Below are 55,120 nucleotides of genomic sequence, written 5' to 3'. Positions count from 1 at the left end.
CCGCTGGTGCACGAAGAAAACCTGTTCCCGGCCAAGGTTCGCGAAATCACGTTCCTCGGCAACCGTTGCCGCATGAGTTTCGAACTCGATCAACTGCCGGGTCATGCATTGCTGGCGGAACTGGCGCCGGAAGCGATGCCGCGTCTCGGTGCGCAACAGATCATGGTCGCCTTGCCTCCGCGCAGCCTGCAGGTGTTTGCCTGATGAACGCGAACGTCGCGCCGCCGATACCGCACAAGCAGGTTCGGCAGACCTCCCGTGCCGAGATCGGCGAGCGGCTGTTCGTGGTCGGCGGCAAGCTGCTGTTGTTGGTGATGCTCGGCGTGGCGGTGTTGATGCCATTGCTGGCGATCTTCTGGCGCGGGTTCAGTTCGCAGGCCGGGCAGGGCGGTGGTCTGGTGGCTGCCGGTGAATTGCTGACCAGTGCGAATTTCCATTGGTTGCTGGGTAACAGCCTGAAGGTTTCCCTCAGTGTGGCGGCGATTGTCGTACCGTTGGCCTACCTGTTTGCCTACGCCCTGCAACGCACGTTGATTCCTGGCAAAGGCATCTGGCGCGGCATGTCGCTGCTGCCATTGATGGCGCCGTCGATGTTGCCGGGGATTGCGCTGGTTTATCTGTTCGGCAATCAGGGCCTGTTGCGCGGTCTGTTCTCGGACAACATCTACGGGTTCTGGGGCATTGTGCTCGGCGAGGTCATCTACACCTTCCCACACGCCTTGATGATTTTGCTGTCAGCGCTGTCCCTGGCGGATGCGCGACTGTTCGATGCCGCCTCCAGTATGGGCGCGAGCCCGGCGAAAGCCTTTCGCAGCATCACTTGGCCGGCGTCCCGTCAGGCGGTGTTCGCGGCGTTCTGTCTGGTGTTCACCCTGACCATCACCGACTTCGGTGTGCCCGTGGTGGTCGGTGGCGACTATCAGGTGTTGGCGCTGGAAGCCTACAAAGCGGTGGTCGGCCAGCAACAATTCGGTCGCGGCGCACTGATCGGCATGGTTCTGCTGCTGCCGGCGCTATTCAGCTTTGGTGTCGACGCCTGGCTGCGTCGGCGTCATGGCGATTCCATGAGTGGTCGGGCGCAAGTCTTTCAGCCAATGCCGTCGAGGCTGCGCGACGGTTGTTATCTGGCCATCGTGCTGCTGATCTGCGCGGTGTTGCTGCTGGTGTTCGGCATGGCGGTGTACTCGTCGCTGGTGAAGTTCTGGCCGTACAACCTGTCGCTGTCGCTCAACCATTACCAGTTCAACGACACCGCGGGCGGCGGCTGGCTGGCCTATGGCAACAGCGTGAAGATGGCGTTGTGCACGGCGTTGATCGGCAGCGTGCTGATCTTCACCGGCGCCTACCTGATGGAGAAAACCCGTGGCCAGCGCGGGCTGAATCTGACACTGCGCATGCTCAGTTTCGTACCGATGGCGGTGCCGGGTCTGGTGCTGGGCCTGGGTTACGTCTTCTTCTTCAACCTCAGCGGCAATCCGCTGCATGTGCTCTACGGCAGCATGACGCTGCTGGTGGTTTGCACCATTGCTCACTATTTGACCACCGCGCAAATGACCGCCACCACCGCGCTGCGCCAGCTCGACGCCGAGTTCGAAGCCACCGCGCTGTCGCTCAAGGCGCCGCTGTACCGGCATTACCTGCGGGTCACCGTGCCGATTTGCCTGCCGGCGCTGCTGGACATCGTGCGCTATCTGTTCGTTTCGGCCATGACCACCGTCTCGGCGGCGATCTTCCTCTACAGCCCCGACACCATCCTTGCGGCGGTGGCGGTGCTGAACATGGATGACGCCGGCAACGTCGGCGGTGCGGCGGCGATGTCGACCCTGATTCTATTCACCTCGGCGGGCGTGTCCCTGCTACTGGCCTGGGCCTCGCGCGGTTTGTTACGCCGCTCCCAGGCCTGGCGGCAGACCGCGCCCGGTCTTTGATTCACACCTTCAACTCACACAGGAATTGCACCATGTTCAAGCCCTTGGCCCTGGCCGCTGCTGTCCTCACCGCTTTCAGCCTGAACGCCTTCGCTGCGAAAACCGAGTTGACGGTGTACACCGCCCTCGAAGCCGAACAACTGAAAACCTACAAAGAGGCCTTCGAAAAGGCCAACCCGGACGTCGAGATCAAGTGGGTGCGCGACTCCACCGGCATCATCACCGCCAAGCTGCTGGCCGAAAAAGCCCGCCCGCAAGCCGACGCGGTGTGGGGGCTGGCGGCGTCGAGCCTGGCGATCCTCGATCAACAGGGGATGCTGCAAAGCTACGCGCCGAAGGACCTGGGCAAGATCGGCGGCAACTACCGCGACGCCGCCAACCCACCGGCCTGGGTCGGCATGGACGTGTGGGCGGCAACCATTTGCTTCAACACTGTTGAAGCCGAAAAGCAGGGGCTGAGCAAACCCGTGAGCTGGCAGGACCTGACCAAGCCTGAGTACAAAGGCAAGATCGTCATGCCCAACCCGGCCTCGTCCGGCACCGGTTTCCTCGACGTCAGCGCCTGGCTGCAAACCTTCGGCGAGAAGCAGGGCTGGCAATACATGGACGACCTGCACCAGAACATCGGTCAGTACGTTCACTCCGGTTCCAAACCGTGCAAGCTCGCCGCTGCCGGTGAATTCCCGATCGGTATTTCCTTCGAATACCCGGCCGTTCAACTGAAGCGCCAAGGCGCGCCGCTGGACATCATCCTGCCGAAAGAAGGCCTGGGCTGGGAGATCGAGGCGACCGCCGTGATCAAAGGCACCGCGCATGAAGAAGCAGCGAAGAAACTGGCCGACTTCTCCGCAAGCCCGGCGGCGATGGAGCTTTATAAAGAGAACTTCGCGGTGCTCGCGCAACCGGGGATCGCCAAGCCGCAGACCGAATTGCCGGCGGACTATGAGCAGCGCCTGATCAAGAACGACTTTGCCTGGGCCTCGAAGAATCGCGACGAGATCCTCAGCGAATGGCGCAAACGCTATGACGGCAAGTCCGAGAAAGTGGCTGCCAAGTAAGCACCACCGATCGTTCCCACGCTCTGCGTGGGAATGCAGCAAAGGACGCTCCGCGTCCCCTGTGACGCGGAGTGTCACGGGATTCATTCCCACGCGGAGCGTGGGAACGATCATTGGGGAACTCCATGATTCAACACAACGACATGCTGATCGTAGGCGCCGGCATCCTCGGCCTGTCCCACGCCTATGCCGCCGCCAGACGCGGCCTCAAGGTCAAAGTCTTCGAACGCAGCGCCACACCGTTGGGCGCTTCGGTGCGCAACTTCGGCCAGGCACTGGTCACCGGCCAGCCACCGGGACCGATGCTCGAACTGGCCAGGGCCAGCCGCGACATCTGGGGCCAATGGGCACAACTGGCCGGTCTGCAACTCAAGCGCAACGGCTCATACCTGTTCGCCCGCACTGAAGCCGAAGAGTATTTGCTGGAAGCCTTCTGCGCCGGTCGCGCCGTGGAGCACGGTTACCGCGTCGACCTGTTGCGCGGTGCCGAATTGCGCGATGTATACGGCGGTCAGTTCAGCCATCACAGCGCCGCGTTGCACGGCATGGACGACCAACAGCTGTATTCCCGCGAAGCGATTCCGGCGTTGATCGACTACCTGCACCGTGAGTTGGGCGTCGAGTTTCACTTTTCCACCCTGGTGCGCGACATCGAGCCGGGTCGTTTGCACAGCACCGCCGGCACCTTCAACGCGGGGCAGATCATCGTCTGCTCCGGCCACGATTATCAAACGCTGCTGGCCGAGCCGATTGCCAAACTCAAGCCGCAAGTCTGCCGCCTGCAAATGCTCCGCGCCCGGCCGCAGATCAACCTCAACCTGCAACACGCACTACTCACCGGTTTGAGTTGCGTGCACTACGGCGCCTTCGCCGATCTGCCGGAAGCCGCGGCGGTACAGGCGCAGATTATGCGTGAGGCGCCCCATCTGCATGAAAACGGCATCCACCTGCTGATCAGCCCGACGCCTTACGGTGAGTTGATCATCGGCGACTCCCACCATTACGGCAGCGATCCATCACCGTTCAATGCCGAACAGGTGGACGACTGGATGCTCGAACTGGCCGAGCAGACGTTGGGCTGCAAAGTGCAGGTGGTCGAGCGCTGGCAGGGTGTTTACGGTTCACGCGGCCCCGGTCCGTTTTCCTTTCTGCGGCCGATGCCGGGTGTGAGCGTGGCGCTGATGCACTCCGGTGTCGGTATGAGCGTCGGGCCGGCGATGGCCGAACGTAACGTGGCCACTTTATTGGGAGGCAGTTGAAGGACCTCAAGGCCTTGAAGCGCAAGGCCGTGGGTCTGTTGTCCCGCGCTCTGGGTTGAGTTGTCCGACACACGATAGGGAATCGGTTTATGGATCAATGCGCGTCAAAGAATCAATCTGGCCTTTTTGCAAAGGAATGCACGGATGCATTTTTTGAAAGTGATCGCACAGGACCGGAGCGGGAAGGGCTCGGCGGATACCGTCGGTTTCCAGTTTTTTGAAGATGATCAGTTGCAGCGCGAGGCGACGGATGCGGATCGTCAACGGCTCAAGTCTTTCGGCAAGACGTACTTGAAATGCGCCTGGTACAACTCGGGTGAAAGCGAGGAGCGGCACTTGCGGATCTTCTCGGAAAACCCCAGTGCCGACGGCTCGCCAGAAACGGTACGGCTGCATTTTCATGAGGGACCGATAATTACCTACAAGGCAGCGGCCCGCGATCTGGATAATGACGGGGTTTTCGAGTTGATATTGAGCTCGGATGTGGACAACGACGGGCGAGCGAACAGGACGGATCGTAGCCGCGTGAAGGCATTGGCCAAAGAGTTTCTGAAACTGGATTGGCGCTGACGATCATGGGCTAAAGCTGCTGCGCCAACACCTCAACCTGCTCCTGCCGCTCCGCTTGATTCAGCTTCGAATGAGGATTGAGCGATGACCACTGCGGATGGGCCCGCGCCTTGTTCAGCGCTTCCGGCAGTTTGCCTTCGCGCCAGGTTTTGTCCTGCGGTGTGGCGACCTGAATGCTGTCCAGCGCCGCATGCCCACGCTGGTTCAGGGCTTGCAGCAATTGCCGCTGGCGCAAGGCCAACAGCCGCAGCACGCTGTCGTCGACGGTCAGTTCTCGCTGGCCTTTGATCTTGCCCAGCAGGCGGCTGCCGTAACTGCGCGCGGTTTGCAGGGCGCCGCCGGCAATCGCTCCGGCCAGTGCCGCCGCGCCGAGGGTCAGGCCACCCACCAGCAGATCGACACCGGCCCCGGCCGCCGCGCCAGCCGCTATGCCACCGCCGACTCGCACACCGAGCTGCTTCAGGGTTTCCGGGTTGAACAGGTCATCGCCCCAGCGGCCATCGAGCAGCGGCAGGTCACTGGCCGCCGCGTCCTGTGGGCGGAAAGCGTAGAGCTTGAGCAAGGCTTCAACGCAGCGTTGTTCGCGCTGACGCACCGCTTTGCGCAGTTCGCTGATCGCTTGCTGCTCCTGCTCCGCCTCGCTGACAACACTGCGGCGGCAGGCGGCGCAATCGATCAATAAATCGGCGATCAGCTGCGTAGCACTCTGCCGACGGGCCAGGCGTTGGGCCTGCTGATCGGCGATCAGGCGTTCCAATTGTTCGCGGGAGTTTTCCAGCAGCAGCGCAAGGCTTTCATAGAGTCGACGTTCGCCATCTTCCGGCGGCGCGACGCTGTCGAACCGCACCAAGGCATGCAAGCCCAACCGCGCCAGGGCCTCACGCCAATCCGGTTCGCGCTGCTGGGCGCTGCTGACAAAATTCAGCACCGGCAGCAGCGGTTTGCCGCAACTGGCCAGCACTTGCAGTTCGTCGCGGTACTTGGCCAGCACCGGCTCCCGGGCGTCGATCACATAGAGGCCGGCGTCGGAGGCAAGCAATTGCCGCAACACCTTGGCTTCCTGTTCGAAGCGCTGCCGGGCTTCGCTGCCCTCAAGGAAGCGCGCCAGCCGCGCCGGGCCGTCGAGGCGTTCACCGGGTCGCTCCAGGCGCTCGAGGTAGTCGAGCAGGGCGATGGCATCTTCCAGGCCCGGCGTGTCGAACAGATCGAGCAGAGGCTCGCCGTCCACCGACAATCGCGCGCCCTCGACGTGGCGCGTGGTGCTGGGGCGATGGGACACTTCGCCGAAGCCGACATCCCGCGTCAGCGTGCGCAGCAACGAGGTTTTGCCGACGTTGGTGTGGCCGACCACGGCGAGCTTCAAGGGCTGTTTCCGGGTATCAGTCATGACCCGTCTCCAGCCAGTTCAATGGCGCGCAATCGGCGAATGGCAGGTCCAGTTGTTGCAGCGCAACATGCCAGTCGCCCAGGCGTTCGGCATCCAGTGCTTCGCCGGGCGGCGCTTGCAGCAGCCACACGCGGGTAGCCGTAGCACTGCGAGCCAGTTCGGCAATCAGCGCGAGGCTGCCACGGTCCGGCGAACGCCGTGGATCGCAGGCGATGGCCAGGCGGGCCGGGGGAAAGCGACTCAGTTGTTCAAGCAGTTTGTGCCGGGATTCGCGGCTGTCGAGGATGCCGGCGTCGTTGACGCTTTTCGGCAGCTGCGGTGGCCAGGGGCGTTGATCGTCCAGCTCGATGGCCACCAACAGTGCGCCATCGCTTTGCAGATCGCTGGCCGCGTTTTCAACCCGGTGAAGTTGCTCAGGCGCGGCATCGCTAATACCCAAGCGTTCGCTGGTGGGCATCAGCCGTTCGCGCAGTTGGGCGTAACCTGGCAGGTTCAAGTCCAGATGCAAGGCTGCCTGGCCGGTTTTCCAGCGCCACCGGCAGAACAATGCGAGCAGCAAACGCGGTAACACGCCGTACACCAGCAGCACGCCCACCAGCCACGCCGCCCAGGCCTGGCGGGCGCTTTCGATGTTCAGCGCGGCATCGCCGCTGGCGCGGATCATCTCCACGCTGGGCACACTGAAACCGAGCAAGGCCGGCAGGGCGCCGAGGGCCTGGGTCATGGCGACGAAGGTGTCGGCGCCGAGGATGGTGGTCTCCCAGACGAAGCCATAGCGCCGGGTCGCCATCAGCGTCAGCAGCATCACCAAGGCACTGAGCATCGCCAACAACCATAAGCCGTTGACCAGCACACCCAGCGCCCACCGATTGAGTTTCTGCCGTTGCAGCAACAGCAGCAGGGCTGGCGCCAGTTGCGCGGCGTTGGCATCGCGGGCGAGTTTTTCACTGAGCCACAACCACAAGCGTCCGAGGGCGGCGCTCTGTTCGCCGGCGAACACCAGGCCCAGGGCCCAGCTCAATAGCAGAATCAGGTTCAGCCCCAGCAGGCTGCCCAAGGCCCAGAACACATTGACCGGGGACCGGCCGTCGCCCAGCGCGGCAAACGCCAGGCCGGCGCCACTGATCACGGCCAGCACGGCGAGCACGATCAACGCCAGTCGCGCGCCTTGCAGCCAGTGTTTGAGGGCGCGGGTCTGCCCGTCGCGCTCGGCCAGCCACCGGGCGCGGCATTGAATACGCGTCGGCAGGTCGCCGCCGGCGCTACGGGCGACTCGGTTGGCTTCCAGATCATCCAGAGGCCCGGCGTGTTCTTCACGCAGGCGTATGGTTTCGCTCAGCCAGAGGTTTTGCAGGGGCGTCAGTTCAGTCACGCGGCATCCCGTCGCTTCATTGAGCGATGAGCATAACCGCTGTGACGCTTATCGGGGTAAGGGAGGCTCTGGTATCCTCGCCGGCATGACTAAATCACTCCCCCTCAGCCTGATCGCAGCCCTCGGTGAAAACCGTGTGATCGGCGTCGACAACAGCATGCCCTGGCACTTGCCGGGGGACTTCAAATACTTCAAGGCCACCACCCTCGGCAAGCCGATCATCATGGGGCGCAAGACCTGGGATTCCCTCGGTCGTCCGCTGCCGGGCCGGTTGAACATCGTGGTCAGTCGCCAGGCGGATCTGCAGCTGGAAGGCGCGGAGGTTTATCCGTCACTGGAGGCGGCCGTGGTTCGCGCCGAGGAATGGGCGCTGGAGCAGGGTGCCAATGAGTTGATGTTGATTGGTGGTGCGCAGTTGTATGCGCAAGGTCTGGAGCAGGCCGATCGGCTATACCTGACGCGCGTGGCGCTGAGCCCGGAAGGGGATGCGTGGTTTCCGGAGTTTGATGTGAACCAGTGGAAGCTGGTGTCGAATGTTCCGAATCCGGCAGAAGGCGATAAGCCGGCGTACAGCTTTGAGGTGTGGGAGCGCACATAGATCGTTCCCACGCTCTGCGTGGGAATGCAGCCGTGACGCTCCGCGTCACTGGACGCGGAGCGTCCCTTGAGGCATTCCCACGCGGGAGCGTGGGAACGATCAGTACGGGTTAAGCGTGAGCCAACTCCGAATGCTCATCCGCATCCAACAGCGCTTTATCCGTCTGCTGCATGATCTGGCTGGTGATCGCCCCAGCGGTGATCGAGCCACTGACGTTCAACGCCGTGCGACCCATGTCGATCAGCGGTTCAACGGAAATCAGCAACGCCACCAGTGACACCGGCAAACCCATGGCCGGCAACACGATCAGCGCGGCGAAGGTTGCACCGCCACCAACCCCGGCCACCCCGGCCGAACTCAGCGTCACAATCGCCACCAACGTCGCGATCCACAACGGGTCCAGCGGGTTGATGCCCACGGTTGGCGCAACCATCACCGCCAGCATTGCCGGGTACAGACCGGCACAGCCGTTCTGGCCAATGGTCGCGCCAAACGAGGCAGCGAAACTGGCGATGGACTGCGGAATGCCCAAACGACTGGTCTGGGCTTCGATGCTCAGCGGAATGGTGGCGGCGCTGGAGCGGCTGGTGAAGGCGAACGTCAGCACTGGCCAGATTTTGCGGAAGAAGCGCAACGGGTTGATCCCGGCGGCCGACACCAGCACGCCATGGATCACAAACATCAGGCCCAGGCCGATGTAGGACACCACCACGAAACTGCCGAGCTTGATGATGTCTTGCAGGTTGGAGCCGGCGACCACTTTGGTCATCAGCGCCAACACACCGTATGGGGTCAGCTTCATCACCAGGCGCACCAGACGCATTACCCAGGCTTGCAGGGTGTCGATGGCGTTGATCACTTTCTGACCTTTCTCGACATCATCCTTGAGCAGTTGCAGCGCCGCGACCCCAAGGAATGCGGCGAAGATCACCACACTGATGATCGACGTCGGCTTGGCGCGAGCGAGGTCGGCGAACGGGTTCTGCGGGATGAACGACAACAACAGTTGCGGCACATTCAGGTCGGCGACCTTGCCCGCATAGTCGGTCTGGATGGTTTGCAGGCGAGCCATTTCCTGGGTACCGGCGACCAGACCTTCGGCGGTGAGGCCGAACAGGTTGGTCAGGCCAATGCCGATCAGCGCCGCGATGGCGGTGGTGAACAGCAGCGTGCCGATGGTCAGGAAGCTGATCTTGCCCAGCGACGAAGCGTTGTGCAGACGGGCCACGGCACTGAGGATCGAGGCGAACACCAGCGGGATCACGATCATCTGCAGCAACTGCACGTAACCGTTGCCCACCAGATCGAACCAACCGATCGAAGCTTTCAACACTGGGTTGCCTGTACCATAAATCGTGTGCAGGGCGATACCGAATACCACGCCCAGCACCAGCGCCAGCAATACCTTTTTGGCCAGGCTCCAGGTGGTGTGACGGGTTTGCGCCAGGCCAAAGAGCAAGGCGAGGAACACCAGCAGATTGAGGATCAGCGGCAGATTCATAGAGGCTCCATAGACTTGTGCCAGCCACCTTCGTGTGTGACTGCGAACCGGTAAGCCTAACAGCTTGATATGTAATGATTTAATATCAAAAGCAACGGTCGACTGTCGTTTTTGGAATAAGCCAATGACGCTATAAGGAATGCGGCTGGCGGAATCAGGATGCAAGCGGTCGCGGGCAGACGAGGACTGTCACACTTATTTGTTAGCGTCGATTTCTTTGAACCGGGGAGAAACGACGATGAAACATGCACCGAAATTTCTTGCTGCTGCACTGGGATTGGGGTTGGGCCTGGGCCTTGTCGGGCAGGTTTTCGCCACCGATTTACAACACTGGCCAGCGGATCAGGCCAAGGCGCTGGACGCGATGATCACGGCCAATGCCAACAAGGGTAATTTCGCGGTGTTCGACATGGACAACACCAGTTACCGCTACGACCTTGAAGAGTCGTTGCTGCCGTTCATGGAAAACAAGGGGCTGATCACCCGCGAGAGCCTCGACCCCTCTCTGAAACTGATGCCGTTCAAGGACACCGCCGACCATAAGGAAAGCCTGTTCAGCTACTACTATCGCCTCTGCGAAATCGACGACATGGTTTGCTACCCATGGGTCGCCCAAGTGTTTTCCGGCTTCACGCTCCAGGAGCTCAAGGCCAACGTCGATGAGTTGATGGCGTCTGGTAAACCGGTGCCGAGCACTTATTACGATGGCGACGTGGTCAAGACCATCGACGTCAATCCGCCGAAAATCTTCACCGGTCAGAAAGAGCTCTACAACAAGCTGATGGAGAACGGCATCGAGGTCTACGTGATGACCGCCGCCTCCGAAGAGCTGGTGCGCATGGTCGCTGCCGATCCGAAGTACGGCTACAACGTCAAACCGCAGAACGTGATCGGCGTGACCACGCTGCTCAAGGACCGCAAGACTGGCGAGCTGACCACGGCGCGTAAGCAGATTACTGCCGGCAAGTATGACGAAAAGGCTAACCTGGGCCTGGAACTGACGCCGTACCTGTGGACCCCGGCCACTTGGATGTCCGGTAAGCAGGCGGCCATCCTGACCTACATCGATGAATGGAAGAAACCGGTCCTGGTGGGCGGCGATACCCCGACCAGCGATGGTTACATGCTGTTCCACAGTGTCGACGTGTCCAAGGGCGGCATCCATTTGTGGGTTAACCGCAAAGACAAGTACATGACCCAGATTAACGGCATGATGGCCAAAAACGCTGCAGCCCAGGCCAAAGAAGGGTTGGCGGTGACGGCGGACAAGAACTGGGTGATCGTCAAGCCTGAAGAGATTCAATAAGCGCTGTGATGATCGTTCCCACGCTCTGCGTGGGAATGCAGCCCGTGACGCTCCGCGTCACTGGACGCAGAGCGTCCCTTGAGGCATTCCCACGCGGGAGCGTGGGAACGATCAGCCCCGCACTTGGCGGGGCATTTTTTGTTCGACGGTTAAGTATTACAGCCCGTCGAGCATCGCTTTGTTACGCACGGCACCCTTGTCGGCGCTGGTCGCCAACAGGGCATAGGCTTTCAGAGCGGTGGTCACTTTACGTGGACGCTTTTCCACCGGCTTCCAGCCTTTCTTGTCCTGCTCGACCCGGCGCGCGGCCAGTTCTTCGTCGCTGACCAACAGGTTGATCGAGCGGTTCGGAATGTCGATCAGGACCTTGTCGCCGTCCTGCACCAGACCGATCGCGCCGCCGGCAGCGGCTTCTGGCGAAGCGTGGCCGATGGACAGGCCCGACGTGCCGCCGGAGAAACGGCCGTCGGTCAGCAGGGCGCAGGCTTTGCCCAGGCCTTTGGATTTCAGGTACGACGTCGGGTAGAGCATTTCCTGCATGCCCGGGCCGCCTTTCGGGCCTTCGTAACGAATGATCACGATGTCGCCAGCCTTCACTTCGTCGGCGAGGATGCCGCGTACGGCGCTGTCCTGGCTTTCGAAGATCTTCGCGTTGCCTTCGAAGACATGGATCGACTCGTCGACACCGGCGGTTTTCACCACGCAACCGTCCAGCGCGATGTTGCCGTACAGAACGGCCAGGCCGCCTTCTTTCGAGTAAGCGTGTTCGACACTGCGGATGCAGCCGTTTTCACGGTCGTCGTCCAGGGTTTCCCAGCGGGTCGACTGACTGAACGCGGTTTGCGTCGGGATGCCCGCAGGGCCAGCCTTGAAGAAGTGATGCACCGCTTCGTCGTTGGTCTGGGTGATGTCCCACTTGGCGATACCTTCGGCCATGGTCTTGCTGTGTACGGTCGGCAGGTCGGTGTGCAACAGGCCGCCACGGGCCAGGGAACCAAGGATGCTGAAGATCCCGCCGGCACGGTGCACGTCTTCCATGTGGTACTTCTGGATGTTCGGCGCGACCTTGCACAGTTGCGGTACATGGCGGGAGAGGCGGTCGATGTCGCGCAGGTCGAAATCGATCTCGGCTTCCTGGGCCGCGGCCAGCAGGTGCAGGATGGTGTTGGTGGAACCGCCCATGGCGATGTCCAGGGTCATGGCGTTTTCGAACGCCTTGAAGTTGGCAATGTTGCGCGGCAACACCGACTCGTCGTTCTCGCCGTAGTAACGCTTGCACAGCTCGACGATGGTGCGGCCGGCCTGCAGGAACAGCTGTTCGCGATCGCTGTGGGTGGCCAGGGTCGAACCGTTGCCCGGCAACGCGAGACCGAGGGCTTCGGTCAGGCAGTTCATCGAGTTGGCGGTGAACATGCCGGAGCAGGAGCCACAAGTAGGGCAGGCGCTACGCTCGTACTCGGCGACCTTCTCGTCAGAGGCGCTGGAGTCGGCGGCGATCACCATGGCGTCGACCAGGTCGAGACCGTGGCTGGCCAGTTTAGTCTTGCCGGCTTCCATCGGGCCGCCGGACACGAAGATTACCGGGATGTTCAGGCGCAAGGCGGCCATCAGCATGCCAGGGGTGATCTTGTCGCAGTTGGAAATGCAGACAATGGCGTCGGCGCAGTGGGCGTTGACCATGTATTCGACGGAGTCGGCGATGATCTCGCGGCTCGGCAGCGAATAGAGCATGCCGTCGTGGCCCATGGCAATGCCGTCATCCACGGCGATGGTGTTGAATTCTTTGGCTACGCCGCCGGCCCGTTCGATTTCACGAGCGACCAGTTGACCCAGATCCTTCAGGTGCACATGGCCCGGTACGAACTGGGTAAAGGAGTTGGCAATGGCGATGATCGGCTTCTTGAAGTCGTCATCCTTCATCCCCGTGGCGCGCCACAGTGCGCGAGCACCGGCCATGTTGCGGCCGTGGGTGGATGTTTTCGAGCGGTAATCAGGCATGGAGCACTCCGGGCGGCAAATCAGGTATCAAAAGGGAAGTGAGCTTCTATTGACGTCTGGAACACTCAGAAATGGCCGTGTGTCCGGAAGTTGCCGATAACTTTGCGGGATCGCCGCGCGCTTCAGCTTGAGCTCATAAACCCGCCGGGGGATGACTGGCGATGAATCTCGCGATTCTACACCGCTGGCGTCAGGAGGGAATGCCGGAAAGTGCTGATCCACTGCTGACGGCGCGCGTGGGATGACGACCGGCAGGATTATTCGACACTTGGGCTGCCTCCCGGGCTTTTGGCTCGGCTATGGATACGACTGTTGAGCGCCAGCGCCATGCTACTCAAAATGATAAAGCTGTATCCAAGGGTGGATTGCAGGTTGGTCGGGCTCAAGCTGATGAGCGCGCTGATCAACCCACCGCAGATGAAAATCACCGTGCTGCCGGCCGACGCCGAGGTTCCCGCATTTTCGGGGAACAGGCCCATGGCTTTGGACGTGGCGGCCGGTCGGGCAATGGTGGTGCCGGCGGTACAGATGAGCATCGGTACCAGGACGGTGATCGGGGACAACGCAAAGTGGCTTGAGAGGTAAAGCATGATCAGGCCGGACAGCAGGATCAGGCTCAGCCCGCTGATGACTTGATGGCCGGGACTGATGCGTTTACCCAGCAGCGTCGCAACCATGCCGCCGATGATGTAGGCGCCGCCGTATGCCAGCAGGACCAGGGAGAAGTCATAGGCCGATAGCTGCAGTTGATCCATGAAAATCAGCGGCGAAATCACGATGAAGGAAAAATGGCAGGCGAAAGCAAAGGCTGAAATCAGCCAGTAGGACAGAAAGTCGACATCGCACAAGATCTGGCGGTAGGGCTGGAAGATATTCAGTCGTGCTCCGGTTGCCGCTGGCCGAGTGTTTTCGAGAAAAAACCAGGCCTTGAGCAGCACTATTCCAGCCAGTGCGGTAAACACCCAGAAGCTGCCCCGCCAGCCCAGTGTGGCTTGCAGAAGCGTACCGGCCAACGGAGAAACGGAGATGAAAACGCCAGTGGCAGTCACCATCAGTATCCGCAACCGGTCACGCTTCTCACCCTCGAACAGGTCCTGAATCAGCGCTTGAGACAGCACGAAACAGCCACAGCCGAGCGCCTGAATCACACGGAACAGCAGGAAGTGGACATAGTCCGTGGTCAGTGTGCAGCCCACTGCGCCCAGCATCGAAACGGTTATTCCGGCAAGCAACAGCCCTTTGCGCCCGATCGCATCCGACAGCGGCCCGATCAGCAGTTGGGAGACCGCTATGCTGACGGCAAACAGACTGATCGACAGCGCAATGTCGGCGGGTGTGCTGCGAAAGTGTTCGGCGAGCGCCGGGAAAGAGGGCAGCAGGACATCCAGCGGGAACACGCCAAGCAGCACCATGGCCAACAACAGGCTGACCGCCCCCCGACGTTGTTTGACGGTCGCCGCGAATTGTCCTTCAGCCATCGATAAGCCCTGCCTTCATGAACAGTTGCTGGTTGGAGGGCAGGTCGAAGAAACCAGCCTTTTTTAACGCCTGAAGCGTTGCGCCAGCACCGGATCGCGCCCGTTGATGGGTGGCTTGGGGGCTGGTCAGTCCGCCAAGAATTTCCGTGATGGTGGTCTGGCCAAGACCCGCGCTGAGCAGGCTTTCGCGCATCCATCGCTCATCGGCTTCGAAGAACATCCGGATGATGTCCAGCAGCGCTTTGGCGACAAACGTGCGTTGAGGGCTGTTCAGCGTCAGCCACAGGTAATGGAACACTTCAGAGAAATAGCGACTATGGCGCGCCTCGTCCGCCAGATGATCCCTGAGCATTGCCTGGACGCTGGAAACCAGGTCGTTACGGCAGACATCGAGCAGTTCCTTGGCAATGATCGTCTCCGACACGAACCCGACGAGAAACCAGGCCAGCGCCCTGTATCTTTCAGGGGCGCCGTCAAGCAGGGCGTTCAATCGCATGATGCGATGGGGCATGACCGGACGCCGGCTGATCCCGTAGAAACTGGCAACTTGCTCGGCAAGGCTGTTGGAAAACAGGGCGTGATAACCCTCGTCGGTATAAAGCTGAAGCGCGGCGGTTTTCATTCGTGCGGGAATGTGGACGTTCAGTTCATCATGGATGATGGTTTCTACGGAGCGGTTGACGATGCGGTGCTCAAGCAAGGTGGTGTAGTCGAGGAAGTACACCAGATGATTGGCCGATAACCGATGGATGACGGTTTGACCTGCCGCCTGGATAGCCGGGTGAGTCAGGTAAGCCAGGCAGCCTGGAGGAAACCAGTGGCGCGTTTCCAGTTGCTGTTCCAGGTCTGGCGGTAATAGATAGTCGTGTTCGCTGGTGCGCACTGACGCACGGGTATTCCAGTCGCCCAGGGTGTAACGATGAGCCCAGGACACGGAGTGGTCCAACGGGGCAATGATGGGAGTGGTCATTGTTGCGGCTCCCGACTGCTCAGAAGATCTTTCAATTCCTGGCACATCATTTGTCCGTCGCTGTAGCCACAGCCGACAAAAAACAACGGTTGTTCTGCGGTGTCCTCGATCCCCAGCAAGACCTCGACCTGATCATCGGCCAGCGCCCCCGTCAGCCAGGTGTTCAACCCCAGTGCAGTGGCCGCCAGTTGGAATGTTTGCGAGATATGCCCCGCTTCCACGAAGGCCATTCGATAGGCTCGCGAGTGTTCATATTTCCACCACAGCTTGTCGAACCGACTGGTGATGAACAGGCCCACGGGCAGGTTGTTGATGAAGTGCTGCCCACACAGCAACTGCCCCAGTGGCGAGTCAGGTGTCGGGTTGACGAAACTCAAGGCGTGGTCGGTGGGGTGATACGCGTAGAGCCCGGGTTTCAGGCCGCTGACGTTGTGTACATGAAGAAAGCCTTCGCAGGCATTCAGCCCGCCACCGGATGGGCTGCTGCGCCGGGCACCGAGACCTTCGACAAGGCTTTCGTCGACATCGTTTTCGCGCTCATGCAAGTAGCCAAGGGACAGGTAAAGCAGCGTGCCGATAGCTTCCAGTGAAACGGCGGCATCGGTGAAGGTACGGCAGGTTTTTCGGCCGATCAGGACGTTGGCAAGAGAGCCTTCCGGCAGGCAGGAAGGTTTCGGCAGGGTAATCAGATCCTGCGCCTGGCGTTCTATGAGCCTGCTGCCCGGCGCGGGTGCGGCCAGCACTTCGGTGCAATGGTCCAGATAGTGTCTCGACCATTCATGAATGTTCTGAGGGATATATTCACAGGGAATGTTTTTGGTGCCGATATGGAATATCTTCGATAGTTCATCCCAACCCCATTCAATTGTGTCTTGTATTGATGTTGTCAGTATTCCTGCGTTCAGGAGTTGAGTGTCAACTATATTGCTGTCGTTATACGATTCGGGGTTGTTGATAAGTTGTGCAAGTCTGGTTGAGTATTCCAGATTTAGTTCAAATTGTTTGTGGTTTTTGTAATCCCAGACTATTTGGCGGGGCGTGCGCGGAAGTATGAATAGATATGGGTTTATCTGCATGGTGGGCGGTTCGCTCTGGACGGGTGCCATAGAACACGCTGGGTAGCCGGCACTCCCCAGCGTCTCATTTACTTAGCGGGCTTTTGGTGCAACCAGAAAAGCCAGGTTGGCGATTTTGTTAGTTTCCAGAGTAATTGCTTTCATGTTTATGACTCCTTGTCATTTGATAGTGAGTGTCACTTCGTGGTGACAACTCAATCATAGGCTGTAATGAGCCCTTTTCAAGGAGATATTAAGTAGGAAAATTCCAGTAATTTTGTCGGAGTGGTCTTGGGCTTGGAACAGTTTTGTAAGTTATATTCCTTCAAATAAAAGATGCAGGGAAATGTCCTGCAAGCCAGTAGGACCGCAGAGTAAGAAATTGGAGTTGTAGAGTAAATATTGTGGCGTCAAAGCGGCTGACGGAGAGCCTGTCGGCTCCCCGTCAAACCGGCGTACTCAGCTGTTTGGCAGCAGGCGGCAGGTAATGCTCTTGATGTAGCGGGTTTCGGCAATGGCCGGGTGTACCGGGTGATCCGGGCCCTGGCCGCCGCGCTCGAGCATCTGGATGTTGCGGTCCAGGTGGCGGGCGCTGGTCAGCAGGATGTTCTGCAGATCGTCTTCCGGCAGGTGCATCGAGCACGATGCGCTGACCAGAATGCCGTCCTTGGTGAGCAGGCGCATGGCTTGTTCGTTCAGGCGACGGTAGGCGCCTTCGCCGTTTTTCATGTCTTTCTTGCGTTTGATGAATGCAGGAGGGTCGGCCACGATGACGTCGAAACGCTCTTCGCTGGCTTTCAGCTCTTTGAGGGCTTCGAACACATCGCCTTCAATGCAGGTCATTTTTTCGGCGAAACCGTTCAGTGCGGCGTTGCGCTCGACGCCGTCGAGGGCGAAGGCCGACGCATCGACGCAGAACACTTCACTGGCGCCGAAGGCGGCCGCTTGCACGCCCCAGCCACCAATGTAGCTGTACAAGTCCAGTACGCGTTTGCCTTTGGCATAAGGTGCCAGACGCGCGCGGTTCATGCGGTGGTCATAGAACCAGCCGGTTTTCTGGCCCTGGATGACCGGCGCTTCGAACTTCACGCCGTTTTCTTCCAGCGCCACCCACTCCGGCACCAGGCCGAACACGGTTTCGACGTAACGGTTGAGGCCTTCGGCGTCACGGGCTGCGGAGTCGTTCTTGAACAGGATGCCGCTAGGCTTGAGTACTTGGGTCAGGGCCGCGATCACGTCATCTTTGTGAGCTTCCATGGTCGCCGAAGCGATCTGGACCACCAGGATGTCGCCGAAACGGTCGACCACCAGGCCTGGCAGCAGGTCGGAGTCGCCGTAGACCAGACGATAGAACGGCTTGTCGAACAGGCGATCGCGCAGCGACAGGGCGACGTTAAGGCGATGCACCAGCAGCGACTTGTCCAGCGGCAACTTGATGTCGCGCGACAGCAGGCGGGCGCAGATCAGATTGTTCGGGCTCATGGCAACGATGCCCAGCGGCTTGCCGCCGGCGGCTTCGAGGATCGCCTGATCGCCAGCCTTGAAGCCGTGCAATGGGGTGGCGGCTACATCGATTTCGTTGCTGTAGACCCACAAGTGACCGTTGCGCAGGCGTCGGTCGGCGTTGGCTTTGAGGCGCAGGCTAGGCAGGGACATGACGTCGCTCCGGAAAAAAGAGCGGGAGTATAGCGTGTTGAGGGAGCGGCAGGTTTGACGGACGATGAAACGCGCATGACGCCATCGCGGGCCCGCACACATATGGATTGAGTTTGACTGGCTGTCGGATCGATCTTTTTAAGGGGTAGAATCCCCGCCTGACCCGGAGTGCGTACTTATGTCCCAAGAGCTGTCTTCTGAACAGATTCAACAGTCCCTGCAAGGCATCAGTGTGCCGGCCCAGCCGCAGATCATGGTGGATCTGCAGATGGAGCAATATATGCCCGACCCGGACCTGGAGGTGATCGCCAAGCTGATCTCCCAGGACCCTGGCCTTTCCGGCTCCTTGCTGAAAATCGTCAATTCGCCGTACTACGGCTTGAGTAACAAGATCACCGCGATCCAGCGTGCAGTAAACCTGTTGGGCAGTCGTTCGATCATCAACCTGATCAACGCGCAGTCGATCAAGGGCGAGCTGAACGACGACACCATCGTCACCCTCAACCGTTTCTGGGACACGGCACAGGACGTGGCGATGACCTGCCTGAGCCTGGCCAAGCGCGTCGGTGTCCAGGCCGGCGATGAAGCTTATGCGTTGGGCCTGTTCCACGATTGTGGCATCCCGCTGATGCTCAAGAAATTCCCCGATTACATGAAAGTGCTGGAACAGGCCTATGCCAACGCCAGCGTCGAATGCCGCGTGGTGGATACCGAGAACAGGCAATACAACACCAACCACGCCGTGGTCGGGTATTACACCGCCAAGTCCTGGCGTCTGCCGGAACATGTCACCCAGGCCATTGCCAACCATCACAATGCCCTGGCCATTTTCAGCGATGAGTCGTGCCGCAATACACCGCTGAAAAACCTGCTGGCAATCCTGAAGATGGCCGAGCACATTTGCGCCTCCTATCGGGTGCTGGGCAACCAGCCTGAAGACCACGAATGGAACAATGTCGGGCATCTGGTGCTCGATTACATCGGTCTATCGGAATACGATTTCGAAACCCAGAAACAAGAAATTCGCGACCTCGCCACACGTTGAGTGTCGAACCTCGCCTGATTCGAGAGCCTCATGCCTGAACTGCCGGAAGTCGAAACCACCCGCCGCGGAATTGCACCGCACCTGGAAGGCCAGCGCGTCAGCCGGGTGATCGTGCGTGAGCGCCGTCTGCGCTGGCCGATCCCCGAAGACCTGGATGTGCGGCTGTCGGGCCAGCGCATCGTGCTGGTGGAACGGCGGGCCAAGTATTTACTGATCAATGCCGAAGTCGGCACGTTGATCAGCCATTTGGGCATGTCGGGGAATCTGCGGCTGGTGGAAGCCGGCTTGCCGGCGGCCAAGCATGAGCATGTGGACATCGAGCTGGAATCGGGCCTGGCCCTGCGTTACACCGACCCGCGTCGGTTCGGGGCAATGCTCTGGAGTCTCGACCCGCTGAATCACGAACTGCTGGTTCGCCTGGGGCCGGAGCCGTTGACCGATCTGTTCGATGGCGAGCGTCTGTTCCAGCTGTCCCGCGGGCGATCCATGGCGGTCAAGCCGTTCATCATGGATAACGCGGTGGTGGTTGGCGTCGGCAATATCTACGCGACCGAAGCGCTGTTTGCTGCCGGCATCGACCCGCGCCGCGAGGCCAAGAGCATTTCCCGGGGGCGTTATTTGAAGCTGGCGATCGAGATCAAGCGCATCCTGGCGCTCGCCATCGAACGGGGCGGTACCACGTTGCGGGACTTTATCGGCGGCGACGGCCAGCCGGGGTACTTCCAGCAGGAGCTGTTCGTGTACGGCCGTGGTGGTGAACACTGCAAGGTCTGTGGCACGGGGCTGCGGGAAGTCAAACTCGGGCAGCGCGCCAGCGTCTTTTGTCCGCGCTGTCAGAGCTGATATCGGCTACGGTCTATAGTCAGTGTTCTCACTGCCTAGCCGAAGGACCGTGCCATGAATCTGTTTCGAACCCTTGTCGTCACGCTGCTGCTGAGCATCGCTGCGCCCGCGCTGGCTACTGAGAACGGCAGCGGCGACCCGCGTTACACCATCCAGAATCCACCGGCCTACGCCATGCTTGGCGATCTGCTGATTGCCCGACCGTTGCTGGTGGTGGCGACAGTGATCGGTGCCGGGGCGTTTGTGGTGTCGCTGCCATTTACCGCGCTGGGCGGCGGCATTGGCGATGCAGGGCAGGCGCTGGTGGTCGACCCGGCGAAAGCGGCGTTTGTGCGGTGTCTGGGGTGTGTCGGGGAAGGGTTTGAGCAGCGGGAGTGAAGCAAATCAAAAGATCGCAGCCTTCGGCAGCTCCTACTGGTGTACGCATTCCAGCGTAGGAGCTGCCGAAGGCTGCGATCTTTTCAGGCTTTCAAGCCTTACCGGTAATCTTCCGGTATTTCTCCATCAACTGTTCTTCAGTTTCCGGATGGGCCTCGTCCAGCGGAATGCAATCCACCGGGCAGACCTGCTGGCACTGCGGTTCGTCGTAGTGGCCGACACATTGCGTGCACAGGTTCGGGTCGATCACGTAGATCTCTTCGCCCTGGGAAATGGCGGCGTTCGGGCACTCGGGTTCGCAGACGTCGCAGTTGATGCAATCGTCGGTGATGATCAGGGACATGCTAACTCCAGCCGGGGCGGCAGGCCCTGGCGCAATAAACCAATGCGCACAATTGTGCCGCATTGGCGCCCGCAGTGCACGCGGGCGCGATCAAGTGCAGCAGATCGCAGCCTTCGGCAGCGCCTACTTTTTGAAGCGTTCGGTGAGGGCGTCGGCCACCACCGGGTGGACGAACTTGGTGATATCGCCGCCCAGGGCCGCGATTTCACGGACCAGTGTCGAGGAAATGAACGAATAACGCTCGGACGGGGTAAGAAACAGGCTTTCCACATCCGGTGCCAGTTGGCGGTTCATGTTGGCCAGCTGGAATTCATATTCGAAGTCCGACACCGCGCGCAAACCACGCAGGAACACATTGGCGTTCTGCTCTTTGGCGAAGTGCGCGAGCAGCGTCGAGAAGCCGACGACTTCAACGTTCGGTAAATGTTTGGTGACCTCGCGGGCCAGCTCCACACGTTGTTCCAAGGGAAACAGCGGGTTTTTCTTCGGGCTGGCGGCGACGGCGATGATCACGTGATCGAACAGGCGCGAGGCGCGTTCGACCAGATCGCCATGGCCCTTGGTAATAGGGTCGAAGGTACCTGGGTACAACACTCGGTTCATCGCGTCGTCCTGGCGGGAGTCCGTTGGGGAGTCGGATGGTATCGCAGCCTTCCCGGTCGGCCAAGTCGCCTGTTGGGTAAGAAAGCACTATAGACGATGGGAATATTCCGCGTTTTCATGGGTTTTTCAAACGCTCGGCCAGTGAATTCGCCAGTTGCGCTGTCAGTCCGTAGACCGACAATTGTGGGTTTGCCCCAATGCTGGTGGGGAATAGCGAGCCGTCGTGGATCGATAGATTGTGCAGTTGGTGATGTCGGCCGAGGCTGTCGGTCACGGCGTTTTTCGGATCTTCACCCATGGCACAACCGCCCATTACATGAGCACTGCCCAGGCGCGTGCGATACAACTCAAGGCTCAATCCGTCGATCAATGCACGCGCTTCGGTGAGGGTTTTCACGTAACGGGCGTCGGCATGCATCGGCATCACGGCGTTGGCGCCACCGGCGAACTGGATCTCGGCCATGCTATGGAACGCCCGGCGCAACCCGTCCCAGGCATACGGTGAAACCTGATAGTCGAGCACCGGCGTGCCATCACTGCGCAATTCGACACTGCCGCCGGGGCTGTCCGGGTGAAAACCGTCTCGCAGCAACGCCAGCATCGCGTGGGTATGTGGCAGATTCTCCATGTGCCGGGCGTTTTCCATGCCGAAGCCACCGAGCAGGGTGGTGGCCAGCGCCGGGTGCAGCGGTGGGACCTCCAATTTGTAGGACATCTTGCCGGTGGTGCCGTCCTGCCACTGGAAATGGTCGGAATAAATCGACTGCGGCGCGCCGTAGAACGGGTTGATCACCTCGTCGAACAGCCCGGCGGACATGTTGACCAAATGCAGGAACGTCCGTTTTCCCAGTCGCTCATGCGGATCCGGCGCCTCTGAACGCAACAGCAGCGCCGGGCTGTTGATCCCGCCGCCGGCCAGCACGTAATGCCGTGCCTTGACCGTGATCGTGCGACCGGTAGGGGCGACGCAACGCTCATCCATCGCCACGCAGTGCAGGCCTGTGACCCTGCCGTCCTTGATCGACAGCTTTTCGGCGCGGGCCAGATAGAGCAGCTCGCCACCTTTTTCCAGGGTCGCCGGGATGGTCGTGACCAGCATCGATTGCTTGGCGTTGGTCGGGCAACCCATGCCGCAGTAGCCGAGGTTCCAGCAGCCGCGCACGTTGCGCGGGATCACATGCCAGGCGTAGCCGAGTTTTTCGCAGCCTTTGCGGATGACGTCGTTGTTGGCGTTGGGCGGCACCCGCCACGGGGCGACGCCCAGGCGTTGTTCCATTTTCTCGAACCAGGGCGCCATCTCGGCCGGTGTGTGGCCTACGACGTCATGTTCTTTGGCCCAGTGTTCGAGCGTCTGATCCGGGGTGCGAAAGCTCGAAGTCCAGTTGATCAGCGTGGTACCGCCCACCGCCCGGCCCTGGAGGATGGTGATCGCACCGTCCTTGCTTATGCGCCCGATGCCTTCCTGATAGAGGCTGGTGTAGGCCTGATCTTCGAGCATCTTGAAGTCGCTGCTGGTCTTGAGTGGGCCTTCTTCGATGAGCAAGACCTTGTAGCCTGCGGCGCTGAGGATTTCGGCGGTGGTTCCGCCGCCGGCACCGCTGCCGATGATCGCCACATCCGCTTCGAGGGTCAGGTCCTGGGGCAATTGCGAACCGTTATAGGTTTTCCAGCCACGGGCCAGGCCTTCGCGAAACGGATCGGGTACGGGCATGTTCGGGGTCTCTTGTTGTTATGTTTTGGGTGCGATGGTGAGGCGGCTTGCCCGCGAAAGGGACGCCACGGTTTCAGACCGTAGGCGGCCCCGGATACCCACAATGCACCCAAGATTCCGCTCGGCTGTACCACGCCATCATCACCATTTGCAGCAACGAGCTATGGCCCATGCGCAGCAAGCTCAGCGAGCTGTTTTCCCAGCGATCGAGAAAGTGCCGGATATCCTCGCCGCTGGCGTTTTCCCAGCTGCCCCAGATCCCGGTCAGTGGGCCGCGGGTGATGCTCATCCCCAGCACATCGAACAATTGCCGGGTCAGCTTGAGCATTTCCGCAGACAGGTGATCGAGGCTGTAATCCAGGCTCTTGAGGGTGCCTTCGACGGCGGCCGGCATTTTCTCGACGATCACGGCACCGTCGAGCATTACCGGGATCAGTGCCCGCAGAAACAACAGGTCACCGCTGCGCAGAGTCGCGAAACCGCTGGCCGCCGTGCTCGACGAGCAGCCGCTGAGGCTCGCGCCTAATCCTGCCGTGGCCAGAAAAGCGCTGGCGCCCAGGCTGAATTTAAGCAGGCCGCGCCGTGACAGCGCGGGTGTGTCGGACAGGCTTGGGCTCATTATTGTTATTACCCGGCGGTGTTGATCGTTAGCGAATAAACAGCTTCTGGATCAGTTTCTGAATGGATTTGCCGTACGGCGGATAGATCAGCTTTGCCGCATTGAAACGCTGTTTGATCAGCACTCCCTTGGCCTTGCTGAAGGTCAGGAAGCCCTCATGGCCGTGGTAGTGGCCCATGCCCGAGGCGCCGATGCCGCCGAACGGCATGTCGTCCTGGGCGACGTGCAGCAAGGTGTCGTTGAGGCAAACGCCACCGGAATGGGTTTCGTGGAGAACGCGGCTTTGCTCGCGCTTGTCGTAGCCGAAGTAATACAGCGCCAGCGGACGAGGCCGTTGGTTGATGTAGGCAAACGCTTCATCGAGGTCCTTGTACGGCACGATCGGCAGCAGCGGGCCGAAGATTTCGTCCTGCATCACCGTCATGTCGTCGCTGACGTTGAGCAGCAGGCTATGACCCATGCGCCGGCCCTGGCCCTGATCGAACAGCGGAATCAGCAGCGCGCCCTTGCTGGTAGCGTCGCTGAGGTAGCCGTTGAGCCGCGCCAGTTGTCGGTCATTGATGATGGCGGTGTAGTCCGGATTGTCGGCCAGGGTCGGATAAAACCCGCGAACTGCCTGGCGATAGGCTTCGACGAAAGAGCCGACGCGGTCTTCGGGCACCAACACGTAGTCCGGGGCGACACAGGTTTGCCCGGCGTTGAGGGTCTTGCCGAAAGCGATGCGCTCGGCGGCATCCTTGAGCGGCACGTCGCGGGAAACGATTGCCGGGGACTTGCCGCCCAGTTCGAGGGTCACCGGGGTCAGGTTCTCGGCGGCGGCGCGCATCACGTGTTTGCCGATGCTGGTGGCGCCGGTGAACAGCAGGTGATCGAAGCGCAGCCGGGAGAATGCCACGCCAATATCGGCCTCGCCGAGCACCACGCAAACCAGGTCTTGAGGGAATATCCGCCCCAGCAATTCCTTGAGCAGCAAACCGGTGGCGGGGGTCGATTCGCTGAGTTTGAGCATCACCCGGTTACCCGCCGACAACGCTCCCACCAGTGGCCCGATGGCCAGATATAGCGGATAGTTCCACGGCACGATCACCCCGACCACGCCCAGCGGTTGATAAACGACTTTGGCCGACGCGGGTTGAAAGGCGATGCCGACTTTACGCCGTGAGGTTTTCATCCAGCCTTTGAGATGCTGGCTGGCGTAGTGAATGCCGTGCAGGCTGGGCATCAATTCGGCGAGCAGGGTTTCGTCGGCGCTGCGGTGGCTGAAATCCTGGCTGATGGCGTCGATCAAGGCCTGGCGCTCATTGCTCAACAGGTCCCGCAATACCTTTAGCCATTGCTGGCGCTGAGCCGCGGGTGGCATCGGGTTGCCTGCATACGCGGCGCGTTGAGCATCGAACAGGGTTTGGAGCTCGTCCAGAGGCTGCTGCAAGTTCTTCAGGTAGGCGATGTCAGCAGGCATGGTCGGCTCCGGATTTATTGTAATGAGGGGACTTTTAGAGTCCATGCTCTAAAAAGTCAAATGACATCCTGACGCAGCTTTGTTTTATCCACCCACGGATAGGTCGTAAGATGCCCGTCACCGCACTCTGAATTAAAGCTCAAGCCATGGCCCCTCGGATCAAAACCAGCGAGCGCATCGTGCAAAACAGCCTGGAGCTGTTCAATCAGCAGGGCGAGCGCAGCATCAGCACCAACCACATTGCTGCCCACATGGAGATTTCTCCGGGCAACCTGTACTACCACTTCCCCAACAAGCAGGCGATCATCGCTGTACTGTTCAGTGAGTACGAAAGCCTGGTGGACAGCTTCCTGCGCCCACCCCAGGGCCGCGCCGCGACGGTCGAAGACAAGCGCTTCTACCTCAAGGAATTGCTCGCCGCCATGTGGCGCTACCGGTTTTTGCATCGCGACCTCGAGCACTTGCTCGATAGCGATCCCGAGCTGGCCGCCCGTTACCGGCGCTTTTCCCAGCGCTGTCTGATCCAGGGCACCGCCATTTACGAAGGGTTCGTCGCCGCTGGCATCCTGAACATGGATAAGGTTCAGATCGAGTCCCTGACGCTGAACGCCTGGATCATCCTCACGTCGTGGGTACGGTTTCTGTGTACCACGCGGGAAAACTCCAACCACTTGAGCGAACAGGCTATTAAGCGCGGCGTGTATCAGGTGTTGGTGCTTGAGGCCGGGTTCGTCACCGATCAATCGCGCGACGCGGTAAATGCGCTGTTCGACGAATTTTACGTGCCACTGGCCCAGGCGCTGGAAGAAGTGCATTAGGATTCAAGACCGACAACATCACAGGAGCCCGTTATGCCCATTGCGCAACTGATCAGCCCGCAAGCGTTGGACCTGAAAAAGGAGACCCCGGGGCTGGTGATTCTGGATTGTCGTTTTGCCCTCGAAGACCCGGATTACGGTCAGCGCAGTTATGCCGAAGGGCATATTGCCGGGTCGAGTTTTGCCGATCTCGAGCGTGATCTGAGCGGGGCGGTGGTCAAGGGGGTTACCGGGCGTCATCCGTTGCCTGAGCCCGAAAAGCTGATCGAGCGCCTGCAAGCCTGGGGCATCAATGCCGACAGCGAAGTGGTTTTGTACGATGACGGTCCTGGTGCCTACGCGGCGCGGGCCTGGTGGTTGCTGGCCTGGCTGGGCAAGCGCGATGGTGTGTTCATTCTCGATGGCGGGCTGAAGGCCTGGCACGCCGCCGGATTGCCCCTGAGTCTTGATCCGCCGTCGATCAATCGCGGTACCTTCACCGGGACGCCGGATGCTTCGCTGGTGCTCAGCGCCAAACAGCTCCAGAAACGTCTCGGTCAGCCCGCGTTGACCCTGCTCGACGCCCGCGCCATGCCGCGCTTCAAGGGTGAAGTGGAGCCAATCGATCCGATTGCCGGGCACATTCCCGGCGCACAATGCGCCGCGTTCACCGAAAACCTGGGCAGCGACGGGCGTTTTCTGCCAGCCGATCAGCTCAAGCAGCGGTTTGCCGCGAAGCTCGGTGATCGTTCGCCGACGGAGCTGGTCGCGTATTGCGGTTCCGGCGTGACGGCCTGCCACAACCTGTTCGCCCTGTGCCTGGCGGGTTATCCGTTGGGGGCGTTGTATGCCGGTTCGTGGAGCGAGTGGATCAACGACCCCGCGCGAGGCGTCGCCACCGGCGAGTAAGCGCAGAGCCAATGTGGGGGCTGGCTGGCTCTCACATTTGGATCTTTGGTGTCATCAACCGGGTAACTGCCGCGCGCTGCGATACGCCCCCGGTCCAACGCCATAAACCTGCTTGAATTGCCGGCTCAGATGGCTCTGGTCGGCAAAACCCAGTTGCGTCGCGACTTCCAGCGGCAGGCAGCCGTCCTGTAACAACGCCCGTGCCCGAGCGATACGCTGCTGCATCAGCCAAGCGTGCGGCGGCATGCCGGTGGCGCGGCGGAACACCCGGGCGAAGTGGAAGGGGGACAGGTTCACCGTCGCCGCCAGTTCTTCCAGCGAGGGCGGCGCCGCCAATTGCGATTGCAGCCGTTCTTTGGCCAAGGTCACCGCGCGGTGTTCCTTGCCGGGTTTGCCGGCGATTGGGACGGCTGCGTGGCGTTGCAACAGCGACAACATCATTTCCCGCCAGACCGTTTGCTGCTGCAGGGCCGTGGACGGACTTTCCAGCAGTCGATGCAGTTGGCAGAACCCCCTCACCAGATCCGGGTCGCGGTACAGCGTGGCGCCAAACACCGGCAAGGTGTCGCTCGGCAGTTCTAGCTCTTCCAGCAGCGAGAGAATTTGCCCGCTGTCGGGATAAAACGCCCGGTACAACCAACCGTCTTCCGTACCTTTGTGGCCAGTGTGCAGTTCATCCGGGTTGATCAGCACCAGCGTGCCGCTGCCCGCCAAATGCTCGGCACCGCGATAGCGATAACGCTGGGCGCCGGCCATGATCATGCCGATCACATAGCCGTCATGCACATGCGGGGCGAAACGGTGTTCGATGTAGCGCGCGGACAACAACTCGACCCCGGCCAGCGGTGCCGTTTGCCAGAAGTGGATCGACTCGCCCTGATCGACTTCCACTGTTTACTTGCGCCCTGTGGCGGCCAGCCATTGGGGAATACGCCGTTCCAGGTAGTAACCCGGTTGCCTGAACGAGCCCTCGACGAAACCGACATGCCCGCCCTTGGCCTGCAGCTCGAATTGAGTGCTGGCGGACAATTCGTCGGCTTGCGGCAGGCTATGCGGAAACACAAACGGATCGTCAGCCGCCTGGATAATCAGGGTCGGCGTGCGAATCTCTCCAAGGAAATAACGACTCGAAGCGCGACGATAGTAATCCGCGGCATCGGCGAAACCATTGAGCGGTGCGGTGACCCGGCCGTCGAAATCCCAGAAGGTGCGCAAGTTCTCCAAAGAGCCCAGCGCCTCCAATGCCGCCAGGCCAACCTCATGGCCCTCATGCTGGAATCTGCGTTGTTTGTTCTTGATGTAGGCGACCATCTCTCGCATGAAATGCGCTTGGTAGAACTGGGAAAAACCCTGGCTGATACGATCGGCACAGTGATCGAGGCGAAACGGCACCGACACTGCCACTGCACCGAGTACACCGCTGTTGCTGCCGGTTTCACCCAGATGCTTGAGCAACACGTTACCGCCCATGGAATAACCAACCGCATACAGCGGCGCGAGGGGGCGTTGGGTGCGCAGGTGCCTGATGGTTTCCGCCAAATCTTCACTGGCCCCGGAATGGTAACTGCGCGGCAACAGATTGGGCTCGCCGGAGCAACCTCGCCAGTTCAGCGCGACGCTGGCCCAACCCTGCGCACCCAGCGCTTTCTGCATGCCGGCCACATAAGGTGAATTCGACGAGCCGGTCAGGCCGTGCAACACCAGCACCAACGGTGCATTCGCGCTGTGGGGGGCGTGCCAGTCCAGGTCCAGGAAATCGCCATCTTCAAGCCACAATCGCTCGCGCTCACGCTCGATATGCGTGGTTTTGCGCCATAGCGGTCCCCACAAGGTTTGTAAGTGCGGATTACCCAGGCCGTAGGCGGGCGTGAAGGCAGGGGTGAAACGTTCTGGCAGATGGGACACGATTGCTCTCGATGCTGCGGCGCGTACCCGCAGCGTTAGCTGACTGAGCTTCGCACCGTTTTCTCAGGCCGGACTAGCCGGCGATCCCTGCCATACGTTGCCACAACGCGTAGTACACCCGTCCCGATTTTTGCTCCCGATGCAGGCGCCAATTTTCTGGCAAACCCAATATCGACGGTGCGCTTTCGCTTTCAGTGTAGACCCACGCATCGTCGGCCAGCCAATGACGTTCTTCGAGCAGAGTGCAAACCACAGGCAACAGATTCTGATTGAACGGCGGGTCGAGGAACACCAGGTCGAACGCCGTGGCAGGTTGGGTTTCCAGATAGCGCAAGGCGTCGGCAGTCTGTACCTGGCCGTTGGTGCAGCGCAGGGTGCCCAGATGTTCTTTCAGGCTGGACACCGCGATGTTGCTGGCGTCCAGCGCCTGACCCATGGCCGCGCCACGGGACAAGGCTTCCAGAAACAGCGCGCCGCTGCCGGCAAACGGATCGAGCACCTTGGCCCCGGCGACGTAAGGCGCGAGCCAGTTGAACAGGGTTTCACGCACCCGGTCCGGCGTCGGGCGCAGGCCCGGAGCATCCGGGAAGCTCAGCTTTCGGCTGCGCCATTCGCCACCAATGATGCGCAGTTGGTTCACACCGTTATGCACGTTATGGACAGGTTTTTTTGGGCGAGTGGCCATTAATGCTCCGGGACCCCGAGCGGTTGCTCGGCGGGTTTGTCAGTAGGGGCCGGCAACGGCTTTTGTGGCACGGTCGGGCCAGCGCTGACGATGACCAGCTTGTCCGTGCTCAGGTGTTTGTTCAGTGCGGTTTTGACTTGCTCGACGGTCAGGCTCTGGGACTGTTGCATGAAGTCTTCCAGGTAGCTCAGAGGCAAGTTGTAGAAACCCATGGCACCGATCTGGCCGACGATATCGGCGTTGCTGGCGGTGGACAGTGGGAAGCTGCCGGCCAGTTCACGCTTGGCGTCGTCGAGTTCTTTCTCGGTGGGGCCGGTCTTAAGGTAGTCGGCGAGCACATCCTGCACCAGTTTCAGGGTGCCTTCGCTCATCTCGGCGCGGGTTTGCAGGTTGATCATGAACGGGCCACGAGCCTGCATCGGGCTGAAACCCGAATACACGCCATACGACAAGCCACGCTTCTCGCGCACTTCGCTCATCAGCCGGGTGCCGAAACCGCCGCCGCCAAGAATCTGGTTGCCCATGGACAGCGCTGCGTAATCCGGATCGTCACGGTCGATACCCAGTTGCGCGATCATCAGGTTGGTCTGTTTGGACGGAAACTCGATGTGGCCGATGCTGGGCTTGGGGTCGGTCGGTTGTTCGATTTTCGCCAGGGCCGAGCCTTTGGGCAGGTCGGCGGACACCTGGGCGGCAACTGCCTCGGCCTCGGTGCGCGACAGGTCGCCTACCAGCGCAATCACCACGTTGCCGGCGGCGTAGGCTTTCTGATGGAAGGCTCGCAACTGCGCCAGGGTAATCGGGGGAATACTCTTGGCTGTGCCGTCGCTGGAGTGTGCGTACGGGTGATCGCCATACAAGCGGTTCATCAGCTCCAGGCTGGCGAGTTTGCCGGGGTTCTGTTTCTGGTATTCGAAGCCGGCGAGCATCTGGTTCTTGATGCGCGCAAACGAGTCGGCGGGGAAGGTCGGCTTGCCGACAACTTCAGCGAACAGCTTCAAGGCAGGCTCGCGTTTGTCCACGGCACTGAGGCTGCGCAGGGAGGCAAGCGCCATGTCCTTGTACGCGCCGTTGCTGAAGTCAGCCCCCAATCCTTCGAAGCCCTGAGCGATGGCGCCGACATCTTTGCCGGCCACACCTTCGTTGAGCATGGCGTTGGTCAGCAATGCCAGGCCGGGTGCATCGCCGTCCTGGCTGCTGCCGGCGGCGAAGATCAGGCGCATGTCGAACATCGGCAGTTCACGGGCTTCGACGAACAATACCTTGGCGCCTTCGGCGGTATTCCAGGTCTGCACGTTCAGCGAGCGATGGCTTGGGGCCTTGCCGTCGAGTTCGGCCAGCGATTGCAGCTTTTGGCTGGACTTGGCCTTGTCGAGGGCTTCGCTGGCGTTGGACTCGTCGGGTTTTGACAGATAGAAGGCGGCAGACCCGATCAGTGCAACAGCGATCAGGCCGATCAGGGCCAGACGCGACTTTTTACGCTCACTCATGAGTCGTCTCCTGTGGCAGTACATGGGCGACGCTGAGACGTTCGCGGGTGAAATACAGCTTGGCGGCCTTCTGGATGTCTTGCGGGGTCACGCTTTCCAGGTCGGCGAGTTCGGTGTCCATCAGTTTCCAGGACAGGCCGACGGTTTCCAGCTGACCGATGGCGGTGGCCTGGCTGGTGATCGAGTCACGCTCAAAGACCAGACCGGCAATCACTTGCGCTCGTACCCGCTCCAGTTCTTCAGTGGATGGCGCGGTGGTTTTCAGTTGTTCGAGCAGTTTCCACAGGCCGGCTTCAGCCTGGGCCATGGTTTTCTTCTTCTGGGTGTTCGGCGTGGCCGACAATGTGAACAGACTGTCGCCACGGGTGTAGGCGTCATAGCTCGACGAGCCGCCGGACACCAGCTCTTCGCCGCGTTCCAGTTGCGTCGGGATGCGACCGCTGTAGCCGCCGTCGAGCAGGGCGGAAATCAGGCGCAGGGCGCTCACCGAGCGTTTGTCTTCGGCGGTGGCAATGCTCGGCACGTTGAAGGCCAGCATCAGGCTCGGCAATTGGGTCTGCACATGCAGGGTGATCTTGCGTTCGCCGGGCTCAGCCAGCTCCAGCGGGATTTTCGCCGGTGGCACGTCGCGCTTGGCGATCGGGCCGAAGTAACGCTGGGCCAGGGTTTTGACTTCGTCCGGGGTCACATCGCCGACCACCACCAGAGTGGCGTTGTTCGGCACATACCAGGACTGGTACCAATGGCGCAGTTCTTCGACTTTCATGCGGTCGAGGTCGGCCATCCAGCCGATAGTCGGCGTGTGGTAGCCGCTGGCGGGGTAGGCCATGGCCATGAAGCGTTCGTAGGCCTTGGACATCGGCTTGTCGTCGGTGCGCAGGCGACGCTCTTCTTTGATCACCTCGATTTCGCGGGTGAACTCGTCGGCCGGCAGGCGCAGGTTGGCCATGCGGTCGGCTTCCAGTTCGAAGGCCACGCCCAGGCGGTCGCGGGCCAGCACCTGGTAATACGCGGTGAAGTCGTCGCTGGTGAAAGCGTTCTCTTCCGCGCCAAGGTCGCGCAGGATCAGCGAGGCTTCGCCGGGGCCGACTTTCTCGCTGCCCTTGAACATCATGTGTTCCAGCGCATGGGACAGCCCAGTCTGGCCTGGGGTCTCGTAGCTCGAGCCGACCTTGTACCAGATTTGAGAAACGACGACCGGTGCGCGATGGTCTTCGCGCACGACAACCTTCAGGCCGTTGTCGAGGGTGAATTCGTGGGTCGGTTGTGGGTCGGCAGCCAAGGCTGAGAGGGGCAGACAAACTGTGCTGAGCAGCAGGCCTGCAGCGCGGCGGGCTAGAGCATTCATTCGTTTTTAAACCTGTTGGGCTGCCCGCTGGTCTTAGCGTCGGCGGGCGAGAGGGTGCTAGGATACTGATCCGTTTTACTGGCGGCCACGCCTATCAGGCCTTTGATCGGCTTGCAGGTTGCATGGGTTACCGGCAGAAACTTTGAGTTTGTCAGCTAAACTCTGCGTTTTCGCCGACGATGCCGTTCCAGTCCTTCGTATTAGTCGACCCTTGAGGCGCCGTTGGCTCCTCGACAAAATGTTGCGCGTGAACAAGCTGGATGAATCGCAGTCTGTTCAGCATCGAATTTTTATTTGCCGAGGCGCCTATTGGCGCGTCGCTACCGTGAGATAGCCGTCCTCCATGTTTGGTTCCAACGACGACAAGAAGACCCCAGCTGCGGCTGGTGAGAAGAAAAGCCTGTTCGGATGGCTGCGCAAAAAGCCGCAGGAACCCGTTGTCGAACAGCCACAGCCACTTTCTGAGCCAACCCCGGCACCGGTTATAGAGCAAAAGCCTGCGCCGATTGCCGAGCCGGTGCTGCAACCTGCGGCCGCGCTCGTACCTGAAACCGCAGTCGCGGCCCCATTGCCGCTGACGCCAGTTGCCACGCCGTGGCTGACTTTGCCGGTAGCGGAAGAGCCGGTGGCGCTGGTTGAAGATGAGCAAGCGCCGCACATCACTCCACCGATTCCGGCTCCGACTGCGTTTGCTCCAGAGCCGGTTCAGGCGCCAGTGGTTGAGCCGGCAGCCGTTGCGCCCGTGTTCGTGGCCGAACCTGTTCCAGTGGTTCCAGAGCCTGCAGTGCCAGCATTTGTTGCTCCGGTGGCTCCGGTGGCTCCGGTTGCTCCAGCGCCTGCGCCCGTCATCGCTCCTGTTGCCGCCACTCCGGTTGCACCCCTCGAAACTCCAGTCGAGCCTGTGCGTACCGAAGAGACCAAAGCCGGTTTCTTCGCCCGTCTCAAGCAAGGCCTGTCCAAGACCAGCGCCAGCATTGGCGAGGGCATGGCCAGCCTGTTCCTCGGCAAGAAAACCATTGATGACGAACTGCTCGAAGACATCGAAACCCGTCTGCTGACCGCCGATGTCGGCGTCGAAGCGACGTCGGTGATCATTCAGCGGCTGACTCAGAAAGTCGCGCGCAAGGAGCTGGCCGATGCCGACGCGCTGTACAAATCCCTGCAAGCCGAATTGGCAGCGATGCTCAAACCGGTCGAGCAGCCGCTGAAAATCACCTCGCAGAACAAGCCGTTCGTGATTCTGGTGGTCGGCGTCAACGGTGCCGGCAAAACCACCACCATCGGCAAGCTGGCGAAGAAGCTGCAACTGGAAGGCAAGAAAGTCATGCTCGCCGCTGGTGACACCTTCCGCGCCGCGGCGGTCGAGCAACTGCAGGTCTGGGGCGAGCGCAACAAGATCCCGGTGATCGCCCAGCACACTGGCGCCGACTCGGCTTCGGTAATCTTCGACGCCGTGCAGGCCGCCAAGGCCCGTGGCATTGATGTGTTGATCGCCGACACCGCCGGTCGCTTGCACACCAAAGACAATTTGATGGAAGAGTTGAAGAAGGTTCGCCGGGTGATCGGCAAGCTCGACGCCGACGCGCCTCATGAGGTGCTGTTGGTGCTCGATGCCGGTACCGGCCAGAACGCCATCAACCAGGCCAAGCAATTCAACCAGACCGTCGAACTGACCGGCCTGGCGCTGACCAAACTCGACGGCACCGCCAAGGGTGGGGTGATTTTCGCCCTGGCCAAGCAGTTTGGCTTGCCGATCCGTTACATCGGCGTTGGTGAAGGCATCGACGATTTGCGTACTTTTGAAGCAGAACCCTTTGTCCAGGCATTGTTTGCCGAGCGGGAGCGTTCATGATTCGTTTCGAACAGGTCGGTAAACGCTACCCGAACGGTCACGTCGGCTTGCATGAGCTGAGCTTTCGAGTCCGTCGGGGCGAATTCTTGTTTGTCACCGGCCATTCCGGCGCCGGTAAAAGCACCTTGTTGCGGCTGTTGCTGGCCATGGAACGTCCGACCACCGGCAAATTGCTGCTGGCCGGGCAAGACCTGAGCACCATCAGCAACGCACAGATTCCGTTCCTGCGCCGACAGATCGGCGTGGTGTTCCAGAACCACCAGTTGCTGTTCGATCGCACGGTGTTCAATAACGTCGCGTTGCCGTTGCAGATCCTTGGCCTGTCCAAGGCCGAAGTCGTCAAGCGCGTGGACTCGGCCTTGGAGCGCGTGGCGCTCTCGGACAAAACCGATCTCTACCCTGGCGACCTGTCTACCGGCCAGCAACAGCGCGTCGGCATCGCTCGCGCCATCGTTCACCGCCCGGCCTTGCTGCTGGCGGATGAACCGACCGGTAACCTCGACCCGCGTCTGGCGGCAGAAATCATGGGCGTGTTCGAAGACATCAACCGCCTGGGCACCAGCGTGCTGATCGCCAGTCACGACCTGGCGCTGATTGCCCGCATGCGTCATCGCATGCTGACCCTGCAGCGTGGTCGATTGATCGGCGACGGGGAGGCCGGCGTATGAGTGCGACACGTAGCCCCAAGGTTTCCGAGCGTGTGGCCCCGAAGGCCGCCGATCCGCAACCACAGCAGAAGAAAAAACGCGACGATGACGATGGCCCGGATTTCGCCACGCTGTTCCGCGCCTGGATCGAAAGTCATCGTGCCAGTTTGCTGGACAGCTTGCGTCGCTTGGGCAAGCACCCGATCGGCAGTTTTTTCACCTGCATGGTGATGGCGGTGGCCCTGAGCTTGCCGATGGGGCTGTCACTTTTGCTGAATAACGTCGAGCGTCTCGGTGGCTCCTGGCAGCGTGCGGCGCAGATTTCCCTGTACCTGCAACTTGAGGCCAGCCCTGCCGAGGGTGAGTCGTTGCGTGAGCAGATCAAAGGCATGCCGGGGGTAGCGGATGCCGAATACGTGGGCCGCGATCAGGCACTGGAAGAGTTCCAGCAGCAGTCCGGTCTGGGCGAAGCCCTTAAGGAACTGCCGGAAAACCCGCTGCCAGGCGTGGTTCTGGTGACTCCGAAAGAGGTCGACAAGCCTGCGCTTGAAGCATTACGACAAAAACTTTCCGAGTTGCCGAAGGTACAACAGGCGCAACTTGATCTAGTCTGGGTCGAGCGTCTGGCGGCCATCCTCAAGCTGGGCGACCGTTTTGTCTTCGGTCTGACCGTGCTTTTGGTTTCTGCATTACTTTTGGTGATAGGCAATACCATTCGTCTTCATATTGAAAACCGCCGCACAGAGATAGAAGTGATTAAACTCGTCGGCGGCACGGACAGTTATGTGCGCAGGCCCTTTCTGTACATGGGCGCGCTATATGGCTTCGGTGCGGGGATTCTTTCCTGGGGCGTATTGGCGTTCGGCCTGAACTGGCTGAACGACGCGGTGGTTGGACTGGCCGGTTTGTACGGCAGTGATTTTGCGCTGGCCGGAGTGCCAGTTGCCGACGGTCTGTCGCTCTTGCTTGGCGCGGTGCTGTTGGGGTATATCGGTGCATGGATTGCAGTCGCACGCCACCTGCGGGAGCTTGCGCCAAAGTAATATCATTTTGCTCGTATTGACCTTTCAGCGTTTATGGGAACTTGTTTTTTGGTTTCCGGTCAATTTTCGCAGTGCTGAACTGCACGAGTTATGTAAGTCGGAGGTTTTTTCGTATGACCAATTCTTTGCAGCCTGCATATGCTCTGGTCCCGGGTGCGAACCTGGAGGCCTATGTGCACACGGTGAACAGCATTCCATTGCTGACGCCGGAGCAGGAGCGTGAACTGGCCGAGAGTCTCTATTATGAGCAGGATTTGGGGGCGGCTCGGCAGATGGTGCTCGCCCACCTGCGTTTTGTCGTACACATTGCCCGTAGCTATTCCGGTTACGGCCTGGCCCAGGCTGACCTGATCCAGGAAGGCAACGTCGGCCTGATGAAAGCGGTCAAGCGTTTCAACCCGGAAATGGGTGTGCGCCTGGTGTCCTTTGCGGTGCACTGGATCAAGGCGGAAATCCACGAGTTCATCCTGCGCAACTGGCGGATCGTCAAAGTCGCGACCACCAAGGCTCAGCGCAAGCTGTTCTTCAACCTGCGCAGCCAGAAGAAACGTCTGGCCTGGCTGAACAACGAGGAAGTCCATCGTGTGGCGGAAAGCCTCGGTGTAGAGCCGCGGGAAGTGCGCGAGATGGAAAGTCGCCTGACCGGCCATGACATGGCCTTCGACCCGGCCGCGGAAGCGGACGACGACAGTGCCTTCCAATCGCCGGCCAACTACCTGGAAGACCACCGGTACGATCCGGCTCGTCAACTGGAAGACGCCGACTGGAGCGACAACTCCAACCACAACCTGCACGAAGCGCTTGAAGTGCTGGACGACCGCAGCCGCGACATCCTCTACCAGCGCTGGCTGGCAGAAGAAAAAGCCACGCTGCACGACCTGGCGCAGAAGTACAACGTGTCGGCCGAGCGTATTCGTCAGCTCGAGAAGAGCGCGATGAACAAGCTCAAGTTGTCGATCGCTGCGTAACCCGCGCGAAGGCAATAAAAAACGCCCCGATCATTGATCGGGGCGTTTTTGTTTCTGCCCAATTTCCGGTTTAGCGTCGACCTTGTGGGATCTTCGGTGTCATTGAGCCCATGGCGCCCGGCGGGAATCGTTAAGGTCGACCAGATAGCTGTCCCCGCCCAACTGATTCATCTGCTGGCGAATCCACCCCGCCCGCCTTGCAACGTAAGAAGTCGGATGGCTGGCACTCCACACCCGCGGGTTTGGCAGTACCGCGGCCAGCAAACTTGCCTGCTGCCGGGACAGCGAACCAGCGCCCACGCCAAAGTGATGCCGGGCCGCCGCTTCGGCGCCGAACACACCTTCATCCCACTCGACGCTATTGAGGTATACCTCAAGAATCCGCTGCTTGGGCCAGAACACTTCGATCAGCCCGGTAAACCAGGCTTCCAGGCCTTTACGCAGCCAGCTGCGGCCAGACCACAGAAACAGGTTTTTCGACACTTGCTGGCTCAGGGTGCTGGCGCCGCGAATCGAGCCGCCGCGCTCGTTATGTGCAAACGCCGCCTGAATCGCGCTGAAATCAAAGCCCCAATGCTCGGCAAACTTCTGGTCTTCACCGGCAATCACCGCGACTTTCAGGTCGTCGGAGATTTCATCCCAGGGTTTCCAGGTGCGTTGCAGATCGATGGGCTCGCCGTCGACCCAGGATTCGATCTTGCGCTCGACCATCAACGCCGTGCCTGGTGGCGGCACCACCCGAAACAGCAGAACCAGCAAAACACTGCCGGCCGCGAACCAGAGCAGGGCCTTTGTGAAACGACGGAAAATTAACTGCAGCATAGAGATGGCTTGGCCGAACCCGTTGAGCCGGCCATTATACAGACCCTGCTGATCGAGTCTGACTGGAGTTCTTCATGCTGCGTGGCTTTCTGATGCTGGCCGCTTTCTTCGGCTTCACCGGCGTTGCCTTGGGCGCATTCGCTGCCCACGGCCTGAAAAACCGCCTGACGCCTGAGTATTTGGCGATTTTCCACACGGGCGTCACTTATCAACTGGTGCATACCCTGGCGTTGCTGGGTGTGGCGCTGCTGGCCACGCAGATTCCCGGTCGTCTGATTACCTGGGCCGGCGCGTCTTTTGCTCTCGGCATTGTGTTGTTTTCCGGCAGCCTGTACCTGCTGACGATGACCGGCGTCAGCAAGCTCGGGATCGTTACACCGTTCGGCGGTCTCGCGTTTCTGGTCGGCTGGGTTTGCCTGGGGCTTGCCGCCTGGCGGCTGAGCTGACCACGCAGTCCATTTCGTGACGAATGGCTTGGGTCGCCAAGTCTGATCGGGCTAGAATGCCAGCCCCTAAAAATGATGGCGGCATTCGGCATGCGCATTCAGTTGAACGGCGAATCCCTTGAACTGCCCGACGGTGAAACCGTTGCGGCCCTGCTGACCCGTCTGGAACTGACCGGGCGTCGGGTGGCGGTCGAGCTCAATCTGGATATCGTCCCGCGCAGCCAGCACGCAGACACCACCTTGAATGAGGGTGACTCCGTAGAAGTCGTGCACGCCATCGGCGGCGGCTAGCCGCCCGGCCCGAGCGGCCACAGAATCATTGTGCAAGAACCTCACCCCAACAGAGGATTTCCCATGAGCATCGTTCGTAGCGACAAGCCTTTCGTCCTGGCCGGTCGTACTTACCAGTCGCGTTTGCTGGTAGGCACCGGCAAGTACCGTGACATGGAAGAAACCCGCCTGGCCGTCGAGGCTTCGGGTGCCGAGATTGTCACCTTCGCCGTGCGCCGGACCAACCTCGGCCAGAACCCGGGCGAACCGAACCTGCTCGAAGTCCTGTCGCCGGATCGCTACACCTTCCTGCCGAACACTGCCGGTTGCTACGACGCCATTGAAGCCGTGCGCACCTGCCGCCTGGCCCGTGAGCTGCTCGACGGCCACAACCTGGTGAAGCTGGAAGTGCTGGCGGATCAGAAAACCCTGTTCCCCAACGTGATCGAAACCCTCAAGGCCGCCGAAGTGCTGGTCAAGGAAGGTTTCGACGTGATGGTGTACACCAGCGATGATCCGATCATTGCCCGTCAACTGGCGGAAATCGGCTGTATCGCGGTCATGCCGCTGGCTGGTCTGATCGGCTCGGGCCTGGGGATCTGCAACCCGTACAACCTGCAGATCATCCTCGAAGAGGCGAAAATTCCGGTGCTGGTGGATGCCGGTGTCGGTACTGCCTCCGACGCCACCATCGCCATGGAGCTGGGCTGTGAAGCGGTGCTGATGAACTCGGCCATCGCCCATGCCCAGCAGCCGATCATGATGGCTGAAGCCATGAAACACGCCATCGTGGCAGGTCGTCTGGCCTACCTCGCCGGCCGCATGCCGAAAAAACTCTATGCCAGCGCCTCCTCGCCGCTGGATGGTCTGATCAAGTAAGAGCCATTGATGACTGAATCACACGACACGCCTATCCAGCAGGAAGAAGGCGAAGAGCGCCAACACCGCCGTATCAAGAGTTTCGTGATGCGCGCCGGGCGCATGACCGAAGGCCAGCAACGCGGCCTGGAGCAGGGCGCTCCGCTGTTCGTACTGCCTCTGGCCGATGCGCCGGTGGATTTCGACCAGGTGTTCGGCCGTTCGGCGCCGCGCTCGCTGGAAATCGGTTTCGGCATGGGCCATTCGCTGCTGGAAATGGCCGCGGCTTCGCCGGAGCAGGATTTCATTGGCGTTGAGGTTCACCGTCCAGGTGTCGGCGCGCTGCTCAATGGCGTGCTGACCCAGGGCCTGACCAACCTGCGTGTCTACGATTGCGATGCGATCGAAGTGCTCAACCGTTGCATCGCCGACAACAGCCTCGACCGCCTGATGCTGTTTTTCCCGGATCCGTGGCACAAGAGCCGTCACCACAAGCGTCGTATCGTTCAGGCATCGTTCGCTGAACTGGTGCGTAGCAAGCTGAAGGTCGGCGGTGTGTTGCACATGGCCACCGACTGGGAACCGTACGCCGAGTACATGCTGGAAGTGATGAACGTCGCCCCGGGCTATCGCAACCTCGCCGAAGACGGCAAATGCGTGCCGCGCCCGGCCGAACGCCCGATCACCAAGTTCGAACGCCGCGGCGAACGGCTTGGCCATGGCGTGTGGGATCTGAAGTTCGAGAAGCAGTCCTAAGCGTGTATTGATCGTTGTGATCGTTCCCACGCTCCGCGTGGGAATGCCTCAACGGACGCTCCGCGTTCGGCTCTGAATGGGACGCGGAGCGTCCCTGGCTGCGTTCCCACGCAGAGCGTGGGAACGATCATCAGCACTCAGCGGCGGTCGGCTACGACGCCAATCAACACCAGCACCACCAACAGCACCGGCGCCAGGCTGTAGTTGTTGAACTGGCTCAAGCCTTTGATGATCCATGGCGTGGCATAGATCAGCGCCACGCCGCTGCCGACCATGCACAGCAGGGCCATCAGCGGGATGCGCAAGGCGCCGGCGATGCTGCCCAGGCGTTGGTCGACCCAGCCTTTGATATCGGCGCCAAAAAGCACCAGCAAACAGCCCACCAGCGCCAGAGAAATTTCCGACAGGTTGCTACGGCTCCAGCGGGACACGGTGGCGAGCAGGTCGAGTACCAGATCCATTCGATTTCCTTATGTCAGAAAAGTCTGCAGCAAGTCATTGAGAAAGAGTTGTCCGCGCATCGTGGCTGCCAGACGTGACGGTTCGACCTGCAACAAGCCACTTTGTTCGGCCTCGCGGCGGCCTTCGGCAAGGCTTTCCAGGGGCATCCCGGTGCGCTCCGTATACAACCGCGCTTCGACGCCCTCGGTCAGGCGCAAGGCGTTCATCAGGAACTCGAACGGCAGTTCTTCGTTGGTCAGCGCTTTCTCGCCAGCCTTGAAGCTTTTGGCCGGATTGAGGTAATCCTTCGGCAGGCGAGTCTTCCAGGTGCGTACGATGCGCCCGTCCGGATGGCTGAGCTTGCCGTGGGCACCGGCGCCGATGCCGATGAAGTCGCCGAAACTCCAGTAATTGAGGTTATGCCGCGCCGGACGGCCGGGCTGGGCATAGGCCGAGACTTCGTACTGCGCGTAACCGTGCTCGGCCAACAGCGCCTGGCCGGCCTCTTGAATGTCCCACAGGGCGTCATCTTCCGGCAGCGTCGGCGGCTGGTTCCAGAACACCGTGTTCGGCTCCAGGGTCAGCTGATACCAGGACAGGTGCGTCGGCTTCAGGGCGATGGCCTGGCGCAGGTCGCTCAGGGCATCGTCCAGAGTCTGATCGGGCAAACCGTGCATCAGGTCCAGATTGAAGTTGTCGAAGCCAGCCTGGCGCGCCATGTCGGCGGCACGCACGGCTTCATCGCCGTTGTGGATCCGCCCCAGCGCCTTGAGTTTTTCTTCCTGAAAGCTCTGGATACCGATCGACAGGCGATTGATGCCCAGCGCCCGGTAAGCGCGGAATTTCTCCTGCTCGAACGTTCCTGGGTTGGCTTCCAGGGTGATTTCTATGTCGCTGGCAAACGGAATACGTTGCTCGACACCCTTGAGCAAACGGCCCAACGCCTCGGCGCTGAACAGGCTCGGCGTACCGCCACCAAAGAAGATCGAGCTCAGTTCGCGGCCATAGACCGCATGCAGGTCCTGATCGAGGTCGGCGAGCAAGGCGTCCACATACTCTTGTTCCGGCAGCACCGGGCTGGCGGTGTGGGAGTTGAAGTCGCAATAAGGGCATTTGCGTACACACCACGGGATGTGGATGTACAGCGCCAAGGGCGGCAGCACAGGCAAAGCGGCCCGAGGCGATTGCGCGCCGCCGAAGATCAGCGGCGACGCGGATGATTCAATGGTCATTTCAAGCCCAGACGCTGGCGCAGCAGATCCATTGCACGGGCGCGGTGACTGATCTGGTTCTTGTCGCTGGGCTTAAGCTCGGCGCTGGAGCACTCGCGCTCCGGCACCCAGAACAGCGGATCGTAGCCAAAACCGTGCTCACCGCTGGCCTGGGTCAGGATGCGCCCATGCCACAGGCCTTCGCAGAGGATCGGCAACGGATCGTCGGCATGACGCACCAGCGCCAACACGCAGACGAATTGCGCGCCGCGCTCCGCTTGCGGCACGTCTTTCATGACGTCGAGCAGTTTGGCGTTGTTCGCCGCATCGCCCTTGCCATCAGCATAACGGGCCGAATAGATACCCGGCGCACCGCCGAGGAAATCCACCGCCAGCCCCGAATCGTCGGCCAAGGCCGGCAGGCCGGAAATGCGCGAGGCATTGCGGGCCTTGAGAATGGCGTTTTCGACGAACGACAGGCCGGTTTCTTCAGGCTCGACGCTGCTGAACTCGCCGATCGAGCGCAAGTGCACCGATTCGCCGAGCATGGCCTGGAGTTCTTTGAGTTTGCCGGCGTTATGGCTGGCCAATACGAGTTGCGTGAAATTGATCATTCGCCGGGGAAGAGCTCTTGGTTGAAATTGATGGTGTTGATTTTGTCACCGGTCTGCACCTTGATTTCAAAGGTGCGGATTTCCTGCTGTGGCACCGGGTACTGGGCGATGTAGTAGACCGCGCCGGTTTCGGTGATCTGTTTGAATTTCAACGGGACGCTTTGGCTGGTCAGGTCTTTGACCGTCCCGCTGACTTGCGCCGTTTGCGGTTTGCCGTCCTTGAGTACCGAAATGTTGATCACGCCCAGGGTTTTACTGCGAGTCAGCTCAGCCGCTTTGGCAATGTCCGGTGTCAGGAAGGTCGAGTTGAAGGTGTTGTAGTGCACCGTCACGTCGCCAAAGGTTTCCTGGCGCTCGCCTTTGATGACGTCGGCGGCCATGGCGGTGACGCTCAGGCAGGCAGTAAGTACAAACAGCGCTAGACGACCCATGATCGTTCTCCTCGAAGTGTCGTGATTCAGACCGCGACCTTGTGGTCCGGCAGACCGGGGCTGCTGACGCGATAGATACCGATCTCACCTAACAGATTAGGCCATAGCTTACTGGCCCACCCGTGTCGATGCTGTTGATCCACGGCAAGTCGATCAATGACCTTGGCTTCACGTTCGCGACACAGCGCTTCAAAGTCTTCGAAGGTGCAGAAGTGAATGTTTGGCGTGTTGTACCAGGTGTACGGCAGAAACTCCGAAACCGGCATCCGGCCCTTGCTCGCCAGGTACCAGCGGCAGCGCCAGTGGCCGAAGTTGGGGAAGGTGATGATGCACTGGCGACCGACCCGCAGCATTTCGTCGAGGATCTTGTCCGGGTAATGCACGGCTTGCAGGGCCTGGGTCATGACCACGATGTCGAAGCTGTTGCTGGCAAAGTTGCCCAGGCCCTTGTCCAGGTCCTGCTCGATGACGTTGATGCCTTTGGCCACGCACTCGGCAATGTTGTCCGGGTCGTTTTCCAGGCCATAGCCGGTGACCTGCTTGTGGTCACGCAGCCAGGTCAGCAGCTCGCCATCACCGCAGCCGAGGTCGAGCACGCGGCTGCCGGCGGGGATCCATTCCTGGATGATTTCCAGATCGGCTCTCATGTCTTCCTCAAAGCGATATGCGGTTCATGTAATTGCTGAAGGCCTGCAAGTAACGCGGGATCGGAATCAGGAAGGCATCGTGGCCTTGCGGAGCGTCGATCTCCAGGTAGCAGACGTCTTTCCTGGCCGCCATCAGTGCGTCCACCAGCTCCCGCGAGCGGGCAGGGGAGAAACGCCAGTCGGTGGTGAAGGACATCACGCAGAACTTGGCCTTCGCGCCTTCGAAGGTTTTCGCCAGGTCGTCGTCGAAGTTCGCCGCAGGGTCGAAGTAGTCCAGCGCCTTGGTCATCAGCAGGTAGGTGTTGGCGTCGAAACGTCCGGAAAACTCCTCGCCTTGATAGCGCAGGTAGCTTTCGACCTGGAACTCGACACTGTGGAAGTCGTAGTTGAGCTTTTCGCTCTTGAGGCCGCGACCGAATTTCTCGCCCATGGAGTCATCGGACAGGTACGTGATGTGCCCGACCATTCGCGCCAGCATCAGCCCGCGCTTGGGAATCACCCCGTATTCCTGGAACGAACCGCCGTGGAACTCCGGGTCGGTGAGGATCGCCTGGCGTGCGACTTCGTTGAACGCGATGTTCTGCGCCGACAGTTTCGGTGCCGAGGCGATCGCCAGGCAGTGCCGCACGCGATCCGGGTAGGTGATGGTCCACTGCAAGGCCTGCATGCCGCCCAGACTGCCGCCGATCACCGCCGCCCATTGGCCGATGCCGAGTAGGTCGGCCAGGCGCGCCTGGCTGTGTACCCAGTCTTCCACGGTCAGTACCGGGAAGTCGGCACCGAACGGCTTGCCGGTTTCCGGATTGATGCTGCTGGGGCCGGTGGAACCGTTGCAACCGCCAAGGTTGTTCAGGCTGACCACGAAGAACTTGTTGGTGTCGATCGGTTTGCCGGGGCCGATGCAGCTGTCCCACCAACCGGGTTTGCGGTCGTCGGGGCTGTGGAAACCGGCGGCGTGATGGTGACCGGACAAGGCATGGCAGATCAGCACGGCATTGCTCGCCGTGGCGTTCAGCGTGCCATAGGTTTCATAGATCAGGTCATAAGCGGGCAGCGAACGACCGCAGGCCAGGGCCAGGGGTTCACTGAAGTGCGCCACTTGCGGCGTCACCAGACCAACAGAATCGGGGGGGAAGGCAGCTGGCATCGACCCTGCTCTCATTGAAATGAGGCGTAAGTCTAAAGACCGCTGTGGCTAGCGGCAAGCAAAGGCCGGGCCTGATTTTCCCTCGCCACATTGAGGTCAGGCCGGGCGCACCAGATCCGGCAAATCCGGCAGCTTCTTCGGCGAACAGATCCGCACCCGCTTCTGCCGGTTCAACTCGCCGCTGATCAGGCTGACCTGGCTCTTGGAAACCCCGAACGCCTTGGCCAGAAACGCCATCAGGTACGCATTGGCTTTGCCCTCGACCGGCGGCGCCGTCAGACGGATCTTCAGGCGATCACCGTGCAGCCCGCAGAAATCGTCGCTGCGGGCTGCCGGTTGCAGGTGACACTCCAGAATCAGGTCATCACCGTCCCAGCGAAAGTAGCTCACCGGGTCAGATCAGCAGACGCAGGATTTGCGGCATCATGGTCAAGGCCGCGAGGTTGTTGATCACCAGCATGTCGATCAGTTTGATCACCATGAATGCCAGGATCGGCGAGATATCCAGGCCGCCGAGGTTTGGCAGAATCTTGCGAAACGGCGCCAGGGCCGGCTCACAGATCTGGTTTACCAGTTCGGCACCAGGGTTATGGCTGCCCGGTGCGACCCAGGACAGGATCACGCTGATGATCAGGGCATAGAAGAAGATATTCAGGAACAGCGCAGTCACGCCGATCATGGACCAGATCAGCAATTGAAGCGGGTTGCCGGTGGTGCCGAAGGTCAGCAGCAGGGTCAGGGCCATCAACGCCAGTTGCACGAGGATCGCCAGCACCAGCGAGGACATGTCCAGGCCGAACAGGCTCGGGATGATCCGGCGCAGTGGCTTGAGCAGTGGCTGGGTCGCTTTTACGGCGAACTGGCACAGCGGGTTGTAGAAGTTTGCGCGCACCAGTTGCAGCACGAAACGCAGCAGCACGATCAGCAGGTACAAACTGCCGAGGGTTTGCAGCACGTAAATCGCTGCAGTGTTCAATCCAATCATGTAAGGCTCCTTATTTGCCCAGTTGTTCGGCCATCTCGGCCGAGCGGTGCGCGGCGGCGCCGAGTGCTTTTTCCACCAGGGCTTCGAAGCCGCCGGCCTGGAAGGCTTTGATCGCCGCTTCGGTGGTGCCCGCAGGCGACGTCACGCGGCGACGCAGTTCAGCGGCGTCGACATCACTGGCCACTGCCATGTGCGCGGCGCCCAGCGCGGTTTGCAGGGTCAGTTGTGCTGCGGTTTCGGGTGGCAGGCCGAGCTTCACGCCAGCGGCGGTCATGGCTTCGATCAGCAGGAAGAAATACGCAGGGCCAGAGCCGGAAACGGCGGTGACCGCGTCCAGTTGCTGTTCTTCGTCCAGCCACAAAGCGATGCCAACTGCCGACAGCAGTTCTTGGGCCTGCTGGCGTTGCTCGGCGCTCACTTGGGCCGTGGCGTACAAACCGCTCACGCCCTGGCGCACCAGCGCCGGGGTGTTGGGCATGCAGCGCACGATGGGCTGGGCACCCAGCCAGTTGTTCATGCTGGCGCAGGTGATGCCGGCCGCAATCGACACCACCAGCTGGTTCGGCTTGAGGCTTGGGCGGATGGCTTCGCAAACGGCTTTCATCGCCTGGGGCTTGACCGCCAGCACGACCACGTCCACGCCCTCGATGGCTTGGGCGTTGTCGGCAAACACTTCGATGCCGTGTTCGGCATGCACGCGGGCACGGGTTTCTTCACCCGGATCGCTGGCGCGGATCTGCGCGGCGTCCAGACCTTTGGCGCGCAGGCCGCCGATCAGGCTGGCGGCCATGTTGCCGGCTCCGATAAAGGCAATACGAGTCTTGCTCATGTCAGGTCCTTATAGAGAGGTGAGTCAGCCATGTTCATGGTCGACTGTAATCGCGGGCGCCAAACAGGGCCGTACCGATGCGGACCCAAGTGGCGCCCTGGGCGATGGCCGACTCGAGGTCGTGGCTCATGCCCATGGAAAGTGTGTCGAGTGGCAGGTTCAGGCTGGCTTGCAGGCTCTGCACGGCAGCAAAAGCAGCGTCCTGGGCGGCGCGATCTTCAGTCGGCTCGGGAATCGCCATCAGCCCGCGCAGTTTCAAACGCGGCAGCGCGCTGATGGCATTGGCCAGGGCGGGCAGGTCGGCCGGGGTGCAGCCGGATTTGCTGGCTTCACCACTGACGTTGACCTGGATGCAGATGTTCAAGGGCGGCAAATCGGCAGGGCGCTGTTCGGACAGGCGTTGTGCGATTTTCAAACGATCCACGGAGTGCACCCAGTCGAAGTGCTCGGCGATAGCACGAGTCTTGTTCGATTGAATGGGGCCGATGAAGTGCCAGATCAAGGGCAGGTCGGCCAATTCGAGCTGTTTGCCCAAGGCTTCCTGCAGGTAGTTTTCGCCAAAGTCGCGGATCCCGGCGGCATAGGCTTCACGCAGGGCCTCGGCGGGCTTGGTTTTGCTCACGGCCAGCAGCTGGATGTTGTGTTCGTCACGCTTTGCGGCGAGGGCGGCAGCGTGGATGCGTGAACTAACCTGAGCAATGTTGTCTGCTATCGTGGACATTCAAGAGGCGCCAGCGGGTCTGAGGTTCGCGGCATTCTACTGGAATTGAGGAGCGCTATGGATATCACTGAGCTGCTGGCTTTCAGCGCCAAACAAGGCGCGTCCGACCTGCACCTGTCTGCCGGCCTGCCACCGATGATCCGTGTCGATGGCGATGTGCGACGCATCAACTTGCCGGCCCTGGACCACAAGGAGGTGCACGATCTGATCTACGACATCATGAACGACCTCCAACGGGTGGACTTCGAGAAGCATCTTGAAACCGACTTTTCCTTCGAAGTGCCCGGCGTGGCGCGTTTCCGGGTCAATGCCTTCAACCAGAATCGTGGTGCGGGCGCGGTGTTCCGGACCATTCCGTCGAAGGTCCTGAGCATGGACGATCTGGGCATGGGGGACGTGTTTCGCAAGATTACCGAAGCGCCCCGGGGCCTGGTGCTGGTGACCGGCCCCACCGGTTCCGGCAAGTCCACGACGCTGGCGGCGATGATCGATTACCTGAACAACCATCGCCATCACCACATCCTCACCATCGAAGACCCCATCGAGTTTGTCCACGAATCGCGCAAATGCCTGATCAATCAGCGAGAAGTCCATCGCGATACACGCAGCTTCGCCACGGCCCTGCGCTCGGCCCTGCGTGAAGACCCGGATGTGATCCTGGTGGGGGAAATGCGGGATCTGGAGACTATTCGGCTGGCATTGACCGCCGCCGAGACCGGTCATCTGGTATTCGGCACGCTACACACCACCTCGGCGGCAAAAACCATCGACCGGGTGGTGGACGTGTTTCCGGGCGACGAGAAATCGATGGTGCGCTCGATGCTCTCCGAGTCGCTGCTGGCGGTAGTATCCCAGGCATTGATCAAGAAAATCGGCGGCGGGCGGGTTGCCGCCCACGAAATCATGCTCGGCACCTCGGCGATCCGTAACCTGATCCGTGAAGACAAGGTGGCGCAGATGTACTCGTCGATTCAGACCGGTGGGTCGCTGGGGATGCAGACGCTGGATATGTGTCTGAAGGATCTCGTGACCAAGGGCGTGATCAGTCGCGAGCATGCGCGGGAGAAGGCGCGGTCGCCGGATAACTTCTGACAGGAAGTTGATCGTTCCCACGCTCTGCGTGGGAATGCCTCAATGGACGCTCCGCGTCCGCTTTGGCAGGGGGACGCGGAGCGTCCCGGGCTGCGTTCCCACGCTGAGCGTGGGAACGATCAGTGTCGGATCAGCGCTGTACAACGCGCAGTTGATTCGGTTCTTTCGGCAGAACCCGCTTGGCAACCACATAGTGGTTTTCCCAATACGGTTTCTTCAGGGTGTCGATGCTCACCGACTTGCCACGGCGTGGTGCGTGGATGAAGCGGTCGTTGCCCAGGTAGATGGCCACATGATTGACCCGGCGGCTCTTGATGTTGAAGAAGATCAGGTCGCCTGGCTTCAGTTCGTTGCGATCGACTTTCTCACCGTGACCGCTGGCCATGGCATTGGAGGTGCGTGGCAGGTCGAAGGTGGCGTCGTTGAACGCGTATTTCACCAGGCCGCTGCAATCGAACCCTTTACTTGGGCTGCTGCCACCCCAGCGATAAGGTGTGCCGAGCACGTTTACCGCGCGGCTCAATACGTTGCTGCTTTCCTTGGTCGCCATCGGCGGAACCAGCTTGCCGTTGGCGCTACTCAGTTGGGTGGAACGTTTAACTGTTTGTTGGTTTTTGCTCGAAGGAGCAGAAACATGGGATTTTGGGGTGTAACCATTAACGTTCGGAAGACGTTGCTCACGATTGGTGGCGTGGGCGGCCAGGGGCAATAATAGGCAAATGGTTAGCCATGTCTTGAAAAATGGACGCATTAGGCAGGGCTCATATGGGTTGGCGCGCAACTTTATAACAGCTTTTTTGGCCCTTCCGAGGCCGTTGGTCGATTCAACCTTGGGGTCAACGGAACCAAATAAGCGGAAAAAGGACGCAATTGTCTGACACAAGTCAGGCGGTACAGGGCTTTGACGGAAGTGAAGGTAGCATTTGCCGTATGTCGGCTGCCTGTAAAAAAGTCACAAAGAATTCAAGAATATTTCTCTATCGCGTGAATCGAGGTCATCCATGAACACCTATCGACAACCCGTTTCACAACAAGACACGCACAGCAAAGTGATCGGTTACCTGCTGTGGATTTTCGGTTTTACCGGGGCTCACCGCTTCTATTACGGCAAGCCGGTGACCGGGACGATCTGGTTTTTGACCTTGGGCTTGCTGGGTATTGGCTGGTTGATCGACGTGTTCCTGATTCCGGCCATGGATCGTGAAGCAGACCTGCGCTTTACCGCCGGCCCCATCGAATACAACGTCGCGTGGATTCTGCTGACGTTCCTTGGGGTGTTCGGCGTACACCGGATGTATCAGGGGAAGTGGATCAGCGGGTTGCTGTACCTGGTCACGGGCGGGTTGTTCTTTCTGGGGGTGTTGTATGACTTCTGGACGCTGAACGATCAGATTTCGATTCGTAACGCGCAGAACAGAGGCGCCTTCCAGTAAGTTGTGGTGAGGGAGCAAGCTCCCTCACCACAGGGTTCTACGCCTGGTGGCTGATCCGCCCATCCACCAGGGTGTAACGCACCACGCCCGGCAGGCTGTGGCCAATGAACGGGCAGTTTTCGCCCTTGGATAGCCAGGTTTCACCGGCCACGGTCGAGGCCGTCGGGTCAAACAGCACGATGTCTGCCGCGCCACCTACTGCCAATTTCCCTGCCGGCAGGCGCAACGCCTCGGCAGGGCCGGCACTCAGGCGTGCCAACAGCGTCGGCAGGTCGAGCAAACCGTCTTCCACCAAGGTCATCGCCAGCGGCAGCAGCAGTTCAACGCTGCTGATGCCCGGTTCGGTCGCGCCGAACGGTGCCAGCTTGGCGTCGCGCTCATGGGGCTGGTGATGGCTGGAGATGGCGGATACCACGCCGGACTTCACCGCTGCCCGCAGGCCGTCGCGGTCGGCGCGGGTGCGCAGCGGCGGCTGGACGTGATAGAGGCTGCTGAAGTCGATCAGCGCTTCGTCGGTGAGGATCAGTTGATACAACGCCACATCCGCCGTGACCTTCAGGCCGCGGGCCTGGGCCTGAGCGATCAGCGCTACGCCGCGCGCGCTGGTGAGCTGGCTGAAGTGCGCACGTACGCCGCTTTGCTCGACCAGCAGCAGATCCCGGGCCAGGGCCACGGTTTCGGCGGTTTCCGGAATGCCCGGCAGACCGAGGAAGCTTGCGGTCGGGCCTTCATGGGCCAGGCCACCTTCGGCCAGGTCGTGATCCTGCGAGTTGAAAATCACCGTCAGGTCGAACGTCGCCGCGTATTCCAGCGCCCGGCACAGGGTGCGGGTGTTGCGGAAGCTCTCCAGACCGTTGCCGAAGGCCACGCAGCCGGCATCGCGTAGCGCAACGAGTTCTGCAAGCTGTTCGCCGTCCAGGCCTTTACTCAGGGCTCCGATCGGGAACACTTTGGTGTTGCCGGCCTCGCGGGCGCGGTCGAGGATCAATTCAGCCACGGCCGAGGTGTCCAGCACCGGTCTGGTTTTCGGCGGGCAGCACAGGCTGGTCACGCCACCGGCGGCGGCGGCGCGGGTTTCGCTGGCGATCGAGCCTTTGCGACTGTAGCCCGGCTCGCGCAGGGCAACGTTCAGGTCAACCAGGCCCGGGGCGGCCACCAGGCCCTTGGCGTCGATGGTGTCGACGGCAACAAAACCGGCCGGAGCGGCGCCAAGGGCGACGATCTTGCAGGCTTCAACATGGATGTCAGTCACTTGATCCAGGCCGCTGGCCGGATCGATAACGCGTGCGCCGAGAATGCTGAGCTTCACTGGGCGTTCTCCTGCTCGAATTGGCGCTGGGCTGTTTGCCCGCTCATGGCCATGGACAGCACGGCCATACGAATCGCGATCCCGTAGGTCACCTGGTTGAGGATCACCGAGTGCGGACCGTCGGCCACCGCCGACTCAATTTCCACCCCACGGTTGATCGGCCCCGGGTGCATCACGATGGCATCGGGTTTGGCACCGGCCAGGCGCGCGGTGGTCAGGCCGAACAGGCGGTAGAACTCGCCCTCGCTCGGCAGCAGGCCGCCGGTCATGCGCTCACGCTGCAAGCGCAGCATGATCACCACGTCGACGTCTTTCAGGCCTTCGGTCATGTCGGTGTAGACCTTCACGCCGTATTGCTCGATGCCGATCGGCAGCAGGGTTTTCGGCGCGATCACACGGATGTCCGGGCAGCCGAGGGTTTTCAGGGCCAGCATGTTCGAGCGTGCTACCCGCGAGTGCAGGATGTCGCCGACGATGGCCACCGAGAGGTTTTCGAAGCCACCCTTGTGCCGACGAATGGTGAGCATGTCGAGCATGCCCTGGGTCGGGTGCGCGTGACGGCCGTCGCCACCGTTGATGATCGCCACTTGCGGGCAGACATGTTCGGCAATGAAGTGCGCCGCGCCAGAATCACCGTGACGCACGACGAACATGTCGGCGGCCATGGCTTCGAGGTTGCGCAGGGTGTCGAGCAGGGTTTCGCCCTTGCTTGCCGACGATGTGGACACGTTCAGGGTGATCACGTCGGCCGACAGCCGCTGGGCCGCCAGTTCAAAGGTGGTGCGGGTGCGGGTGGAGTTCTCGAAAAACACGTTGCACACGGTCTTGCCGCGCAACAACGGGACTTTCTTCACCGCCCGGGCGCCGACTTCGAGGAACGAGTCGGCGGTGTCGAGGATTTCCGTCAGCAACTCGCGGCGCAAACCGTCGAGCGAGAGGAAGTGGCGCAGCTGGCCCTGATCATTGAGCTGCAGCGGGCGCTTGGTTTCTAGAGGCGTCATCGCGAGGGGGACTCTCAATAGGGCGAATTAAAGGGCGAGGTCTTGCAGTTCGAGCTTGAGTTCCGGACCGGACAGCTTCACCCGTTCGTGGGCCGCCAGCGACAGGGTCGCGCCAACCACGTTCGGGCGGATCGGCAGCTCACCGGCGTCCAGGTCCAGCAGGCACACCAGCGTCACGCTGGCCGGGCGGCCGTAGTCGAACAGTTCGTTCATCGCGGCGCGGATGGTCCGACCGCTCATCAACACGTCGTCGATCAGCACCAGGTGCTGGCCTTCGATCTCGAATGGCAGCGCCGAAGGGCGTACTTGCGGGTGCAGGCCGCTCTGGCTGAAGTCGTCGCGGTAGAAGGACACATCGAGGGTGCCCAGCGGCGCGTCGCTGCCCAACTCCTTGAGCAACGCCTGCGCGACCCAGATGCCACCGGTCCGAATCCCGATGTAACGCGGTTCGCTGATGCCACGGTTTTCCAGATAAGCCTTGAGACGGATCGCCATCTGGCTGATCAGTTCGGCGGGATTAGGCAGGCTCATGGTTTGCTCCTTCTTGGTCCCGAGCCCGCTTTGTGGGTATGGCGCGTGGGTAGGGCTCGGGTTGTAGCTAAGGGAGTCGCCGTAGCGACTCTTCAGAATCAGTTGCTTGAGGATTCGAACAGTGCGGTGTTTTCGTCGAGCCAGCCTTGCAGCAGCAGGGCAGCGGCGATGGCATCGACCGGGTTGTCGCGGTAACTGCCCTTCTGGCCGCCACGGACCAGGCGTTCGCCTTTGGCCTCGAAGGTGGTGAGGCGTTCGTCGTGAGTATAGAAGGGCAGGTTGTAGCGGCCGTTCAGGCGCCGGGCGAATTTTTCCGCCCGCAGGCACATGTCGCTGGGCGTGCCGTCCATGTTCAGGGGCAGGCCGACCACCACGGCGTCGGGTTTCCACTCTTTGATCAGGGCTTCGACCTGATTCCAGTCGGGAATGCCGTTTTGTGCCTTCAAGGTGCACAGCTCGCGGGCCTGGCCGGTAATCACCTGGCCGACCGCAACGCCGATCTGCTTGGTGCCGTAGTCGAAACCCAGAATCAGCCGCAGGGCCATCAGGCGTGCCCCGCCTGGCTGGTGAGCAGGCTGAGGTTGATACCCAGGTGCTTGGCCGCCGCTTCGAGACGTAACTCGCTGCTGGTGTTGAACAGGATGTCGGCGTCGAAGGGGCATGTCAGCCAGGCGTTGTCGGCCAGTTCGGCTTCCAGTTGCCCGGCTTCCCAACCGGCGTAGCCGAGGGTAATCACGCTTTTCGCGGGGCCAACGCCGTCGGCGATGGCGAACAGCACGTCCTGGGAGGTCGACAGTGACAATTCGCCATCCAGATCAACGGTAGCCTGATAGGTTTTCCCCGACGGGTGCAGGACAAAGCCGCGATCGGTTTGCACCGGGCCGCCGATAAAGATCGGCACGTGCTGGCAGAGCACTGGCGGTTCGATATCGGGGCGCAATTGCTCGAGGATATCGGCCAGGTTCAGGTCCTGCGGACGATTGACCACCAACCCCATGGCGCCATTGGCCGTGTGCTCGACGATGTAGGTCAAGGTGTGCGCAAAGTTCGGGTCGGCCATGTGAGGCATGGCGATCAGGAAGTGATGCTTGAGGTAGCTGGGGCTGACGTTCTTCATGAGCGCTAGTGTGGCGTTGGAGGGGCGAACTGACAAGCTGAGGATGCACAGGAAATGCCTGTGCAGGTGTCTTTTTGATCCGGGCTTGCCCGCGAAGGCATTGGCTCAATCACTGCAAATCTTCCGGCTAATTACTGGACAACCGGTCCCCGCGCGCAAACCTCCAGGTGCGGATGATTTCCAGGCGGTCGATGTCCGACAGATCCCCGGTAAACGGTGCGAACGGCGCGGCCAGCCGCACGATGCGCTGCGCCGCCTGATCCAGCAGCGGTTGGCCGGACGATTCCAGCACCAATACTTCATACAGCGAGCCGTCGCGATTGATCGAGACCATCAGGCGCAAATTGCCATAAATCTGTTTGCGTCGGGCCTCGTCGGGGTAGTTGAGGTTGCCGATGCGCTCGACCTTCTTGCGCCATTCATCCTTGTACCAGGCACCTTTGTCGCGCATGGTCGACGCGGCGCTCAAGCGGTGGATGCGCGGGCGCTTGGCGTACAGCTGTTGTTCATTGGCCAGTTCTGCTTCCAGGCTGGCGATGTCGCTGGACAGCTGTGAGCTGTCGAAGGTCGGCGCTTCGACCTTGGGCTTGGTCTCGGTCTTGACGTCTTCCTGCTTGGTCGCGGCTTTTTTCGGCTTCGGCGCGACAGTCGTCACGGCGGCCTTGGGTGCGGCTTCCTGCACTTGGGGTTTAGCGGTTGGCGGCGGAGTGACCGTCTGCACCTTGTTGTCCTGGAAGGGCGCGACCTCGGTGGTCTTGGGAATGGCCTTTTTATCCAGGGTGCCGCTGCCTTGCTGATTCTCTTGAGCGAGGAAATCGGCTTTTTTCGGCTTGGTTTCGCTTTTGAAGGTGGCGAGGGTGATTTCCAGGGTTTTGCTGATTTGCTTGGGTTCGACCATGGTGAACCCGACGCCCAACAGCAAGGCCAGGTGAATCAGCGCCGCGAGAAACAGGGTAAAGCCGAGGCGATCGGCCGGGCGCACGCCACGATGGGCGAGTTCAGCGGGCAGATCGGACGGGAGTGTCATGACAAGAAAACCAACATCGCGTTTTTTACAAGCCGGCGATGATAACGCAATGTTGGTTGTCTCTTGGCTGTTCTCGATCAACGAGCCTTGAGCTTCTGATCGATGGCATCCATCAACTGGCCACCAATGTCGGTGCCGAACGCGTTATCGATCTCGCGAATGCAGGTCGGGCTGGTGACGTTGATTTCGGTCAGGTGCTCACCGATCACGTCGAGACCGACGAACAGCAAGCCCTTCTCGCGCAGGGTCGGGCCGACTTGCGCGGCGATCCAGCGATCTTTCTCGGTCAGCGGTCGGGCTTCGCCACGGCCGCCGGCGGCGAGGTTGCCGCGGGTTTCGCCTGCTGCCGGAATCCGCGCCAGGCAATAATCCACAGGCTCGCCGTCGATCATCAGGATGCGCTTGTCGCCATCAACGATCGCCGGCAGGTAGCCCTGGATCATGATCTGCTGCTTGCCATGCAGGGTCAGGGTTTCGAGGATCACCGACAGGTTCGGGTGGCCTGCGGTGTGACGGAAGATCGACGAACCACCCATGCCGTCCAGCGGCTTGAGGATCACGTCACCGTGATGGTCGGCGAATTCGCGCAACACGTCCGGGCGACGGCTGACGATGGTCGGCGGCGTGCACTGCGGGAACAGCGTGGCGAAC

At 60.7% G+C, this 55,120-nt stretch carries 59 protein-coding genes (2 of these 59 cut by a window edge); 22 read left to right on the top strand and 37 right to left on the bottom strand.

Translation table 11 applies throughout. The features are described from left to right. The 5 genes from PSH69_RS28235 to PSH69_RS28215 all read left to right on the top strand — a co-directional run. Positions 1–204 carry the final stretch of a putative 2-aminoethylphosphonate ABC transporter ATP-binding protein gene (locus PSH69_RS28235; RefSeq protein ID WP_305410426.1) on the top strand. 873 nt of this gene lie to the left of the window's left edge, so only the last 204 of its 1,077 coding nucleotides appear in the window; its start codon lies off the left edge, out of view; the stop codon is at positions 202–204. Further along, positions 204–1,928, top strand: coding sequence for a putative 2-aminoethylphosphonate ABC transporter permease subunit (locus tag PSH69_RS28230; RefSeq protein WP_305410425.1), 1,725 nt, complete (start codon positions 204–206; stop codon positions 1,926–1,928). Before PSH69_RS28235 ends, PSH69_RS28230 begins: the two co-directional genes overlap by 1 nt. Before the next feature lie 32 nt (positions 1,929–1,960). Continuing rightward, complete coding sequence (locus PSH69_RS28225; RefSeq protein ID WP_105340771.1) at positions 1,961–2,986, top strand: putative 2-aminoethylphosphonate ABC transporter substrate-binding protein; 1,026 nt, start codon at positions 1,961–1,963, stop codon at positions 2,984–2,986. Positions 2,987–3,111: 125 nt separating this feature from the next. Then, a complete protein-coding gene (locus tag PSH69_RS28220; RefSeq protein ID WP_305410424.1) occupies positions 3,112–4,245 on the top strand; it encodes a TIGR03364 family FAD-dependent oxidoreductase in 1,134 nt (377 codons plus the stop codon). 144 nt (positions 4,246–4,389) lie between these two features. After that, the gene (locus PSH69_RS28215; RefSeq protein WP_305410423.1) at positions 4,390–4,815 is read left to right on the top strand and encodes a hypothetical protein; all 426 of its coding nucleotides are present in this window, start codon (positions 4,390–4,392) and stop codon (positions 4,813–4,815) included. Between the two features lie 10 nt (positions 4,816–4,825). On the opposite strand, the gene PSH69_RS28210 is transcribed toward PSH69_RS28215, so the two are convergent. Both PSH69_RS28210 and PSH69_RS28205 read right to left on the bottom strand, forming a co-directional pair. Beyond that, positions 4,826–6,202, bottom strand: a complete 1,377-nt coding sequence (locus PSH69_RS28210) for a GTPase/DUF3482 domain-containing protein (protein WP_305410422.1) — start codon at positions 6,200–6,202, stop codon at positions 4,826–4,828. Beyond that, positions 6,195–7,574: a DUF2868 domain-containing protein gene (locus PSH69_RS28205; RefSeq protein WP_305410421.1), complete on the bottom strand. Its 1,380-nt coding sequence runs from the start codon at positions 7,572–7,574 to the stop codon at positions 6,195–6,197. Before PSH69_RS28205 ends, PSH69_RS28210 begins: the two co-directional genes overlap by 8 nt. Positions 7,575–7,659: 85 nt before the next feature. Here PSH69_RS28205 and PSH69_RS28200 point away from each other — a divergent pair, with 85 nt between their 5' ends. Then, positions 7,660–8,172, top strand: coding sequence for a dihydrofolate reductase (locus tag PSH69_RS28200; RefSeq protein ID WP_305410419.1), 513 nt, complete (start codon positions 7,660–7,662; stop codon positions 8,170–8,172). Between the two features lie 109 nt (positions 8,173–8,281). Here PSH69_RS28200 and PSH69_RS28195 read toward each other — a convergent pair whose 3' ends face one another. Further along, complete coding sequence (locus tag PSH69_RS28195; protein WP_305410418.1) at positions 8,282–9,673, bottom strand: L-cystine transporter; 1,392 nt, start codon at positions 9,671–9,673, stop codon at positions 8,282–8,284. Positions 9,674–9,911: 238 nt separating this feature from the next. Here PSH69_RS28195 and PSH69_RS28190 point away from each other — a divergent pair, with 238 nt between their 5' ends. Then, complete coding sequence (locus PSH69_RS28190; RefSeq protein WP_305410417.1) at positions 9,912–10,979, top strand: haloacid dehalogenase-like hydrolase; 1,068 nt, start codon at positions 9,912–9,914, stop codon at positions 10,977–10,979. Positions 10,980–11,135: 156 nt separating this feature from the next. Here the strand turns inward: PSH69_RS28190 and ilvD are convergent, their stop codons facing one another. The 5 genes from ilvD to PSH69_RS28165 form a co-directional block, all read right to left on the bottom strand. Beyond that, the gene (ilvD, locus tag PSH69_RS28185) at positions 11,136–12,977 is read right to left on the bottom strand and encodes a dihydroxy-acid dehydratase (RefSeq protein WP_018928674.1); all 1,842 of its coding nucleotides are present in this window, start codon (positions 12,975–12,977) and stop codon (positions 11,136–11,138) included. A 257-nt stretch (positions 12,978–13,234) separates the two neighbouring features. Further along, positions 13,235–14,455 carry an MFS transporter gene (locus tag PSH69_RS28180; RefSeq protein WP_305410416.1) on the bottom strand — a complete coding sequence of 407 codons (1,221 nt, stop codon included), beginning with the start codon at positions 14,453–14,455 and terminating at the stop codon, positions 13,235–13,237. After that, positions 14,448–15,425 carry a diiron oxygenase gene (locus PSH69_RS28175; RefSeq protein ID WP_305410415.1) on the bottom strand — a complete coding sequence of 326 codons (978 nt, stop codon included), beginning with the start codon at positions 15,423–15,425 and terminating at the stop codon, positions 14,448–14,450. Before PSH69_RS28175 ends, PSH69_RS28180 begins: the two co-directional genes overlap by 8 nt. Then, on the bottom strand, positions 15,422–16,501 hold the full coding sequence (locus PSH69_RS28170) for a SagB family peptide dehydrogenase (protein WP_305410414.1): 1,080 nt from the start codon (positions 16,499–16,501) through the stop codon (positions 15,422–15,424). Before PSH69_RS28170 ends, PSH69_RS28175 begins: the two co-directional genes overlap by 4 nt. Before the next feature lie 438 nt (positions 16,502–16,939). Then, positions 16,940–18,136: a class I SAM-dependent rRNA methyltransferase gene (locus tag PSH69_RS28165; RefSeq protein ID WP_090326160.1), complete on the bottom strand. Its 1,197-nt coding sequence runs from the start codon at positions 18,134–18,136 to the stop codon at positions 16,940–16,942. A 232-nt stretch (positions 18,137–18,368) separates the two neighbouring features. On the opposite strand from PSH69_RS28165, the gene PSH69_RS28160 reads away from it, so the two are divergent. Genes PSH69_RS28160 through PSH69_RS28150 form a run of 3 tightly spaced genes read left to right on the top strand, consistent with a single transcriptional unit; the run spans position 18,369 to position 20,402 of the window. Further along, on the top strand, positions 18,369–19,181 hold the full coding sequence (locus tag PSH69_RS28160; RefSeq protein WP_305412886.1) for an HDOD domain-containing protein: 813 nt from the start codon (positions 18,369–18,371) through the stop codon (positions 19,179–19,181). A gap of 30 nt (positions 19,182–19,211) precedes the next feature. After that, positions 19,212–20,024, top strand: a complete 813-nt coding sequence (gene mutM / locus PSH69_RS28155; protein ID WP_018928680.1) for a bifunctional DNA-formamidopyrimidine glycosylase/DNA-(apurinic or apyrimidinic site) lyase — start codon at positions 19,212–19,214, stop codon at positions 20,022–20,024. Positions 20,025–20,078: 54 nt separating this feature from the next. Beyond that, a complete protein-coding gene (locus PSH69_RS28150; RefSeq protein WP_305410413.1) occupies positions 20,079–20,402 on the top strand; it encodes a multidrug transporter in 324 nt (107 codons plus the stop codon). 91 nt (positions 20,403–20,493) lie between these two features. Here the strand turns inward: PSH69_RS28150 and PSH69_RS28145 are convergent, their stop codons facing one another. The 5 genes from PSH69_RS28145 to PSH69_RS28125 form a co-directional block, all read right to left on the bottom strand. Next, positions 20,494–20,745, bottom strand: a complete 252-nt coding sequence (locus tag PSH69_RS28145; RefSeq protein WP_003195146.1) for a YfhL family 4Fe-4S dicluster ferredoxin — start codon at positions 20,743–20,745, stop codon at positions 20,494–20,496. Positions 20,746–20,868: 123 nt separating this feature from the next. Continuing rightward, positions 20,869–21,348, bottom strand: coding sequence for a pantetheine-phosphate adenylyltransferase (gene coaD, locus PSH69_RS28140; RefSeq protein ID WP_007939322.1), 480 nt, complete (start codon positions 21,346–21,348; stop codon positions 20,869–20,871). A gap of 115 nt (positions 21,349–21,463) precedes the next feature. After that, positions 21,464–23,059, bottom strand: coding sequence for a GMC family oxidoreductase (locus PSH69_RS28135; protein WP_305410412.1), 1,596 nt, complete (start codon positions 23,057–23,059; stop codon positions 21,464–21,466). Between the two features lie 73 nt (positions 23,060–23,132). Continuing rightward, positions 23,133–23,678, bottom strand: coding sequence for a twin-arginine translocation pathway signal protein (locus tag PSH69_RS28130; RefSeq protein WP_305410411.1), 546 nt, complete (start codon positions 23,676–23,678; stop codon positions 23,133–23,135). A 28-nt stretch (positions 23,679–23,706) separates the two neighbouring features. Then, positions 23,707–25,137, bottom strand: a complete 1,431-nt coding sequence (locus PSH69_RS28125; protein WP_305410410.1) for a coniferyl aldehyde dehydrogenase — start codon at positions 25,135–25,137, stop codon at positions 23,707–23,709. Positions 25,138–25,283: 146 nt separating this feature from the next. Between PSH69_RS28125 and PSH69_RS28120 the strand changes: the two genes are divergently transcribed. Next, positions 25,284–25,955, top strand: a complete 672-nt coding sequence (locus PSH69_RS28120; RefSeq protein ID WP_018928685.1) for a TetR/AcrR family transcriptional regulator — start codon at positions 25,284–25,286, stop codon at positions 25,953–25,955. Positions 25,956–25,988: 33 nt separating this feature from the next. Further along, positions 25,989–26,843: a sulfurtransferase gene (locus PSH69_RS28115; RefSeq protein ID WP_111452984.1), complete on the top strand. Its 855-nt coding sequence runs from the start codon at positions 25,989–25,991 to the stop codon at positions 26,841–26,843. A gap of 54 nt (positions 26,844–26,897) precedes the next feature. On the opposite strand, the gene PSH69_RS28110 is transcribed toward PSH69_RS28115, so the two are convergent. The 5 genes from PSH69_RS28110 to PSH69_RS28090 form a co-directional block, all read right to left on the bottom strand. Beyond that, entirely contained in the window at positions 26,898–27,734 is an 837-nt protein-coding gene (locus tag PSH69_RS28110; protein WP_019580601.1) for an AraC family transcriptional regulator, read from the bottom strand. A 3-nt stretch (positions 27,735–27,737) separates the two neighbouring features. After that, the gene (locus tag PSH69_RS28105) at positions 27,738–28,748 is read right to left on the bottom strand and encodes a hydrolase (RefSeq protein WP_305410409.1); all 1,011 of its coding nucleotides are present in this window, start codon (positions 28,746–28,748) and stop codon (positions 27,738–27,740) included. Positions 28,749–28,821: 73 nt separating this feature from the next. Then, entirely contained in the window at positions 28,822–29,433 is a 612-nt protein-coding gene (gene rsmD / locus PSH69_RS28100) for a 16S rRNA (guanine(966)-N(2))-methyltransferase RsmD (RefSeq protein ID WP_018928689.1), read from the bottom strand. Further along, a complete protein-coding gene (locus PSH69_RS28095) occupies positions 29,433–30,923 on the bottom strand; it encodes a pitrilysin family protein (RefSeq protein WP_305410408.1) in 1,491 nt (496 codons plus the stop codon). The genes rsmD and PSH69_RS28095 overlap by 1 nt, the downstream gene beginning before the upstream one ends. Then, the gene (locus PSH69_RS28090) at positions 30,916–32,271 is read right to left on the bottom strand and encodes a pitrilysin family protein (RefSeq protein ID WP_305410407.1); all 1,356 of its coding nucleotides are present in this window, start codon (positions 32,269–32,271) and stop codon (positions 30,916–30,918) included. Before PSH69_RS28090 ends, PSH69_RS28095 begins: the two co-directional genes overlap by 8 nt. Positions 32,272–32,614: 343 nt before the next feature. Here PSH69_RS28090 and ftsY point away from each other — a divergent pair, with 343 nt between their 5' ends. The 4 genes from ftsY to rpoH all read left to right on the top strand — a co-directional run bounded on the left by ftsY (position 32,615) and on the right by rpoH (position 36,781). Further along, positions 32,615–34,123 (top strand): signal recognition particle-docking protein FtsY, encoded by a 1,509-nt coding sequence (gene ftsY, locus PSH69_RS28085; protein WP_305410405.1) that lies wholly within the window; start codon positions 32,615–32,617, stop codon positions 34,121–34,123. Next, the gene (gene ftsE / locus PSH69_RS28080) at positions 34,120–34,791 is read left to right on the top strand and encodes a cell division ATP-binding protein FtsE (RefSeq protein WP_018928694.1); all 672 of its coding nucleotides are present in this window, start codon (positions 34,120–34,122) and stop codon (positions 34,789–34,791) included. Before ftsY ends, ftsE begins: the two co-directional genes overlap by 4 nt. Then, entirely contained in the window at positions 34,788–35,813 is a 1,026-nt protein-coding gene (gene ftsX, locus PSH69_RS28075; RefSeq protein ID WP_018928695.1) for a permease-like cell division protein FtsX, read from the top strand. Before ftsE ends, ftsX begins: the two co-directional genes overlap by 4 nt. Before the next feature lie 113 nt (positions 35,814–35,926). Continuing rightward, complete coding sequence (gene rpoH, locus PSH69_RS28070) at positions 35,927–36,781, top strand: RNA polymerase sigma factor RpoH (RefSeq protein WP_007897890.1); 855 nt, start codon at positions 35,927–35,929, stop codon at positions 36,779–36,781. Positions 36,782–36,880: 99 nt separating this feature from the next. Here the strand turns inward: rpoH and mtgA are convergent, their stop codons facing one another. Further along, positions 36,881–37,603, bottom strand: a complete 723-nt coding sequence (mtgA, locus tag PSH69_RS28065; protein WP_305410404.1) for a monofunctional biosynthetic peptidoglycan transglycosylase — start codon at positions 37,601–37,603, stop codon at positions 36,881–36,883. Positions 37,604–37,677: 74 nt separating this feature from the next. Here mtgA and PSH69_RS28060 point away from each other — a divergent pair, with 74 nt between their 5' ends. From PSH69_RS28060 to trmB, 4 genes are all read left to right on the top strand, one after another. After that, positions 37,678–38,049, top strand: a complete 372-nt coding sequence (locus PSH69_RS28060) for a DUF423 domain-containing protein (protein WP_019580607.1) — start codon at positions 37,678–37,680, stop codon at positions 38,047–38,049. 90 nt (positions 38,050–38,139) lie between these two features. Further along, the gene (gene thiS, locus PSH69_RS28055) at positions 38,140–38,340 is read left to right on the top strand and encodes a sulfur carrier protein ThiS (protein WP_181150639.1); all 201 of its coding nucleotides are present in this window, start codon (positions 38,140–38,142) and stop codon (positions 38,338–38,340) included. A 63-nt stretch (positions 38,341–38,403) separates the two neighbouring features. Beyond that, positions 38,404–39,198: a thiazole synthase gene (locus PSH69_RS28050; RefSeq protein ID WP_305410403.1), complete on the top strand. Its 795-nt coding sequence runs from the start codon at positions 38,404–38,406 to the stop codon at positions 39,196–39,198. Between the two features lie 9 nt (positions 39,199–39,207). Further along, complete coding sequence (trmB, locus tag PSH69_RS28045; RefSeq protein ID WP_305410402.1) at positions 39,208–39,933, top strand: tRNA (guanosine(46)-N7)-methyltransferase TrmB; 726 nt, start codon at positions 39,208–39,210, stop codon at positions 39,931–39,933. 137 nt (positions 39,934–40,070) lie between these two features. On the opposite strand, the gene PSH69_RS28040 is transcribed toward trmB, so the two are convergent. From PSH69_RS28040 to PSH69_RS27995, 10 genes are all read right to left on the bottom strand, one after another. Next, positions 40,071–40,394: a DUF3392 domain-containing protein gene (locus PSH69_RS28040; protein ID WP_305410401.1), complete on the bottom strand. Its 324-nt coding sequence runs from the start codon at positions 40,392–40,394 to the stop codon at positions 40,071–40,073. Between the two features lie 9 nt (positions 40,395–40,403). Beyond that, positions 40,404–41,606 carry a radical SAM family heme chaperone HemW gene (gene hemW / locus PSH69_RS28035; RefSeq protein ID WP_305410400.1) on the bottom strand — a complete coding sequence of 401 codons (1,203 nt, stop codon included), beginning with the start codon at positions 41,604–41,606 and terminating at the stop codon, positions 40,404–40,406. After that, positions 41,603–42,199, bottom strand: a complete 597-nt coding sequence (rdgB, locus tag PSH69_RS28030) for an RdgB/HAM1 family non-canonical purine NTP pyrophosphatase (protein WP_007939349.1) — start codon at positions 42,197–42,199, stop codon at positions 41,603–41,605. Before rdgB ends, hemW begins: the two co-directional genes overlap by 4 nt. Further along, the gene (locus PSH69_RS28025) at positions 42,196–42,630 is read right to left on the bottom strand and encodes a DUF4426 domain-containing protein (protein ID WP_305410399.1); all 435 of its coding nucleotides are present in this window, start codon (positions 42,628–42,630) and stop codon (positions 42,196–42,198) included. The genes rdgB and PSH69_RS28025 overlap by 4 nt, the downstream gene beginning before the upstream one ends. Positions 42,631–42,656: 26 nt before the next feature. Further along, a complete protein-coding gene (gene metW / locus PSH69_RS28020) occupies positions 42,657–43,277 on the bottom strand; it encodes a methionine biosynthesis protein MetW (protein ID WP_007939351.1) in 621 nt (206 codons plus the stop codon). Between the two features lie 7 nt (positions 43,278–43,284). Further along, positions 43,285–44,424: a homoserine O-acetyltransferase gene (locus PSH69_RS28015; protein WP_019580611.1), complete on the bottom strand. Its 1,140-nt coding sequence runs from the start codon at positions 44,422–44,424 to the stop codon at positions 43,285–43,287. 96 nt (positions 44,425–44,520) lie between these two features. Then, complete coding sequence (locus tag PSH69_RS28010; RefSeq protein ID WP_018928703.1) at positions 44,521–44,814, bottom strand: DUF167 domain-containing protein; 294 nt, start codon at positions 44,812–44,814, stop codon at positions 44,521–44,523. Between the two features lie 4 nt (positions 44,815–44,818). After that, on the bottom strand, positions 44,819–45,409 hold the full coding sequence (locus PSH69_RS28005) for a YggT family protein (RefSeq protein WP_305410398.1): 591 nt from the start codon (positions 45,407–45,409) through the stop codon (positions 44,819–44,821). Positions 45,410–45,419: 10 nt separating this feature from the next. Beyond that, on the bottom strand, positions 45,420–46,238 hold the full coding sequence (gene proC, locus PSH69_RS28000; protein ID WP_305410397.1) for a pyrroline-5-carboxylate reductase: 819 nt from the start codon (positions 46,236–46,238) through the stop codon (positions 45,420–45,422). A gap of 34 nt (positions 46,239–46,272) precedes the next feature. After that, positions 46,273–46,959 carry a YggS family pyridoxal phosphate-dependent enzyme gene (locus PSH69_RS27995; protein WP_105340812.1) on the bottom strand — a complete coding sequence of 229 codons (687 nt, stop codon included), beginning with the start codon at positions 46,957–46,959 and terminating at the stop codon, positions 46,273–46,275. A gap of 57 nt (positions 46,960–47,016) precedes the next feature. Between PSH69_RS27995 and PSH69_RS27990 the strand changes: the two genes are divergently transcribed. Beyond that, the gene (locus PSH69_RS27990) at positions 47,017–48,051 is read left to right on the top strand and encodes a type IV pilus twitching motility protein PilT (RefSeq protein ID WP_305410396.1); all 1,035 of its coding nucleotides are present in this window, start codon (positions 47,017–47,019) and stop codon (positions 48,049–48,051) included. A gap of 130 nt (positions 48,052–48,181) precedes the next feature. On the opposite strand, the gene PSH69_RS27985 is transcribed toward PSH69_RS27990, so the two are convergent. Continuing rightward, positions 48,182–48,802 carry a C40 family peptidase gene (locus PSH69_RS27985; RefSeq protein ID WP_305410395.1) on the bottom strand — a complete coding sequence of 207 codons (621 nt, stop codon included), beginning with the start codon at positions 48,800–48,802 and terminating at the stop codon, positions 48,182–48,184. A gap of 250 nt (positions 48,803–49,052) precedes the next feature. Between PSH69_RS27985 and PSH69_RS27980 the strand changes: the two genes are divergently transcribed. Continuing rightward, positions 49,053–49,484, top strand: a complete 432-nt coding sequence (locus tag PSH69_RS27980) for a TM2 domain-containing protein (protein ID WP_018928709.1) — start codon at positions 49,053–49,055, stop codon at positions 49,482–49,484. A 37-nt stretch (positions 49,485–49,521) separates the two neighbouring features. Here PSH69_RS27980 and PSH69_RS27975 read toward each other — a convergent pair whose 3' ends face one another. From PSH69_RS27975 to gshB, 7 genes are all read right to left on the bottom strand, one after another. Further along, positions 49,522–50,793 carry a dihydroorotase gene (locus PSH69_RS27975; protein WP_305410394.1) on the bottom strand — a complete coding sequence of 424 codons (1,272 nt, stop codon included), beginning with the start codon at positions 50,791–50,793 and terminating at the stop codon, positions 49,522–49,524. Further along, positions 50,790–51,794 carry an aspartate carbamoyltransferase catalytic subunit gene (locus PSH69_RS27970; RefSeq protein WP_007939362.1) on the bottom strand — a complete coding sequence of 335 codons (1,005 nt, stop codon included), beginning with the start codon at positions 51,792–51,794 and terminating at the stop codon, positions 50,790–50,792. The genes PSH69_RS27975 and PSH69_RS27970 overlap by 4 nt, the downstream gene beginning before the upstream one ends. Before the next feature lie 27 nt (positions 51,795–51,821). After that, a complete protein-coding gene (gene pyrR, locus PSH69_RS27965; RefSeq protein ID WP_086944407.1) occupies positions 51,822–52,325 on the bottom strand; it encodes a bifunctional pyr operon transcriptional regulator/uracil phosphoribosyltransferase PyrR in 504 nt (167 codons plus the stop codon). Positions 52,326–52,423: 98 nt separating this feature from the next. Continuing rightward, positions 52,424–52,870, bottom strand: coding sequence for a Holliday junction resolvase RuvX (gene ruvX / locus PSH69_RS27960; protein WP_019580620.1), 447 nt, complete (start codon positions 52,868–52,870; stop codon positions 52,424–52,426). Further along, positions 52,870–53,442 carry a YqgE/AlgH family protein gene (locus tag PSH69_RS27955; protein ID WP_305410393.1) on the bottom strand — a complete coding sequence of 191 codons (573 nt, stop codon included), beginning with the start codon at positions 53,440–53,442 and terminating at the stop codon, positions 52,870–52,872. The genes ruvX and PSH69_RS27955 overlap by 1 nt, the downstream gene beginning before the upstream one ends. A 127-nt stretch (positions 53,443–53,569) precedes the next feature. After that, positions 53,570–54,469 (bottom strand): energy transducer TonB, encoded by a 900-nt coding sequence (locus tag PSH69_RS27950; protein WP_026331823.1) that lies wholly within the window; start codon positions 54,467–54,469, stop codon positions 53,570–53,572. A 77-nt stretch (positions 54,470–54,546) separates the two neighbouring features. Further along, positions 54,547–55,120 carry the 3' portion of a glutathione synthase gene (gene gshB, locus PSH69_RS27945; RefSeq protein WP_305410392.1) on the bottom strand. The gene runs 380 nt beyond the window's last position, so 574 of the gene's 954 nt are visible here — the last part of the coding sequence; the start codon falls outside the window, past its right edge; its stop codon occupies positions 54,547–54,549.

It is taken from the genome of Pseudomonas sp. FP1740, assembly GCF_030687165.1.
Lineage (GTDB): Bacteria > Pseudomonadota > Gammaproteobacteria > Pseudomonadales > Pseudomonadaceae > Aquipseudomonas.
This window is presented reverse-complemented; position numbering and strand designations above follow the sequence as displayed.

Bases quoted from the DNA above. Each gene is read 5' to 3' on its own strand.
- PSH69_RS28230 (WP_305410425.1), top strand. From the start codon at position 204: ATGAACGCGAACGTCGCGCCGCCGATACCGCACAAGCAGGTTCGGCAG.
- PSH69_RS28225 (WP_105340771.1), top strand. From the start codon at position 1,961: ATGTTCAAGCCCTTGGCCCTGGCCGCTGCTGTCCTCACCGCTTTCAGC.
- PSH69_RS28220 (WP_305410424.1), top strand. From the start codon at position 3,112: ATGATTCAACACAACGACATGCTGATCGTAGGCGCCGGCATCCTCGGC.
- PSH69_RS28215 (WP_305410423.1), top strand. From the start codon at position 4,390: ATGCATTTTTTGAAAGTGATCGCACAGGACCGGAGCGGGAAGGGCTCG.
- PSH69_RS28210 (WP_305410422.1), bottom strand. From the start codon at position 6,202: ATGACTGATACCCGGAAACAGCCCTTGAAGCTCGCCGTGGTCGGCCAC.
- PSH69_RS28200 (WP_305410419.1), top strand. From the start codon at position 7,660: ATGACTAAATCACTCCCCCTCAGCCTGATCGCAGCCCTCGGTGAAAAC.
- PSH69_RS28195 (WP_305410418.1), bottom strand. From the start codon at position 9,673: ATGAATCTGCCGCTGATCCTCAATCTGCTGGTGTTCCTCGCCTTGCTC.
- PSH69_RS28190 (WP_305410417.1), top strand. From the start codon at position 9,912: ATGAAACATGCACCGAAATTTCTTGCTGCTGCACTGGGATTGGGGTTG.
- ilvD (WP_018928674.1), bottom strand. From the start codon at position 12,977: ATGCCTGATTACCGCTCGAAAACATCCACCCACGGCCGCAACATGGCC.
- PSH69_RS28180 (WP_305410416.1), bottom strand. From the start codon at position 14,455: ATGGCTGAAGGACAATTCGCGGCGACCGTCAAACAACGTCGGGGGGCG.
- PSH69_RS28175 (WP_305410415.1), bottom strand. From the start codon at position 15,425: ATGACCACTCCCATCATTGCCCCGTTGGACCACTCCGTGTCCTGGGCT.
- PSH69_RS28170 (WP_305410414.1), bottom strand. From the start codon at position 16,501: ATGCAGATAAACCCATATCTATTCATACTTCCGCGCACGCCCCGCCAA.
- PSH69_RS28165 (WP_090326160.1), bottom strand. From the start codon at position 18,136: ATGTCCCTGCCTAGCCTGCGCCTCAAAGCCAACGCCGACCGACGCCTG.
- mutM (WP_018928680.1), top strand. From the start codon at position 19,212: ATGCCTGAACTGCCGGAAGTCGAAACCACCCGCCGCGGAATTGCACCG.
- PSH69_RS28150 (WP_305410413.1), top strand. From the start codon at position 20,079: ATGAATCTGTTTCGAACCCTTGTCGTCACGCTGCTGCTGAGCATCGCT.
- PSH69_RS28145 (WP_003195146.1), bottom strand. From the start codon at position 20,745: ATGTCCCTGATCATCACCGACGATTGCATCAACTGCGACGTCTGCGAA.
- coaD (WP_007939322.1), bottom strand. From the start codon at position 21,348: ATGAACCGAGTGTTGTACCCAGGTACCTTCGACCCTATTACCAAGGGC.
- PSH69_RS28135 (WP_305410412.1), bottom strand. From the start codon at position 23,059: ATGCCCGTACCCGATCCGTTTCGCGAAGGCCTGGCCCGTGGCTGGAAA.
- PSH69_RS28130 (WP_305410411.1), bottom strand. From the start codon at position 23,678: ATGAGCCCAAGCCTGTCCGACACACCCGCGCTGTCACGGCGCGGCCTG.
- PSH69_RS28125 (WP_305410410.1), bottom strand. From the start codon at position 25,137: ATGCCTGCTGACATCGCCTACCTGAAGAACTTGCAGCAGCCTCTGGAC.
- PSH69_RS28120 (WP_018928685.1), top strand. From the start codon at position 25,284: ATGGCCCCTCGGATCAAAACCAGCGAGCGCATCGTGCAAAACAGCCTG.
- PSH69_RS28115 (WP_111452984.1), top strand. From the start codon at position 25,989: ATGCCCATTGCGCAACTGATCAGCCCGCAAGCGTTGGACCTGAAAAAG.
- rsmD (WP_018928689.1), bottom strand. From the start codon at position 29,433: ATGGCCACTCGCCCAAAAAAACCTGTCCATAACGTGCATAACGGTGTG.
- PSH69_RS28095 (WP_305410408.1), bottom strand. From the start codon at position 30,923: ATGAGTGAGCGTAAAAAGTCGCGTCTGGCCCTGATCGGCCTGATCGCT.
- PSH69_RS28090 (WP_305410407.1), bottom strand. From the start codon at position 32,271: ATGAATGCTCTAGCCCGCCGCGCTGCAGGCCTGCTGCTCAGCACAGTT.
- ftsY (WP_305410405.1), top strand. From the start codon at position 32,615: ATGTTTGGTTCCAACGACGACAAGAAGACCCCAGCTGCGGCTGGTGAG.
- ftsE (WP_018928694.1), top strand. From the start codon at position 34,120: ATGATTCGTTTCGAACAGGTCGGTAAACGCTACCCGAACGGTCACGTC.
- ftsX (WP_018928695.1), top strand. From the start codon at position 34,788: ATGAGTGCGACACGTAGCCCCAAGGTTTCCGAGCGTGTGGCCCCGAAG.
- rpoH (WP_007897890.1), top strand. From the start codon at position 35,927: ATGACCAATTCTTTGCAGCCTGCATATGCTCTGGTCCCGGGTGCGAAC.
- mtgA (WP_305410404.1), bottom strand. From the start codon at position 37,603: ATGCTGCAGTTAATTTTCCGTCGTTTCACAAAGGCCCTGCTCTGGTTC.
- PSH69_RS28060 (WP_019580607.1), top strand. From the start codon at position 37,678: ATGCTGCGTGGCTTTCTGATGCTGGCCGCTTTCTTCGGCTTCACCGGC.
- thiS (WP_181150639.1), top strand. From the start codon at position 38,140: ATGCGCATTCAGTTGAACGGCGAATCCCTTGAACTGCCCGACGGTGAA.
- PSH69_RS28050 (WP_305410403.1), top strand. From the start codon at position 38,404: ATGAGCATCGTTCGTAGCGACAAGCCTTTCGTCCTGGCCGGTCGTACT.
- trmB (WP_305410402.1), top strand. From the start codon at position 39,208: ATGACTGAATCACACGACACGCCTATCCAGCAGGAAGAAGGCGAAGAG.
- PSH69_RS28040 (WP_305410401.1), bottom strand. From the start codon at position 40,394: ATGGATCTGGTACTCGACCTGCTCGCCACCGTGTCCCGCTGGAGCCGT.
- hemW (WP_305410400.1), bottom strand. From the start codon at position 41,606: ATGACCATTGAATCATCCGCGTCGCCGCTGATCTTCGGCGGCGCGCAA.
- rdgB (WP_007939349.1), bottom strand. From the start codon at position 42,199: ATGATCAATTTCACGCAACTCGTATTGGCCAGCCATAACGCCGGCAAA.
- PSH69_RS28025 (WP_305410399.1), bottom strand. From the start codon at position 42,630: ATGGGTCGTCTAGCGCTGTTTGTACTTACTGCCTGCCTGAGCGTCACC.
- metW (WP_007939351.1), bottom strand. From the start codon at position 43,277: ATGAGAGCCGATCTGGAAATCATCCAGGAATGGATCCCCGCCGGCAGC.
- PSH69_RS28015 (WP_019580611.1), bottom strand. From the start codon at position 44,424: ATGCCAGCTGCCTTCCCCCCCGATTCTGTTGGTCTGGTGACGCCGCAA.
- PSH69_RS28005 (WP_305410398.1), bottom strand. From the start codon at position 45,409: ATGATTGGATTGAACACTGCAGCGATTTACGTGCTGCAAACCCTCGGC.
- proC (WP_305410397.1), bottom strand. From the start codon at position 46,238: ATGAGCAAGACTCGTATTGCCTTTATCGGAGCCGGCAACATGGCCGCC.
- PSH69_RS27995 (WP_105340812.1), bottom strand. From the start codon at position 46,959: ATGTCCACGATAGCAGACAACATTGCTCAGGTTAGTTCACGCATCCAC.
- PSH69_RS27990 (WP_305410396.1), top strand. From the start codon at position 47,017: ATGGATATCACTGAGCTGCTGGCTTTCAGCGCCAAACAAGGCGCGTCC.
- PSH69_RS27985 (WP_305410395.1), bottom strand. From the start codon at position 48,802: ATGCGTCCATTTTTCAAGACATGGCTAACCATTTGCCTATTATTGCCC.
- PSH69_RS27980 (WP_018928709.1), top strand. From the start codon at position 49,053: ATGAACACCTATCGACAACCCGTTTCACAACAAGACACGCACAGCAAA.
- PSH69_RS27970 (WP_007939362.1), bottom strand. From the start codon at position 51,794: ATGACGCCTCTAGAAACCAAGCGCCCGCTGCAGCTCAATGATCAGGGC.
- pyrR (WP_086944407.1), bottom strand. From the start codon at position 52,325: ATGAGCCTGCCTAATCCCGCCGAACTGATCAGCCAGATGGCGATCCGT.
- ruvX (WP_019580620.1), bottom strand. From the start codon at position 52,870: ATGGCCCTGCGGCTGATTCTGGGTTTCGACTACGGCACCAAGCAGATC.
- PSH69_RS27955 (WP_305410393.1), bottom strand. From the start codon at position 53,442: ATGAAGAACGTCAGCCCCAGCTACCTCAAGCATCACTTCCTGATCGCC.
- PSH69_RS27950 (WP_026331823.1), bottom strand. From the start codon at position 54,469: ATGACACTCCCGTCCGATCTGCCCGCTGAACTCGCCCATCGTGGCGTG.